Source organism: Paenibacillus sp. J22P90 (assembly GCF_059692195.1).
Window position 1 is genome coordinate 115344 of the sequence record NZ_JCAUAY010000012.1, and the last position, 57671, is coordinate 173014.

The following is a 57671-nucleotide window of genomic DNA, read 5'->3' on the forward strand; positions in this document are numbered from 1 at the left end:
CTGGGAACGAATGGCGACGAGCCTTTTGCCGTCTGGGTAAGTTTTCCGAGCCCGCATGATCCTTACGACCCGCCTGCAGAAATGAAGGATATGTATGAAGCATGCGAGATTCCTGAGCCGATTCAAGGTTCTGTAGAAGCGAACTATATGTTGGAAGAACAATTGGCGTTCTGCCGGGATACGGAGAATAATTCGGTTTTCAGAATTGATCCTACGAAGGCAACTCCCGAGCAAATCAGAAGATGGCGGAAGCATTACTATGCGACAATTTCTCTGATCGATGAAGGCATTGGCAAGATGATAGAGGTATTAAGGGAAAAAGGCGTGCTGGAAGATACGTATATCGTGTTTACAAGTGATCATGGCGATGCGCTGGGTGACCATGGTTTATCCTATAAATATTTCTTTTACGAATCGATGGTCAAAGTTCCACTTCTTGTGTATGGACCAGGTGTGGCGAAAGGCAGCACATGCGATTCCCTCGTTAGCACGGTTAATCTGATGCCGATGTTCTTAGATATTTGTGAGGCTCCTAAACCGAAAACGGTTCAAGGGAAAAGCTTAATGGCATTAATCGAGAACCCTGAGAAGCCCATTAATAAGTATGTTTTTAGTGAATTCCTGGGACGTTCCATGGTGTATGACGGTAGATATAAATATGTTCATTATATTTCTGGTGGCGAAGAACTGTTTGATGTACAGGAGGATCCACAAGAGATTACGAATAGATCGAAGGATGAGACGTTGTTTGGCATAAAGGGCGATCTGAAAAGCAAACTGATTGAGCATATGTTGGAATGCCAGAGCTTACTTAAACAACGAACGACAGTTGAAACCCATCCGGAACGGAAGCGAATTGATGACGAGTATAAGCAGATGAGGATGAGTATCCGAGCTTAGGGAGGAGAACATGATGAACATTTCCTTACATTTTGAAAAGTTGTCCAAGTTTCCGCGCCATGAAGAACCTAGCACGATTGCTGTTCCTTTTGCGGAAGGGATTGTGTCAGATAGCTCAAAAGTGTCTGTTCTAGATGGCAACGAGGTCGTACCGACGCAGTGCCGAGTAACGGCAACGTGGCCGGATGGCTCTGTGAAATGGCTGCTGCTGCACTTCCTTGCGGATCTTCCGGCCAATCTGGGCAAATCATTCGCCATCTCAACGGATTGTGAAACGGTTTCGCCATCTCAACCCGTCGGAATTCAGCAACACAATGGATCCGTTGTGATTACGACAGGTGCGCTTGAAGCCGAGTTGTCAGCTCCGGGTGAAACAGGCTTATTCAAGTCGTTGAAGCGCAAGGATGGCTTTCCGACGCATAGCGTAGTAGGTCCGTCGCTTCGAGATGCATCGAACCAGGAGTATGTATGCGAAATTTCCGCTGATGGCTGGCGCGTTCTCGAAGCGGGTCCTGTTCGGTGCTCGGTTGAAGCGAAAGGGAAGCATCTCAGTGCTGACGAGAATCGCTGGTTCGATTTCGTAGTTCGGGTCTATGCGTTTGCCGGAAAACCGTGGTTGATGGTCGATTATCAGATTATCAACAAGGAGTCGGACAAGGAGCAAGTGATTCATGCTGCTGAGCTGCGTATTCAATCTGCGCAGGATGTTCTGCAATCCGAGCAGCTTCGATTGGGAATTAGCCGCTTTGGGCCGGACAAGAGATTGTCAAAGAGCGGAGTGAAGGGCGATCGATTATCGTACGGCTTTACGGCCGAATCTCTGAAAAAAGAGTTTATCGAAGACATACCGGAAACATTTTGCGGTACATTCTGGGCAGATATGAACGAACCGAGCCACGGTGGCATTAGTGTGACGCTGTTCCAGGCCCAACAAAACTTACCTAAATCTCTGGATGTGACATCCGAAGAAATAAATGTGGGCATCATTCCTGCGGGACATCCTATTACCATGATGCAGGGGATGGCCAAAACCCATCGGTTTTTCCTGCATGTACATGGAGCGGAGGAAACGCTGGAGCAGGTTAACGTACGCAGTCTGCAGATGCAGATGCCGGATCATCCTGTGCTTGAGCGCGGAGCCTACGAGCGAGCGGGGATTATCGAGGCCATCCCAGGCGATCAATTCATCGACTGGGTTGAGCGTGGATTTTATCGCATGGCGGACGGCCGAGCGAAAACCTTTGGCATGCTGCATTGGGGCGATGCGCCAGACAAGAACTATACGTTCCAAGGCAGAGGCGGCGGCGATTGGGTTTGGGTGAACAACGAGTATGATCTTCCGCATGCCATGATGCATTTGTTCGCAAGAACCGGAAGACGAAGATTCTATGATTACATGCTGCGAGGCGCTGAACACTGGATGGATGTGGATATTTGCCATTATAGCGAGGATCCTTTACGTCAAAATGGGCAAATCATGCACTCCGCCAAGCATGTAACTGGCGTCGTTAAAATATGTCACGAGTGGGTCGAAGGCCTACTTGATTATTATCATATGACTGGCGAACAATCTGCGTTAGCGGCCGCTATTGGGATTGGTGACAACATAACAAGGATCTTAAATACGCCTCGTTACCAAGGAGAGGGTGGCATTGCCGCTAGAGAAAGTGGTTGGGCGCTTCGCAGTCTGACAGCCTTGTATAATGAAACTTATGAAGAGAAATGGCTGGAAGCTGCGGATCGCATTGTTGACCATTTTGAAACGTGGAAAAATAAATTCGGTACGTTCTTGTCCCCTGCTACGGATCACACAGTTTACCGGTCAGGCTTCATGATTTGCGTAGCTGTCAACAGCTTGATGCGCTACTATAAAGTTCGCCCACAGGAACGGATTAAGCAAATGATCGTGGACGTAATGGACGATTATCTGGAGCATTGTTATGTGAAAGAAACGGGCTTATTTTACTATAAAGAGTTACCTAGTACACAGAAACTGCACAGCAACCCGATCTGTCTAGAGGCGTTGTCTTATGCCTATGAATTTACCGGTGAAGTGAAGTTTCTGGAAGCAGGTCGAGCTACGTTCCGCGAAGGCATTGATATCCGTGGGGGCGAGGGAGAAGGTAGAGAAATCTCGGGTGATGCCCTTATTTTCTGGGGAGATAGTCCGAAGAAGTTTGCGCAATATTACTATCCGATCTTCTATTATTATCAAACAATTATAAAGGCTGACATGCATCGAGATATAAAATAAACAAATAGAGGAGACATATAGGATGAAATTACTACAATTTTACACAAAGCAGGACCCAGATAAGTTGCAAGTCGGAGTTATAAAAGGTGAGAACACTATTCAAGCATTGAATGCATTTGGCAGTTCACGTGATGTGATTCGTGGGCTTGCTGTATCTGGTAAGAGTGCCGAAGAATACCTTGCTGATCTCGCGGAAAACGGTGCTGTTCATGCTTTGGAGGATGTTAAACTAGCTTCACCTCTGACAGACCCAGAGAAAATTATTTGTATCGGACTCAACTATCATGACCATGTCATTGAATCCAATATGCAGGTACCGAAGGTTCCTGTGCTTTTTCCAAAGTACAACAACTGTCTGACCGGACACGAAGATTTCGTTACGATCCCGAGCGAAGTCTCTCAATGTGATTACGAGGTTGAACTTGCCGTCGTCATTGGTAAAACGGCAAAAAAGGTATCCAAAGAAGAAGCGATGGATTACGTTTTCGGTTATACGGTGTTGAATGATGTCAGTGCCCGCGATATTCAGCTGAACGAACCACAATGGACGCGTGGAAAAGCTATAGACGGGTTTGCCCCAACAGGTCCGTGGATTGTTACCGCAGATGAGATTGAAAACCCAGGAAAGCTGAACATCTCCCTGACGTTGAACGGACAAGTGATGCAAAATTCGAACACGAAGGAATTAATTTTTGATGTGCCACATTTGATTTCGTTCCTTTCGAAGACGATTACGCTTCAACCGGGTGATATTATCTCTACGGGAACACCTCCGGGAGTCGGAATGGGCAAGAAACCTCAAGTATGGTTGAAGCCTGGTGATGTTGTGGAAGCGACGGTTGAGGGAATTGGTACCCTGCGCAATACGTTTGCAGCAGATAACTAAAGGATAGGTGACGTGATATTGGCTAACTCTCTTCGAGTAGTTGCAGACGTTAAAGCTTTGTTAGGCGAGGGTCCTACGTGGGACGCACAATGTGGATTGCTATATTGGGTAGATATTCTAAGCAACAATCTTTTTGTCTTGGAACCAGTTTCCGGACTGCAGCATGTGTATCACTTCGAACAAGCTTTAAGTGCTGTAGTACCCGATAAGAGCGGCGGTCTTCTAGTCGTCACAAATAAGGGCTATCATTCACTTTCGTTAGAGGATGGTATCCTGACACCTATTCATGATCCCGAGGAGCATTTGTCTAATAGTCGTTTCAACGATGGCAAATGTGATCCGCAGGGGCGGTTTTGGGCAGGCACCAAAGACCTTGATGATGCTCCGGGAGCGGGAAGCTTATATTGTTTGGATATAAACTTGGAGTGCCACAAGAAGCTGGATAACGTCACGATTTCAAACGGGCTGGCTTGGAGTCCAGATCATAAGACCATGTACTTTATCGATAGCGCGTCAGAACAAGTGAAGGCTTTTGATTATGACAATTGGGCAGGGAATATCTCTAACCCTCGCTGTGCCATTGATTTTAAATCTGTTGAGGGATGGCCAGATGGCATGACCATAGACGCTGAAGGCATGTTATGGATTGCCCATTGGAATGGGTGGCAGGTGTCCAGATGGAACCCGAATACGGGGGAATGTCTTGAAAGCATTCCAGTTCCGACAGCACTCGTCACTTCATGCGTATTCGGGGGGCCAGAGCTACGTACACTGTACATTACAACGGCCTCTTGTGGTCTTACAACGGAAGAGCTGCTTAGCCAACCTCATGCGGGGGCGCTTTTTGCTGTGGAGACCGAAGTACGTGGAGCCCAGACTTACTACTTTGGGAAATAATCGGGAAATGCTTTCCGAGCGGGAGGCTAGTTTTATGAAAATCGTGATTGCACCAGATTCGTTTAAAGGCAGCCTTAGCTCGGAAGCGGCAGCCGTGGCGATTAGAGAAGGGATTCTGCGGGCGATGCCTGAGGCAGAAACCGTCCTTATTCCTATCGCAGATGGGGGAGAAGGGACGGTGGATAGCCTTGTGCAGGCTACACAGGGCGTGAAGATTTCCGTTCCTGTGCAAGGCCCGCTGCAAGATAAGGTGACCGCCACGTATGGCATCCTCGGAGATGGTGTCACGTGTGTGATAGAAATGGCGGCGGCATCTGGATTGATCCTTGTTCCAGTGGAACAACGAAATCCCATGGAGACGACAACGTACGGTACCGGTCAATTGATTCGACATGCGCTCGATCACGGATATCGTTCCTTCATCCTTGCGCTGGGCGGCAGCGCGACGAACGATGGTGGTTGCGGCATGCTGCAAGCGCTGGGCTTACAGCTTTTGGATGAAGAAGGGCATGAGATTGGGGTTGGCGGACAAGCCTTGCCTCACATTAGGCGCATCGATGCCTCCAAGTGGGATGAGCGTATCGGAGAATCGCAATTTAAAATTGCGTCTGATGTTACGAACCCGTTCATCGGCCCACAAGGAGCATCGCACGTCTTCGGACCGCAGAAAGGTGCGACGCCGGAGATGGTTGAAGCGCTGGATGGAGCGCTCGCCCATTGGGCCGACATCATAGAAACGCATACCGGCACAGCTGTCCATCATCTGCCGGGGGCAGGTGCAGCGGGTGGGCTTGGCGGTGCGTTTCAAGCGTTTTTTCCCTCGAGCACGAAACGCGGTATCGATGTGGTGATCGAGATGTCCAAGCTTGAAGAGCATCTGCAGGATGCGAATCTTGTATTTACCGGCGAAGGGCAGACGGATGCCCAGACCGCTTCCGGCAAAGCGCCGATGGGGATTGCCCAGGCTGCGGGGCAGCATGGCATTTCAGTCATCGTCCTATCAGGCGCAGTCGGACAAGGGATTGAGAAGCTATATGAATATGGCATGACGAGTATTCATAGTATCGCGGACGGACCGATATCGCTTCAGGAGGCGATGAGTCGAACTTCCGAGCTGTTAGCTCAGAAGGCAGAGCAAGTCATGCGTACTTTTATGGCTGGGAGAAGGAAAGCTTAATGTACTTAAAGATACCTAGCGTCTAGGCACTATTATTATGGTGCATGGATTAGGGGTATCTTTTTTATTGTATAAAAAGAATGAAAAAGGCTATTATTTGATGATATAAACTATTATAAGGCTCACATCGTCTAATGAATGTTAATAACTTCCAAGTGAACGGAGTGCTGCTAGTGTTGGGCAAAAAAGGTATGCTTACATGTTTATCCCTTGCATTTGTGCTTGTTGCCTGTCAAGGAAATGGACCGGAGGTCGGCGATTCTCCTGTGGCCGCAAAGCGGTTGAAAGCTGATTTGATTCAACCAAATGGGACAAATGTGGCAGAACGCATTGCTGTGCCTAAAGGTTTTGAACGGATACCTGTTGAGACCGGATCATATGAAGCCTATTTACGTCAGATTCCGCTTAAGCCTCATGGCTCGAAGGTTCATTTATTTAACGGTGAGTTAAAGGCGAAAGAGGTTTACGAAGCGGTATTGGATGTGGATGTTGGGGAGCGGGATCTCCAGCAATGTGCAGATTCGGTTATGAGACTGCGGGCGGAATATTTATACGGTAAGGGATGGTATGACAAGATACATTTCAACTTTACGAATGGCTTCAAAGCTGATTATGCTACGTGGACGAAAGGAAATCGGATTGAGGTTTCAGGGAATAAGGTTTCCTGGGTGAAACGCGGAGTCAGCTCCAATAGCTATGAGGGCTTTCGCAGCTATCTGAACATGGTGTTTGCGTATGCAGGCACGCTGTCCTTGGCCAAGGAGATGGAGCATGTATCTCTATCAGAGATGCGACCCGGAGATATTTTCCTCGAAGGCGGATCACCAGGACATGCGATTGTAATCCTGGATATGGCCCAAAATCCCAAAAACGGCGAGAAGTTGTTTCTCTTAGCTCAGGGATATACGCCTGCACAAGAGATGCACATTTTGCAGAACCCTGCTAATGGTAAGGGGAATCCCTGGTACAGTATCTCCTTCGGTGATACATTGCACACTCCGGAGTGGAAATTTACGAATGAGCAGCTGTACCGATTCGATAGTTGAGATCTAGTGAAAGCGAAGGGCCTTTAGGATAAACTCCTAAGGGCCTTTTTTGATATAAAAGTCAGAATTTATACCCTTATTTAATTGCGCCCAGCTTGGGTTAAGGCGTGAGGCGAGGCGCCGCTTCTGGCACAGGCATCAGCACTAGCCACTTCGTATCCTGGCCAAGAGAATAACTGGATTTTCTACAGGTAATTCTAGCGAAAACACGGTATTTCTCAAAATAAATGGATTTCCTCCCGTTATTTCAGGCTGATTTCGCTAAACGGATCATTTGTGAGCAAAATTAGATGTAGAAAATCCAGTTAAACTCCCCAAAAGCTAGTTTTCCACGAAAATAGATGTAGTAAATCCAGTTAATCCCCAAAAGCTACCTAGCCTGGGAACACAAAAGAGTTCCAACTTAGGTAGTGCTACTTTTCACATGACTTGATAAAGGCTCCCGCCAAAGAAGGAACGCGTAGCTGTTTATTTCGTATTGGGTACATTTTATCCAAGGGGAGACATGCGTACAAGCATATTAAGCTGATAATCATTTACTAGTAATAGAGTTGTTTGAAGCAAGGAAGGTTTGCCTTAGGGAGGGTATGATTCGTGAACTATTGTGGTCCTGGAGATGATGATGACTTTCGAGCAAGCTCACATAGACATTGTTCATGTTCAATGCCTTTAAGCTGCTGCGACACTTGCGTGTGTCCAACGGGTCCGACAGGGCCAACCGGGGCGACGGGAGCGACCGGCGAAACAGGAGCAACGGGAGCGACCGGCGAAACTGGAGCAACAGGAGCAACAGGAGCAACTGGAGCGACCGGCGAAACTGGAGCAATTGGAGCAACTGGAGCAACTGGGGCGACCGGCGAAACTGGAGCAATTGGAGCAACTGGAGCAACTGGGGCAACTGGAGTAACTGGGGCTACCGGAGCAACTGGGGCAACTGGAGTAACCGGAGTAACTGGAGCAACTGGAGCGACTGGGGCTACTGGAGCAACCGGCGAAACAGGAGCAACTGGAGCAACTGGAGCAACTGGAGCAACTGGGGCAACTGGGGCAACTGGGGCAACTGGAGTAACTGGAGTAACTGGAGTAACCGGAGTAACTGGAGCAACTGGGGTAACTGGGGCAACCGGAGTAACTGGAGCTACTGGAGTAACTGGAGCAACGGGAGCGACCGGAGCAACTGGGGCAACTGGAGTAACCGGAGTAACTGGAGCAACTGGAGCAACTGGAGCAACGGGTGTAACTGGAGCAACCGGAGTAACTGGAGCTACTGGAGTAACTGGAGCAACGGGAGCGACCGGAGCGACCGGTGTAATTGGTCCAACGGGTCCAACGGGTCCAACTGGTGCCACAGGTGCAACCGGTTCGACGGGGCCGAGTTTTGGGTCGACGGGATTTTCAGCATTCCTATCTACGCTATCCGTTGCAACAAGTACGCAGCTAACGAACTGGTCGACGGCTAGCCCCTATTATGGACATGTGAACTTTAATGCAGTTACCGGCAACTTCACAGTACCGACAACCGGAAGGTATACGATACTGGCGACGATTAACTACGCCACGACTGCAGCTGTCAGCGTGAGCCTGGGCGCTGGGGTCAATCCGTTTTTTGCCGTGCAGCGAACTTCTCCTTCTGCCGTTAACTTGGTGAGCGGTTATCTACCTATTTTAAACGTTAACGTAGTATTAGTTCTATCGTTGCGCGCAGTATTGGGAACCGGTGAAATTACATTGGCCGGGGACGTTTCGTTGACGGCTGGCGATGTTGTCGGCTTATTTTATAATGCAGCTGGATTAATCATTACGATCAATATAGGCAATAGCTCGACTGGAGTTGTGTGGTCGATGCATCAGATTGCATAGTCTATTATTGAAATAAATCAGAAACATGTATAACCATTGAAGGAGAACAAACATCTAATATAAGTATGTAGGGGAAATCGGCATATCGAAGGGAGGAGGAGGGGCGGTGATCAAGAAGAAAGGCAGCGCGAGGAAAAAGTTTGTAGAGCTGACCATCGTTCATAAGACATCGTCTTCCTTCCTATCCTTAAATAAAGGGAGTGTCAATCAGCCGAAGCAGAAAAAGCGGCGTTATCGCCGATTAATGATGAAGATCACCAATCTGGTTCCCGCTTATTCTCGCAGCCGATATCCAACCAAAAAATCCAAGCCTGAATGGAACCTAAATCCTAAACCGAATCTTAAGCTCAAGCTAATAGGTAAGCCGTCAGTGGTAAAGCCTTACCCACCAACTAAACCATACCCGCCGCCTAAGCCCCGTCCATCACCGAAGCACCACCATTGCCATCCTTTACCCCCGCCAGCTCCGCTGACAACGATCAATAAAGAATGCTGCGGCAATATCCTTCTTCAAGGCACTCAGCCTGGTTTTCGAATATGGGAGATGGATGTGGATTCGAAGATTGAAGTGGCTCAGATCAGTATATTTTCAAGCTCGAGCAGCACCGAGGCTATAGAGGTTGACATTGAGACTGATGACGCAGAGAACAAACGACTGAGCGTTCCTCCCGGCAGTACGATCAATTTTATAGGCCAAGGTGTAAAAGCAATTGACATCTCTTCCCTGCACGACGAGATGAGTTATGTAGAAGGCAAGTACGCCATCTCCACGACAATTCAACTCCAATCCGAGCATCCCTGCTGCGATCATGAATAAGGTGGTTTCTCACGGTTAAGTGAAAAACCACCTATATTGCAGCGTACATTTTACATGCTGTATCGCACAGTTATGCAAAATTCCCCGGTTGCCGCTGCAGTTGAGGTAATATTAATCGTATCAAACCGCCCGACAGTAAATGAGGAGCTGCCTCCTGGCGGCACCGAAATCGCGGTCATAACGGGAGTTGCCGAACGGAGAAAAGAAACCGTAATGGCAGCGGTCCCCGTTTCATTCTTAACGTATCCAGTGCCGCTAATCAGAGTTGCCATATTATCGGTGTAAACAGTGGTTGTACCTGCTGCAGGCAGCAGCCAGTTCGTACATACTTTATCCTGCACGTATGTTTTTTCTGAACAACAACTAAGAGATGATGTGTTACAAGAGCACATTATGAGTACCTCCTTTAGATATCAGATGGCATTACTGAATCGAATAACGGGTAGTGATACAGAATTCGCCCTGATATAAACCGGCGTCTGTTCCATCCAGTGTTAACTGGATTGTGGCGAAGCGTTGGTAAGTAAAAGCCAGACTTGTTCCAGGTTCAATGGAAATGGGCGCTGTTAAGATGGAAGCACCCGCGCTGTTCAATACATCCAATGTAATCGCAGCAGGTCCCACATCGAATTTCACATATCCTGTGCCTACAAGGTTTGGATTAATATTATTCGTATAAACGACAATGTCTACATCCGTGGCAACTACTGTGCCAGTCCATGGTGCACATACTTTATCCTGTACGAAATTTTTCTCTGAGCAGCAAGTTAAAGCAGCAGCCGAATTATCGCATGCCATAGGTAAGAAAACCTCCGTTTCTTAGTTTCTAAACTATTTAATGCAGGCAATTACCCGAACGCTTGGACATCTGCCTGAACGAGGAATATTTAATACACTATCTCCACCACTGTGGCTTATTTGACATCTATCTACCCTTGCCTTATTATTTAAACAAACGTTTAATTAAAATGATTGTTTAATGAACAGGAGTGGTCACATGAGAGAGGCAATAGCAACATTTTTAAAACCTGCGACAACAAAAGTAGGAATTATCACAGCGATTACGTTCCAGTTGCTGTTTAGTATCATATGGATGACAGGATATTCGGGAGTATCGGATAATACGAACCATTTGAAGATTGCGATCGTCAATGAAGATCAGGCTATGGGAGGCAAAATCGTTCAAAGCCTGCAAAGTAATCTGCCTTTTAAGACGGAAGTGATCGCTTCAAATGAGGAAGCTCAAAGCAAGCTAAATCTGCGCGAAGTGCAGTTGGTTATGCACATTTCGTCGGATTTTTCGAAAAAGCTGCAAACCCCAGGACAAACAGCACCGATCGCTTATACGATCAATGAGTCGAATCCGTCCATGACGAAGTCGATCATGCAGGCTGTGGCGGGGAACATTACCGCAACGGTGAACAAAGAGGCAGTGGCAGCAGGAGCATCGGCTGTACTGACGCAGATGAATCCACAGCTTCCGGCAGAGCAAGCGACTCAGATTGCACAAGGGCTGGCAAGCAAAGTGAGTTCAGACATTCAAAGCACGAATAAAGTCAAGGATATGCCGAATCAAATGCTGCCGATGATGCTTGTGCTTGCCTCCATTGTGGGCACAATGATTATGGGAATGAACTTCAGCGTTTCTACTAATCTAATAGGTACTTCTCTGTCTAAAATGCAAAAAATGGCCGCTCGTATCGGAATAACCGTGATTGCCGCGGTAGTCGTTGGACTCATTAGTGCTATTATGGTCGTTTCATTGGGGGGCCAAGTAGATAAAGGCTTCGTTGCGCTTTGGGGCTTCGAATCGTTGTTCTTATTAACGTTTGCTTTGGTTGCCCAAATGTTTTTGACATTGTTTGGGAACGCGGGTATGCTTTTTAACATCGCGATGTTATCGTTGCAATTGGTCTCTTCTGGTGCGATTGTACCAAGAGAGCTTCTGTCAAATTTCTATCATTCGATTAGTAACTTCTTCCCGGCGACTTATGCAGTAAATGGATTGATGAATATCTTGTTCGGTGGGCCTGGTGTAGGACAAGAAGTTGGCTTTTTGCTTTTGATTGCCGCGGTGGCGCTTGTCTTGGATATTGTAGTTGTGGTTGTCAAAAAGGCAAAAGCAGCACCGTCCGCAGGACGTGTTCAATCCAACGCTTAACTATGATTTAGGAGGGCGCTAGGCATGGTTCAACAAGAGTTAGATATGAAAATGAAAATTGTGCTGGCAGCGAAAAAGCTGTTCGCCAAACATGGATATGATGCAACTAGCGTTCGTCAAATATGTGAGGAGGCCGGGGCCAATGTGGCTCTGGTTTCCTATTATTTTGGTGGAAAAGAGAGCGTTTTCCATGAAATATTCAAACAGTTTTTCCCTTCAGAGAAATTAGCTGAATTTTTTAATGTTGAAGATCCGTATGCAGGTATCCAAATGGTCATTAGGGAAGTTGTAAAGATCCGAACGGCGGATCCGGAGATGATTAGCCTTATTCAAATGGAGATTATCGCGATCACTCCGCGTGTGGAAAAAATAAGGGAGCTTGTTTTTCCGCTATGGAAAAAAGTTCGTGAATTATTGGACAAGGGAAGTCAAGATGGCTTGTATGAGTTCGAATCGTTGGACAGCACGCTTATGTTTGTGTTAGGCGCGATGTTTTTCTATAAGCAGAGGGAGTTTTTCGAACCGTTGTTTACGGAAGAACGGCCAGATATGGACAAACTGATTGAGCAAACGACGGCTTTTATCATGCGCGCACTCGGATATAAACAATAGAGGGGATGTTGGGGATGGGCAAAATAACGGAAACAACGCAACCGACGAAGACCATGATCGTCTGCTTAGGTGAGCTGTTGATTGATTTTGTGCCGGAGGCGAATGGCCAAGATTTGGCCGACGTAGGGAAGTTTGGGCGGGCCGCAGGCGGAGCGCCGGCCAATGTAGCTGCGGCGGTCGCCAAACTAGGCGGCGACGCAAGGTTTATCGGCAAAATCGGCCGGGACCCCTTCGGCGATTACTTAGTTCGCACGCTGCAGGACGTTGGCGTGCAGACGGCGGTGCTCCAGACCGATGAGGCGAAGACCGGTCTGGCTTTTGTTTCGCTGCGCGCGGATGGTGAGCGCGATTTCTTGTTTTTCCGCGACCCGGCGGCGGACATGCTGCTGCGCGCTGACGAAGTCGAGCCGCAGTGGCTCGAAGACGCCGCGGTCTATCACTTCGGCTCGGTATCGCTGATCGCCGAGCCTTGCCGTTCCGCCACGCTCGACGCTGCGCGGCGAGCGAGAGCATACGGCGCATTGGTGTCGTACGACCCCAATGTGCGGCTAGCCCTGTGGCCGAGCGCGGATGCTGCTCGGACTGAGATCCTTGCGCAGCTAGGGCTTGCGGATGTGGTCAAGGTCAGCGAGGAGGAAATTGAATTCCTCCTCGGCGTGGACGCGACCACAGGTGCGCAGCAGCTGCTGCAGGCCGGTCCCAAGGTGATCATTATCACCTTGGGGGCGCAGGGCTGCCGCGTCGTGACCGCGCGGCAGGATGTCGTGATCCCCGGCGTGCCTGTGGCAGCCGTGGACACGACTGGCGCCGGCGACAGCTTCGTCGGCGGGATGCTCTTTCAATTGGCGTCGCTGGGCGTGACGCCAGCCAACATCGTAGCTGCGCTAGCGGAGCCTGGCGCAGCTGAGCGTGTGTTTGCCTTCGCTAATCGCGTCGGCGCGATTACAACGACGCGCAGGGGAGCGATACCTGCGCTGCCAACACTTGCAGAAGTTCAAGAGCGGACCTAGCATTTTTTTGTAAATACATGTTGAAAAATGGAAGTTAATGTGATAATTTAATTATATTGTTTCGAACTTATGAATATAGTTTGATTTGCGAAGAACGCAAATTTCGGAGAGTGATTTTCCGAGGTTTGCGTTTTTTTGTTGTTTCCACGGAGAGGAGGTGATCGATTGAATCGCAGGAGAAGCCTGCTGATTAGTGTGGTTGCTGCAGTGCTGGCGGGGTTGCTCGTGTACGGGGTGTATGTGCTGCAAGTGAATCAGGTGGAACTGCAGCAGACGGTTCAGGTTGTGGTTCCGAAGGATTTTATTCGCGCAGGTCAATTCATTCGTGAGGATATGGTCGAGTTCAGGGCGATCCAGAAAGGGAGTTATACCATAGGTATGTTGACTAAATTTGCTGATGTTGTTGGTCAGGAATCGATGATTCCGTTAGGTAGGCACGAGCCTATTCTGAAATGGAAAGTGAATCGATATCATCTCTTGCCGAATGAGCAGCAGGCGACTTTTCAAATTCCGAAAGAGTATTTGCTTACCGTTTCCAATGGGATCCGCGCCGGAGACCGAGTTCGCATGTATGTGTCTGGGATGGATGGCAGCTCGCGCAGGCTTTTTGATAACAAGGAAATTACGGTTGCATCTGTTAAATCCTCCGCTAATGTAGAGATTGATAATCCGAAGAATTCCAATCTGCTATCCAAAGTTGAGGGCGATGAACAGAAGATGTACACCTCAAGGCTGGAAGCCAATGGCTCCATTGATCAGATTAATTTGAATTTGACGGAGCAGGAATGGCTCCAGATCGATCAACTCTGCTCCTCGAAAAAAGCCAAGCTGGTGATAGCCTTTAGCTCGACGTCGATTCTTGCTGACGAGTAGAAGGGTAGTGAAATTTAGATTTGTTGAAAGAGAGGTGAACCTATTTGCAAATCGGTCTAGTGTCGAAGGATCAGCGTTTGATCGATGAGATTACGAATGTTGTGTATGCGAAACCGTTTGGGTGGCGAATATTTTCGGAGGTAAATGATTTACAGCCTAAATGTATGGATCCGTTATACTCACACTTGATTATTTCGGATCGGGATTTATCGTATGGGGAGCTGGAGGAGTTTCTCGAAACCATACAGGGGCATGATTCAGGGCTGAAAGTGATCGTGTTACTCTCGAATTATCATGATGTTTCGATCAATGAGAAGTATGTGAAAATGTGCAAAATGATGAAGCTGGACTACATCCTTCCGGGTCGCAGTACTGCTGTGATCGCGAACGAAATTCGCGCATGGGTTGATGGGGCGGGTGGTCGTCAATCGAATCAGGGACCTCCTGGGAAATTAATTACATTCGTTGGTTCTACACCGAATATCGGTACGACGCTAGCCTCTTTTGGCGTGGCTTGTATGTTAGCCATGGAGACTTCGAAGAAGGTAGGTTACCTGTGTTTGAACCTCAAAAGTTCCAAGCTTCATCGGTATTTGGGGCGTGAAGAGCACTTTTTTACGTTGGATGGATTGAGAGCGGAGCTTAAGGCACAAAGTCTGACACCTGAACGATTGCTTCATGTTTGTGATAAGCCGAAAGAGGTGCATGGCCTATATATTTTATATGGGAATATGCTTCGTGAGCAGGCAGAGTTTTTTACGCCATCGGAAATTATTCATTTATTGCGGGTGGCTCGTGGCGCTTTTGACATTTGTATCATAGAAGTGAGCGCATATTGGGATAATGCGGCTACGGTTAGTGGCCTGCTTGAAGCAGACAGTAAAATCGTTGTCACGACGGGAGATATTGCGCATTTTCAGGAGGATTTCTCGAAGTGGATTAGGCAGGTTGGGTCAGTATTTGGTTTACAGCCGCATGCGTTCGAGCTTATGGCGGTGCAAACGGATCGACACGCGAAGCAAAGTGAATTCACGATCAAGGATATTCGCAAAGAAACGCAGCTACATTTAATTGGACATGTCAGCAGACATGGGGATGCGCTTGCTCGCTGCAACCAAGGGAAGCTGATGGAGCTATTAAACGCATCGCATCCGATGCATCATGAGGTGAAGGCTGTGGCACGGAAATTTGCTGATTTTTATCATCTGCCTCAGAGGAAGAGTGTGCGACAGGAGACCTGGTTTCAAAAGCTTATCGCCGGCAAACGCGCGGTCAGTGAAATTCATATCAGGAGGTAAAAGGAGTGAGTGGGAAAAGATTTTCGATGATTACCTACATGCATGAACGTAGGACGGAGGAGGATTCACATACTGCAGAATTAAACGATTCCAAAGATGGGGCCAGCGAATCTGAGGTGCGTACAAGCGGTATGGGTCAGGATCACGCTAGAGAGAAAGCTATTTTTCAGCAATGGGTCCAGGAAATTCGCAGTGAGCTTGTTGCCTTGAAAGGCAGATCAGAGAGTGAAAAGCAGCTATATAACGAGACGCTGAATCGCGCGATTTTGGGCTATGAAGAGGATCGTGGGAAGCTGCTGGCGATTATTCATGATCTCGTGTCGAAAAGAAGACTTTCCGACATTCCACCTCGAGCTAGTGGGTATACGACATTGCCGGAAGCGATTTTTGCCGAAATCATCGGATTAAATGTATTAGAACTCGTCCTTAAACAGAAGGAAGGCTTAGAAGAGATTCAGGTTGTGGGAAAGAAGATTTTTGAGGTGCGAGGCGGTATAGCCACTCCTTCTCTTTACGAGCTTCCATCCATACGTGAATTAGAGCGAATTCAACAAAATTTGGTGTTATTCAACCATGATACCCTCAATCCGAGAAAGCGTTGGGCAGAGGTTGTTCTTCAGGATGGTTCACGTGTAACGATGACGGGCTTCGGATTTACAGCAGAGCCGACTTTAACGATACGATTTTACACGGTAAAAATATTTGATTTAGCCTCGCTTTCTTCACCTGATTTTGCCACGATGGATACCCGTATGGCGTTGTTACTGCGCTGTTTTATCCACACCTACTTCAATATGGTCGTCATTGGACCGACAAACTCCGGAAAGACCAACTTAATTAAAGCGATCATCGCGGAAATGAACGATAATGAGCGAATTATTACGATTGAATCACGGTTTGAATTGAATTTAAAACGGGATTTCCCACACAAAAATATCGTCGAATACGAAATAGACGAGGAGGACCCGAGACATTCGGGTTTGCAGGCTTTTAAACTGGCGTTAAGGCAGTCTCCGAAGCGCATATGTCACGCTGAAATACGGGATGAAGATGCTAATTTGTATGTTCGCGCCTGTACGCGTGGGCATGAGGGCAGTTTGACGACGGTTCATGTGAGTGAACTGGAGGATGTACCGGATGCGATTGCAGACATGTGCATGCTGGATGGCAGAGGGATGGATTCGAAGCGTTTGACGAAACGCATTACTGAATTTGTGACACATATCGGGATAGAAATGCAGGTTGTTCACGGTAAAAGAAAGATTGTACGAATCGTCGAATACCGCTATGAAAATGAATGCGTTTTCGTCACGAATCTAGCTCTTTATGACAACTCGACAGACAAATGGACATTTCCCGGGAAATTGTCGCTTCATGCATCGCAAAAAGTAAGAAAGGCCGACCAAGGGAGTTATGCGCTGTTGATCGAGCACGGATTTATCGAAAATAGAGGGAAGGAGGCGATGTAGAGGGGTGATTTTCGCCAAATATGTCTTTCTCTTGTTGCTGTTTTTGCTCGTGTATGTGGTATTTCAAATGCTTTTAGAGCTGACTATCCGACAACGCAAGGCCCGGTTCAGATTGCACTATGTAAAAAATGCTACGGTTAGCGCGAGATTAAGTGCTTATTTGGAGACATTGGGTTGGATATATAAGCATATGAAAGAGTTGCTGGAATCCGTCGAATCGAAATTTACCTTACGAGCGATGCTGACGATTAGTCTTTTTGGGTTGTTAACCGGTTTGTTAGCAGGGGTTTTATTTTTTCAATCGTTAAAAGGAGCCCTCATCATTACATTGATCGGTGCTTCGCTGCCCTATTTGCTGCTGCGTGTGAATCTGGTAAGCGTCAGGTTGCGAACGAGACTGGAGTTTCTTCCGGCTGTCGAAGTCTTTTACCAATATTACATGATGGATCCTAATCAAAATATGAAGATCGCGCTGAAGTATTGCCTTGAAGAAAATCGAATTCTGTATCCGATTAAGCCTGTTTTCGAGCAGTTGTATCGTCATTTAATGACGCAAAGGGATACAGAAGAGAGCTTGCGAATTTTCTCCCTGGCACTTGGTCATATGTGGGCGGACTATTTTACAGGGATTATACGAGTTGCCTTGAAAGAAGGTAGCTTCGTCGGAGACAGCTTGAAGGAACTCATTACGGATATGCGGAAAGCGCAGCGTTTTGACCAGATGGAAAGAAATCGATTGCTGGAAATTCGGATTGCCAATTTTACGCCAATTGGATTCATGGCTTTATTCATGTGGATTAACTTTAAAGTGAATGCAGACAATGCTTATTTGTATTATGTGATCGACCCTGCAGGTCGGGATATGATTTTGGATGCACTTCTCTTGATATTTGTATCGTTTTTGATGGGGATCTACTTATCCATGCGAAGAATGTGAGGAGGTGATTGCGCTTGGTTATTGTTAATACCCAGCTGCTTATGCTGCAGTACGTGACGCGTTTGGTCTTATTTATTCTTTGTATGTTGATGATCTATCACGGTCTTAGGCTCATACCTGGGCGTAAGAGAAGATGGCGATCACTTCATGTGAAAAGCACGTTAAAAGAGGCAGAAATCCCCTCATGGCTATATAAAATGCTGGGCATGAGCACGAAAACAGTAGAGGCGAAGCGCCAATTGTTGTTGGGGTGTGGCATATGGATGAATGCAAATCTGTATGAGGGGGTGAGAAGGCTGCTTTTAGGTTTTGCGCTTGCCATTGGGGGTCTAGCGTATGCGGCTTTCCAGCGTCCGTGGCTTGTCTTGCATATGCAACCTGTGTATGTTCTCGTTGGTGCTGTTGTGGCGTCGATTTTTTTGATGTGGGATGGCAAGGTGCTTGCTCAGCTGAAAGAAAAGCGAACACAGCGCATCGTGCGTGATATTTATGCGATTAGTCGACAGTTGTTGTACTACAATGAGTCGAAATTGAATCTGCATGATAAATTATCTCTATGTGTTGGTCAGACGACATCAATTCGTCCGCATGTTCAGCTACTGCTGAATGAATGGTATCAGGGAGCGGAAGAGGCGATTGCTTATTTTAAAAGGAGACTTGGAACTGAGGAAGCCCACAGCTTTGGCGAGACGCTGAATGCGCTCAGGTTGAACGAGCATGGAGGCTATTATGAGCTGCTGAAGCAGCGCATTCAGGATTATAAAGAGAAAATGGAATTGATTCGCGACAGCAAGAAGGAAACGGTATCTTATGTGCTTTTTGTGCTGGCGGGATTGCCAATTTTGAATACATTTCGGGTGTTTATGTACCCTTGGATTGCTGAAGGGCAGCGATTATTTGATGCTATTAATTAATACGCGATAGGAGAGCGGGATTATGAGAAATATTTTAGTAACGGTGATGATGCTGATTGTGGTTGCGTTGTTATTTACTTCGATTATTAATGATGGATCAACGGGGATGCGACGGAATATTGGCACGCATGGCACGACGGCCAATACGAATATTACAGCACTTCAACCATAGATATGGCAGGTAAAGCATGAAGTCTATTCTAATAACGGTGCTGCTGCTGATTGTTGTTATTGGCATTTATTCCGAAGTTGTAGGGGGAAGCACCGGGACTCGCAGGCAGGTTAGTGATAGCGGGGCTAGAATTAACGGGTCGATCGAGCGAATTAATCCATGAAGCAGATTTTGGTGTTTATTCTTTTTGCTACTTTACTCTGTTGGTTCATGTTCGCACCGGTGTATAAGCATATTATCATTGTTAGGCAGGCTGTGCTGCAAAAGGAAGTCGATTATTTACTCGAGGTCGGTGCCAATGGAAGCCATGGATATATTAATGAAGCGATGATTCAGGAGTCCAGAAATCGCTTGGGAGAAAGAGGCTTCGAAGCTGGCGAGCTTGAGTACGTAGTAGATACCACCACTGGTGTTGGCGGCATGGATGCGAACGCACCTGTATGGCGAGGAACGGGCTTGCGGTTAACGATGACGTATCCGTATCAGCGGCTTTTTGTGATTGATCAGCTTGTCGGGATCACGGTTCCTACTGAATCAGATCGCATGGGCGCAACAGGTATGAAAATGAGTGAATATGTGCCATGAGAGTTGAGGGATTGGCGTGTATAAACTGCTTTTAATGATGTTAATGAGCGTGTTGTTTATGTCGCTATATGCGCTTCAAACCGACGAGGAGTTGGCGATGCATACGGTGTTTCAAGGAAAGCATGCACTGAACAATGCCGTACATGCGGCTGCTCAGCAAAGTGATGGGGCGAAACTCGCACAAGGAATTTACTCGATTGATGAGGCAAAAGCAAGAGAAGCTGCAATGGCCTATTTGCAGGCAAATTTACGATTAGATGCAGATAATAAGCCGCTGCCGGATACTTTTTTGCAGAGTATGGTGGTTGTTGAATTGTTTAAGGTTGTGAATGAAGAGGAATTATTTCCCTATACGTATAGGGATGATGCGCATGATTACACAGTCACGCTTGAACGACCTGGGGTAATTATGTTTATTCGGTTAGCGTTCCCGCGAACGTATACGGTTTTGCAGCCGATTACGTGGACGATCAAGTCATCTGCGGAAATGGTGTTTTGAAGATTGGGTGATGGGCTATGGTTTAGTACTGAAGAGCACAAAAGAGTGTGAAAGAGTACGGAAAGAACATGAAATAGTACTGATTGAGCGATGAAGGTTATTTCAATGTATAATGAGGGTGAGGTGTTAATCTACGGCGTATAGGAGTCGATTTATATGACGATTTTTCAGCAAAGGCAGCAGTGGCTGCAAGATGAGATGCGTAAGCGAGGGTGGTCAGGCTTCCTGGTCACACACCATGTCGATATATATTATTACTGCGGCTCGATGCAGACCGGGTATTTGTTCATTCCGACGGAGGGCGAAGCAATCTATCTCGTTCGTCGCAGTTTGGTACGCGCGGAGGAGGAAGCGGCAGCGGCCGTCGAAGCGCTCGGCTCTTGGAAGACGCTCGGCGAGCGGCTTCGCGCTCGCTGTGCGGTTGATGCAGCGGCGGGTGAGACGCTGCGTGTGGCGACGGAGCTGGACATGTTACCCGTCCAGCTTTACTTGCGCTTGCAGACCGCGCTGCCCGGCGCGGTCTGGGAAGATGGCTCGCTGCTCGTGCGAGAGCAGCGCATGATCAAATCGCCGGACGAAGTCACGGCGATTCGGGCGGCCGCGCGCGTCGTGGACGACGCGCTGGAGGCGGTCATCCCCCACATTCGTGAGGGGATGGCGGAGTTTGAGCTGATGGCGCTCATTGAGCATCAGCTCAGGCTGCGCGGGCACCAAGGGCTGATGCGCATGCGCGCGTACAATTCCGAGTTAATCACCGGAATGGTCGCGTCAGGCGCTTCGGCAGCGGTGCCGACGTATTTTGACGGGCCGGCCGGGGGCACGGGGCTTCACCCGTCCAGCCCGCAAAGCTCAGGCCGCGCGCTGATTCGGCGCGGCGATCCGATCCTCGTCGATATCGGCTGCACCATCGACGGATACTTAATCGATCAGACGCGTACGCTCGTGATCGGGGATCTAGACCCTGAGCTGCAGCGAGCCTATGACGTGGCGGAGGCGGTCCTCCGCGCCACGGAAGCCAGGCTGCAGCCTGGCATGATTGCCGAGCATCTGTATCTGCTCGCGCTGGATCAAGTGCAGGAAGCGGGGCTGAGCGCCCACTTCATGGGGTACGGCGCTGACCAAGTGAAATTCCTTGGTCACGGCATCGGGCTCGAAATCGACGAACTGCCCGTTCTCGCCAAGGGCTTCAAATACCCGCTGGCACCCGGCATGGTCATCGCGATCGAGCCCAAGTTCACCTTCCCGGGACGAGGTGTCGTCGGTATAGAAGATACGTATCTGATCACCGATGATGGATACGAGAAATTAACGCTATCCCGTGATGGGATACGGCGATTATAGGAAGAGCCCCGCGGCGGATGCTGCGGGGCTTTTACGCGTTTGACGCTGATTTAGAAGCTTAGTTGTGGAACGTCATTCCCCTATTTGACGGGAAAAAGCGTTTTTGATATCGTTGCGGAACCTCATTCCGTTATTTGCTGCTTTTTAGCGCGAAATCGCGGGAATAGCGGACGCTCGTTCCGCAACTCGTAGAATATGTCCTGTTTTCCGAGATATAGTGGAACCACGTTCCGTATCTTAGTCGGCTCAGTCATATAGCTTAGTTTGCACCGCTTTGCCGATTCGCTGTCGTTATCCCTTAGAATCCTACTCATTCGTAAGCTTCAAAACCTCCAGCAGCTTAAAAAACAAACTAAGCACAATCGTAGCGACCGTTGCTAGGGCCATACCTTTCATTTCAAAATGCCCCCACTTCAATGTCGCTCCGCTGAGGCCGATGACAAGTACAACGGTCGTTAGAATTAAGTTGATCGGTTTGGCATAGTCGACTTTGGTTTCCACGAGCATTCGGATTCCGGATGAGGCGATAACTCCGAAAAGCAGCAAAGATACCCCGCCCATGACAGGCGTTGGAATGGTTTGAATCAGAATGGCTATTTTCCCAACGAAGGAAAGGATAATTGCTAGGATAGCGGCGCCCCCGATGACCCATACCGAATAAATGCGGCTGATGGCCATGACGCCAATGTTTTCGCCGTACGTGGTGTTGGGCGTTGAGCCGACGAAAGACGATAGCATGGTGGAGACACCATTTCCAAGCAATGATCTGCTCAGACCTGGATCTTTGGATAGGTCCTTACCGACCATATTTCCGGTGACGATTAAATGTCCGATATGCTCCGCAATAACGACTAGCGCGGCTGGTGCGATAATAATAATACTCGGCCAGTCGAACGAGATGGTGTAAAAGGTGGGGATTTTAAACCAATCTGCGGAACGCAAGGTGTCTCCAATTTGTATCAATCCCAATACAGCCGCAAGCACGTATCCAGCGATGATGGCTATCAGAATCGGAATGACCTTCAAAATCCCTCGAAAAACAACGGACCCGATGACACCGACCAGTAACGTAAAAATGGATACGGTTACTACGGTTGGATCCGGCGACCAGCCCGCTGGTGTACCACTTGGAGCAATAAGACCCGCCATACCAGCTGCTGTCGGCACAAGCTCTAGTCCGATAACGGCAACGATAGCGCCCATGGCTGCATGTGGAAAGACAACATCAATCCATCCCGTTCCAATGACCCGAATCAATAAAGCAACAATGGTGAAAATCAATCCAACCACTAGAAATCCACCCAATGCGGCACTGTAACCTTTGGATGCCAGCACGATGAAAACAGGTGAAAGGAACGCGAAGCTTGAACCTAAGAAAGCTGGTATTTTCCCTTTTGTAATAAAAATATAAATCAACGTACCGATCCCATTCATCAGCAGGATAGTGGCAGGATCGACCTTAAATAAAATGGGTACCAGCACGGTGGAGCCAAACATCGCAAATAAATGCTGCAGACTAAGTACAATACTTTCTCCGATAGGCGGACGTTCATCAACTTGAACGATGCGAGACACACTGTAACCTCCTTGTTGTTAACTGCTTAAAGGATATATTACCCAAATTTTCGTTATTAAAAAAAGGACAGCCCAAAAGTCAGATAAATGACCTTAGGTGCTGCCCTTTTTAATAAGTTAGAAGCTATTAAATCCGTTCAATAACTTTATCAATCAACCCATACACGCGTGCATCCTCAGCGTCCAAGAAGTAATCGCGATCTGTATCCAGCTCGATTTTCTCAATTGGTTGTTTGGTGGTTTGGGAAAGGATACCGTTGAGAACTCTGCGCGTTTTGAGAATATGCTGAGCACGAATGTGAATATCACTCGCTTGCCCTTGCGCTCCTCCCCAAGGCTGATGAATCATGACTTCGGCATTCGGGAGAGCGAAACGCTTCCCAGGTGCACCTGCGGTTAGAAGAACAGCGCCCATGGAGGCTGCCATACCTACACAGATCGTGGATACATCAGGTTTAATGAAGTTCATTGTGTCATAAATCGCGAGTCCAGCTGACGTAGATCCGCCCGGCGAGTTGATGTAAAGGGAAATATCTTTCTCCGGGTCCTCCGCGGAAAGGAACAATAATTGAGCAATAATCGCGTTCGCGACTTGATCATTTACCTCTGTACCCAGGAATACGATGCGATCTTTCAGCAAACGGGAATATATATCGTACGAGCGCTCTCCGCGCGCGGTTTGTTCGACAACCATAGGAATAAAGCTCATTGAAATCATCCTCTCTATGATGAAAATAGTATTGTTTAAGCTGGTAAATGGTTTAGCCCATTAAGCGGCTTTGCATTGGATTGAATTTGTATGCACGACTTGTTTCTGACCAAAACCAGAGGAAATCACAATGAGACGAATAGGCTCTTCATTATAATTCGTAGGGAATTCTCGAACGGTAACCGTTGCTTCGGTATCTATAGTGGCGGCATCTTGTCGGCGATAGGTATCGAAGTCAATAACATTGCTGTTGGAAGAGTTTTTTGAACTGCGTTCTCTCGGCTGTTCCCAAGCAATGACAGGTGAAACTGATGACGAAGTTGTCTCCTGCGGCTCTTGCTTTTGCTCATGACTCATAGTAAATACCTCTTATTCCTTCGGTTTGGGGTAAATAGCTAGTAAAACATGGTATGCATCTTCAGCCTTATCCTGAACCCCGGAGTATCTTTCTACTAACTGCTGGACCATCGCCGCATACTCCTCAATGAACGCTTGTCGCTGCTGCTCCGTACATAGCTGAACTTGAAGCTGCAGTGTCGCGCTTGGAATCTCTTCGCCGACGTCAGATTGCTCCATGAGCAGCATGGCATCTCGGCGGATTCGCTCGGACGTCGTCACGAGATGAGCGAGGGAGCTCTGATCTTTTAGCTTTTGCAAGGTTTCCGGCTTCATGCTCAGTGATTCGGCGAGCACAAAGGTTTTGGCAATCGATCGGTAGAGCACCTCGACCAGATTGCGCACTTGGCGTGTGCCTACGCGCTGCACTAAGCCGGCTTTCTCCAACGCTTTCAGGTGATAGTTGATGCGCTGAGCGGTTTCACCTAAGGTTCGCGCCACTTCTGCGGCGGATCCCGGCTCTAAGAGCTGAGCGATGATTTCACTGCGAAGCGGATTGAGCAGCACCGTTGCCTGCTCGGGGGACTCGATGTAGTAGCTGTCTTGAATTTCATTTTCTTGTGGCATGGAGTGGATGGCCTCCGTGTACAAAGTATATGTTACGTAAAAATATTTTATTACGTGGAAAAGGGAAAGTCAATGGGCTTTGGCTGATGAGGGAGGAGGAATCGTTTTGGGTGACAAATAAGTTTTGAAGTAGACAATAAAGTTTTGAAGTAGTAACAAATAAAGTTCTGATTTCGGCTAGATTGTATAGTACCGAGATTAAGGACCTTGGTCCTTTGTCAGCAACTGCGTTCACTCCATTGGGTGAACGCATCTTTATTTTAGGGGGAAAGCAGGATGAATAGAGGTAGTGCTATACTCAAAACGCAGATGAATTTCTGATGCAGTAACAAGTTATAAGATTTTTAAGCGTTGGGTAGCAGCGACTGATTTCGGAAATGCTGCGGAGATATCCCCTCCAACCTTTTAAATATCCTACTGAAATAAAAACTGTCTTGAATCCCCACTTCTTCCCCAATTTCTCCGATAGTCTTGTCAGAGCTTAGTAGCAAATGCTTGGCTCTTTGCACCTGTAACTGATGTACATACTGGACAATTGTGGTTCCGGAATACTTCTTGAATACTTGGCATAAATACTCATATTTTCGGTCCAAGCTCATTTCTAAACTTCCTCTATTAATATCTTTATCAAAATAATTATTCAATTGGTTAACTAGTTTTCGATAAGTAATATAGGACACTGGAAAGTTGGTGTCATGGTGACTTTGCTCTAGGAAGTCATTCGCGATCGAACGTAGGATTTCTCCAAGCAATAGAGTTTGGTGAAAACGGAAGTATCCTTTTGGCGTATTCGATTCGCTAACAAGTTTTTCAAATAGCTCAAGCAATTGAAACCTGCGCCTGGATAAATGGACCTTAGGAATAACAAGAAGATCTTCATGACTATTAGCAGTTGTACGCAACTCCGTTTTCTCCATATGGACAATATTAAGGTCGGGTACTCTAGTATGAATAAATGGGCTGAGCTCAGGATTAGATGAGAATTGAGTCCAAAAAAACAAACCCTGTCGCTCTCCGCGGTCCCATCCTGTATGTTTTTCCCAAGGCAGTAGAAGAAGCGATTCTCCTGTTTGCAATGTGTACCGTTGATTATTTGCCTCAATCCTAATGGGTCCTTCAACAGCAACAATGAGCTGATAAAATGGATTTTCATGCGTTCTTTGGAAGGATGCTGAATTTGCATCGAATAAATCAGCCCATTTCACATCAAGTGCTGAGAGCCTAGATAACGAATAATACATGTCAACCGCCTCTTTTTTTCTCTGCGACATATCAATATCCTCCATGGTATCGGCTTGCACACGATATTATAATTACGTTGAATTCCTATTGAGCAGTTTACCGTCATTATAGCAAATTGGAGGAGACAAACCTATGAGCATCAGTATCTTAAACGAAAATGATTATTATAGAACTGTTTATGGAGGTTGGCTGGGTAAAAATATTGGAGGTACATTAGGAGCTCCAGTAGAAGGAAAGAAAGAGCTATTACATCTAGATTTCTATCCTGTGCTTCCAGATGGTCCACTGGAGAACGATGATTTGGATTTACAATTAGTATGGCTACATGCACTCGAGCAATACGGACCGAAGCTCACCTGCAAAGAATTAGGTCAAGAATGGGTAGAACACATTTTCTTTCCCTTCGACGAATATGGGTATGCACTAACAAATTTGAGAAGAGGTCTCGTGCCACCTGTTGCCGGAGCGTTCAACAATCCATTTATCGATTGCATGGGGTCTCCTATTCGTTCTGAAATCTGGGCGATGGTCTCGCCAGGTGCTCCTCACGTTGCTGCGCATTTCGCCTACCAGGATGCTGTTGTGGATCATGCGGGGGGAGAAGGGGTCTACGGTGAAATGTTTTTCGCTGCGATTGAAAGCGCAATCTTCATGGAGAAAGACAGAGACAAGCTGATTGCCATCGGTATGTCCTATATTCCTCCGTCTTGCCGAACTGCGAAAGCATTGGTTGATCTTCTAAGATGGCATCGTGAAGGAAAAAACTGGTTGGAAGCACGCGAACTGATCTTAGAACATCATGGTCACGATAACTTCACCGATGCACCTCAGAACATCGCATTTACGATCTTGGGTTGGTTATATGGCAACAGCTTCGAAGATGCAATCTTAAAAGCAGTTAATTGTGGATACGATACGGATTGTACGGCGGCTACCCTTGGTGCAATACTCGGTATGATCGTCGGACCGGAAGGATTACCTGAGAAATGGGTGAAGCCTGTAGGTGATCGTGTCGTTGTTAGCCCACCTATCAAAGGATTTTCGGCTCCAAGTAATCTGGACGAGCTGACGAACCGAACCATTCGTATAGGGAAGCAGGTTCTTGCCGTCTGGGATACGAATATCGTTGTACTTCCGGGGGATCCTACCGATTTCGGAGTTAAGGCATTAGAATTGAAAGCGCCCCTTAACGAATTAGTGAACAGTAATGTGTTGATAGATCGCAGGTTGCTGCCGAACAATTCAATTGAAGCACTAAGTCTTGTCCTAGAAGTAGATTATGGCGAAAACGGACCTTCCATAGGTCGTAATCAGCGTAAGCAACTAATACTAACGATCACCAACCGTTCGACTGAAGCGTGGCAAGGAAACTTGTCCCTAGAACTACCTAACGGCTGGGAGGGTACGGAAGAACAATCGTTTAGAATCAAAGCAGGTAATGCCTCTAGTTTTACCTTTGACGTATGTTCCACTAGCAGTGCCACTTCTACATACGAACTTGCAGCAGTCGTCACAAGAATACATGACAATTCTATTTGGTCGCAGTGGAAGGAACCGATACACCTCGTTTCTGCTGCGGAATGGACAATATGGGGCCCTAATGACGAAAAAGGCGTCCATGCGATATTTCAAGGAAATCGTATCGAATGGGAAACCACATTGAATAAGGAGCTTAACGGCGTATATCGTGCTCGAACATTGCTATGTAATCCATCAGAGCGTAAGGTCAAGCTCATCGTGGCCTCCAATGGGCTCGTTTCTGCAAAGCTTAACGGTAACACCGTCATTCATTGTAGCAAGATAGAAGAATTTATGCCGGCATATCACAGAGCGCCAGAGAGCCAGCGGGTAGAAATAACTTTACCTGCCGGAAGCCATGAGCTTGAAATTGTTGCACATAGAGAGAACGCACCTCTATTGGTATACGTACTGCCAGTTGCACTACATAAAACAGAGCAGTCAGGACCGTGCTACTATCATACGGATATATTGCTATGCAACTAAAACATAGTTAACTTAATGGGTCTGCCCCGTATGTCTGATAAAGACATGCTGGGCAGGCTATTTGTATTTACGGAAAGTTTGATATAAATAATTTCTATACATTTGAGCTAGGAATCAGAAGGCTATGGCTATCGGAACAAGACTGAGGTCAGTATAATTTAAAAAAAGACACATTAGTTCATCATTTATCAGTAACTACAGGAGGTTTTTATGAACAAGCTAGCCCAACCCAAGAAGCTAGGAGCAATCAGCGTCAGAACTCGGCAGAGCAATGAGCTGCTATCGTATTTAAAGAGCAACTACGATATGTACCTGCTGCTTATTCCCGGATTGTTGTTTATTCTCGTGTTCAATTATTTGCCTATGTATGGAATTGTATTGGCGTTTAAAGACTTTGACATGTTTGCTGGCAGTAACCCGTTTACTTCTCTGCTCAAGAGCGAATGGGTAGGGTTCGAGCATTTTGATAATCTATTTGGGCGAGCTGACTTCAGACATGTGTTGGGAAATACACTCATTATTAGTTTCTACAAGTTGATTTTTTTGTTTCCCCTTCCGATTATTCTCGCTGTTATGTTGAACGAGCTTCGCATTGCGGTTTACAAAAAAGTATTGCAGACCGTTATCTATTTGCCACATTTTCTTTCATGGGCGGTTGTAAGCGGTATCTTCGTCACATTGCTCGGCACCAATGGCATCGTCAACCAGTTTCTTGATCTTCTCACTGGCCATACAATCAGCTTTCTGATGGATACGTCCGTGTTCCGCTCAGTACTGGTAGTAACAGACGGTTGGAAGGACATCGGTTGGAGCTCGATTGTATATTTGGCAGCAATAACGGCTATTGATCAGGAACAATACGAAGCAGCTACTGTCGATGGAGCTAGTAAATTCCAGAAAATCTATTATGTTACTCTACCAGGCATTGCGCCAACGATTCTGCTTCTGCTCATCTTGAAGGTTGGACATATTTTGGAAGCAGGATTTGAGCAAATTTTTATTATGTATAATCCAACGGTGTATGATGTTGCAGATATTATTGGCACATATGTCTACCGCATGGGATTAGGGCGAATGGACTTCAGCCTCGGGACGGCAGTGGGCTTATTCAATTCCGTTGTCGCTTTTATATTAATTGTATCGGCTAACGGGCTGGCAAGAAAATGGTTGAAAAAAAGTATTTGGTAAAGGGGGTGTCTGCCAATGATTAAAACGAGTATAGGTGAAAAAATATTTAATGGTATAAATATAATAGTCTTATTTCTATTAGGGCTCTTAACATTGCTTCCATTCCTTCATGTGGTGGCGAAATCGATGAGCAGTCAAGTCGCAATTAATTTGGGTAAAGTTTTTTTTTGGCCGGTCAATTTGCAGTTTAAGACGTATGTATACGTAATGAGCGATCCTCAGTTTTTGAATTCGTTTCGAAACTCTCTTGTCATCACAGTGGTGGGAACGGTGTTGGCACTTACTCTGACAGTCATGATTGCGTACCCTCTGTCGAAGCCAAAGCTGAAAGGTAGAAAGTTTTTTCTGCTCTGTTTTGTATTCATCATGTTGTTCAGTGGCGGCATGGTTCCCAATTATTTGTTGTACAAAACGTTAGGGATGATCAACACATTGTGGGCGCTTATTGTACCTGGTCTTATGTCCGTATTTAATATTTTGTTGGTCAAAACCTTCTTCGAGGGGTTACCGGAAAGTGTGGAGGAATCTGCGCGAATAGACGGAGCCAGCAACTTTACGGTGTTGTTCCGTATTGTGCTGCCAATGGCGATGCCCGTGTTGGCTGCGGTTGGATTGTTTTTTGCAGTTAGCTATTGGAACAGTTACTTCTCAGGTGTGCTGTATATTACCAAGCCGCATCTGAAGCCGTTGCAGCTTTATCTGTACGAGCTGATCAGCCAATCGACGCCGGATTCGGGGGGAGAAATCGATGTTGAACGCATGATGAATATCGATCCAGAGTCTATTCGCGCAACTACGATTATTTTGTCAACACTGCCTATATTATGCCTCTATCCTTTTCTGCAAAAATATTTTGTGAAAGGAATTACGATTGGTTCAGTCAAAGGATAAAGATAAAAGGATATAAATTTGAACTAGAAACCATAAGTTCGTCATCTTCCCAAATGAAACAAGGTTCACGATAATGTAGATATGATCAGAAGAAAATAAAAAAGAAGAGGTGTCTACTTTGCACAAAGAAAAGTATGGGGTCGTTCTATTGACAGTAGCAGCATTGACGGGGTCATTATTGGCGGGATGCAGTTCGAACGGAACAAATGCACCGGCAGCAAGCTCAACCGTTGCCCCGAAGGCGGAAGAGAAAAAACCAGTGTTGAAAGTTCTAATTCCCTTCCAGTCGTTTGATCCAAACACGGACCCTGCGGCATTACGCATGGAGAAGGAAACGGGCTACAAGGTAGAATACTTTACGTTACCGAAAGATAATGCGAATCAGAAGTTGATGTTGGAGCTTGCTTCAGGAGAAGAGTACGATATTATTAAAGTAAGCAATCAGCAGTTCACCGAGCTTCTCGGCAATGGCTCATTGCGAGAGCTGGATAGTCTGTTAGCTGCAGATGGCAAGCATATTATGAATGCGGTTTCACAGCAAGGATGGAGTTCAGCTACATCGAATGGCAAGAAATACGGCGTGCCGCTTGAAGGCGGCGGCGACGTTAACGATCCCTATGGCCTGATTCAAGGTGGAATGGGCATAAGGACGGACATCCGTGACGAATTGAAACTGCAGACGCCAAAAACGGTCGATGAGTTCTACAATACTCTGAAGGCCGTTAAGGAGTCCAAGGGAATCATTCCACTAACTGCGAGCGGATCGGACGGGTTTAATGCAACCATTGGAAGCGCGTTTGGACTCGGGGCAACTCCTTGGTACGAGATTGGCGGCAAGCTAACTGCGCGTGTAAAGACACCGCAATATTTTGAGTACGTCACATTTATGAATAAATTGTATCAGGAAGGTTTACTCGATAAAGACTTCCCAATCAACAAAGCTGCCACAACGTTGCAGAAATTTAATTCAGGTCAGGCTGCGATGTTTTCACCGACTTACTTCTGGGACATTCCGACGATATTACCAGCATTAAAGGAGAACAACGCAAAGGCAAACTTGGATATTATTACACCATTGGTTGGTAAGAACGGTAAGCCGTTTGTGTCTCAAAGAATGCAGGCGTCGGTTTACGAAGTTATTCCGAAGACAGCGAAAAACCCGGAACATGCCATGAAATATATGAATCTTCGCGCTGAACCGGGAATCTTCCTGTCGACCTACCTGGGAGAGAAAGGAAAGCATTTTGAGATTAAGGACGGTAAATACTTCCCGATTCTTCCAGCATTCGATGAATTGAAAAACTCGAAACAATTCACTGGAGCACCGAAGGCTGGCGAGGAATATAAACTGTGGATGGCACGGGCTAGAAAAACACCGGAGATGGCGGTTGCATTTGAGAAGATGAATGCGGATTTGAAAAAGGACTGGTTTCATATCGACTATACGGGTTACGCTACAAGTTTGAAAGAATCGCAGCAATATCAAGTGTCTTTGAGCAACATGGAGAAGGATTTTCTGATTAAAGCCGTTGTAGAAAAAGGCGATTTGAAAAAGCTGTATGAGACGTTTCTAGCTGAGTATGACAAGCAAGGCGGCGTAGTGCTGGCGGACGCGATGAATGCGTGGTACGCAAAGAATAAGTAAAACGGCAAGGAAATCAATACCAAGCATGCCTGGCTATTTGTTGGGCTTGCTTGGTATATTCCATAATTACGGGGAGTGAAATTGACATGCAGCGAATGATTATCGTGGATGATGAGATGTCGACCCGGACGGGCTTGCGTGATTATATGGATTGGTTTAGCTACGGTATCGAGGTTGTTGGGGAAGCTGCGGACGGTGAGAGCGGTTATGAACTCTACGAGAAACTTCGTCCCGATATTGTTATTACGGATATTAAAATGCCCAAATTGGATGGAATAGGGTTGGCGAAACGGCTGCGACAGGCCAATGCAAACGTCAAGATTGTGTTCATTAGCGGGTACGACGATGTGGATTATTTGAAGTCGGCGATGAAGATGGATGCAATTGATTATATTCTAAAACCAATCGACCGCAAGGAGCTTGGCGCCGTATTCAGTAAAATTGCCAAACTTGCCGACTCGGAAAGGCAGCAGCGCGAGTTGATGAATGAAATGACGGCGAAGCTCCAGCAAAGCGTGCCGTTGCTTAAGGAAAAGTTTCTGCTGCGTTTAATTACGGAGCGGGATCATAATGCCATTGAGCTGCAAAGACAAATCGACTTTCTGGAGTTGAATTTGCCGCTCGAAGCGGAGTATGTCGTTTGTGTTATCGCGATCGATGACCGGCAGTTGCTAGTTGAGCATATGGTCCAGAAGGACATCGAGTTGATCTCGTTCTCCATCCAAAATATTTGTCAGGAAACAATCGATCGGGTAATCAATGGTTATGTGTTCGAGTGCCGGAAAGGTATATTTGCCGCCATTCTTAGATTTCGGACAGAATCAGAAGTAGAACAGCTCTATGAAACGTTGGTTGACTTGAAGGAGAAGCTGGACGATTTCCTGATAAGGATGATGAATATCAGCGTATCGATCGGCGTAGGCAATCCAGTTCGGCAGCTTAGGCTGCTGCACCAGTCGTTCGGTCAGGCGGAGGATGCGCTGCTGCAGAAGCTGTTTCTAGGCAAAAATAAGCTTATCATGATCGATCAATTGGATTCGGAGGACTCCTTCGACTACATGGCAATTCGGGAAGAGTTGTATAAGTTCGACGCGATGTTAAAGTCGGCTGAAATTACTAGAATTAATCAGTTTCTGGAGGAACTGGCGAATCGGATGTCTCGGACGCGTCATGTCTCTGTCAAATATTGCCGTATGATCTTTCATGACATCGTCTCCGGATCATCCCGTTTTCTCGCGGGCATTCATGCTTGGACGGATCAGCAAGAGGGACAGGAGGCAGTCGTCAGGAAAAGCATCTCCAATTTGGAGACGATCAGCGAAATGAAATCCGCCGTGCAGCAGTATATGGCTGGCGTAGCTCAAAATATTTTTGATAAAAAATATAAAAAATCCCGAAATGTGATCGAAAAAATCAAAGCGTTGATTGAAGCTCGCTACAATGAAAATTTGACGATTGCCCATATCGCAGATGAAATTCATTTGACAACGACGTATGTATGTCTGATTTTTAAGCAAGAGACGGGTTACACGTTGAACGAATATGTCACGAAGGTAAGAATGGAGATGGCAATGGAGCTGCTGAAGGATTCTGGTAATCGTCTATACGACATTTGCCACGCTATTGGTTATTCGGAGCCTGGGTATTTCAGCAAAATGTTCAAGCGACATACGGGCTTAAGTCCCAGTGAATTCCGCAATCTACAAGTAGCGTTTGAACCGGAGGGAAATTAAGTGTGGAAACGAATGAGAGCGGTGCTTCAGTGGTACAAACATTCTTTGATGTCCCTGCTGGTTGGTATGAAACAGAAAAAAATATGGGGAGTGTATCTGCTTATTATCATTGTGCCGACACTCCTGTTTGTTCGACATTACTTTGAGAAAACGTCTGCCATTATGCAGGACGAAGTGGCTGATTCGATGTTGCAGGCCGTGCGACAAGTGGAATCGAATATCGCCTACCGGTTGTCCAAAGTAAAGGAGACTTCAGATAGTCTGGTGAAAAATATCGAGCTTTACAAACGCTTGGGCAGACCGCCGGAGGAGGACACGTTTCAGGCGCAGATTGAGGATATGACGCAGTTGAACAATATGATTCAATCGCTGGAGAGACGTAACGAGGTGTTAAAAATAAGGTTGTATGTCGAGGATCGCAAACTGTATGCATCTGAGAATCTGACCTACTATAGTTTGCAAGCTATGAAGAATGAAGATTGGTTCGGGCAGGTGGAACAAAAGCAGGGAGCAGCGGTCTGGCTCCGGACGCAGCAGCTTTATTATCTTAACGCGGTCGGGAGTGCGCAAGTTATTCCACTTGTTCGAACGATCAAACATCCGGATGATTTCTCCTATATTATTGGGGGGCTTGCAGTCGATATGCCGGAAAAGCTTATTTCTTCCGTGTTGGACAGCGTAAGTTTCGAAGGAGACGATATTGCGGTATATGACAAAGTAGGAAATATTGTGTCGCATGCCAACAGCGCGAAAATTGGGCAGTCCATGGACGATGAGAGCTGGAAACTGATAAGCGGAATCGAGGAAGGAATTGTAAGCGCTACCAGAGGGGAGTATCTGATTTTTAAAGCAGTAAGAGGAACGGATTGGAAGGTAGCCGTACGAATTCCGTTGGCGAACATCTCAGCAGGCAACGAGAAGTACGCCACGATCTCTACGCTTGTTATCGTGATTAGTTGTTTAATTATCTTTATTGTTTTAGTCATTTTTATTTTTGCCGTCATTACGGAAGCTATGGTGCGTAAAATACGCAACATGATAGTGATGATCAAGAAAGAAGGGGTCGATGCGGACATCGGGCAGATTGCCAGCCACACCGGTTCGATAAATAGCCTGGAAAGCAACGTCAGTCTACTGATCGGAGCCATCAAAAATCTGTCGATGGAAGCCTACAGCGCCAATGCGAAAGAGCGGGAAGCTCAGCTGAGGGCACTGCAGGCGCAAGTGAATCCTCATTTTCTGTACAATACGCTGGATACAATTAACTGGATGGCCATTCGCAAGGGTTCGGATGAGATTAGCACCATTGTGAATTCGCTTGCGCAATATTTCAGATTGTCCCTTAGTAAAGGAAAAGACATCGTGACGGTAGCGGATGAAATCAACCTGGCGAAATCCTATTTGGAGATCCAGAAGCACCGCTTCCATGAGATGTTTGAATATGAAATTACGGTTCAAACCGATCTGCTGGCTAAAAAGATCCCGAAGCTAAGTCTTCAACCGATTATTGAAAATGCGCTGCTCCACGGCATTCAACAATTGGAAGGCAGGAGTGGACATCTTAAGATTGAAGGCTGCCTGATCGAGAATGGTTATTGGCTGGCGGTCACCGACAATGGCGTCGGGATGGACGAGACGACACTGGCGATGCTGTCAAGAAATGATGTACAGGAGGAGCGGCTTAGCTACGGGTTGTTTAATGTCAAGGAGAGAATTGAGCTGTATTTCGGTCCGAGATCTGGCGTACACATCGAGTCGAAACTGCATGAAGGAACCAAGGTAGTAATTAGGGTAGCGGAGGACTAGTCATATTTATTCCTATCTAAAAAAACCATACGATAACATCAGAAAAAGAAAGAATGAGCATTCGAATTGGTTCGACTATGGTCTACAATAAATAGCTGTTAGGTCCTCAAAACAGACTGGAGGTAGTTGAACAAATGGATGAGATGACGATGTACGATGTTGTTGTATATGGGGGCAATGCAGGCGGAATCGCAGCAGCGGTACAAGTAGCCAGAATGGGTTTAAAGCCCATTGTACTTGAACCGGGTATCCGGATCGGTGGACTTACGACAGGAGGGTTGGGCGCAACAGACGCTGGGGATCCCGCTGGTGTTGGCGGCTTTGCCAAGGAATTTTACGAGCGTTTAGCCAAAAATAGCGGATTGGAAGGCTTGATGTGGCGCTTCGAGCCCAAGGCCGCTCTTCGGGTATTCGAGGAGTGTTTGGAGGAGTGCGGTGTAAGCGTCAGAGTCAACGCCAGGTTGGACGAGCAATACGGTGTTCAAATGGAAGGCAAGAAGATTGTATCGTTGAGGCTTGAATCGGGTGAAAGGATCAGTGGTCGCGTTTTTATCGACGCCAGTTATGAAGGTGACCTGATGGACGAAGCTGGTGTTTCGTATACGGTGGGCAGGGAAGGAAACAACCAATACGGTGAGTTGAATAACGGCATACGTCAACCGAAGCGCATCACTCCCGTCATTGATCCCTATCGCGTGCCAGGAGACCGCGCAAGTGGACTATTGCCCCGTGTGAATGAGAATCCGGGTGGGGGCATCGGTGAAGGAGATCGGAAGGTGCAGGCCTACAATTACCGCATGTGTCTGACCAATGATTCGGATAACTTAGTTCCAGTTGAAAAGCCGGAGCTTTACCAAGAGGAAGATTACGAGATTTTATTCCGGCTGCTTGAGGCCGGTTACCGAGAGCCGCTATTCAAGCTGACGATGATGCCTGGCCGGAAGACAGATTCCAATAATAATGGCGCATTCTCCACGGACTACATCGGCATGAACTATCATTACTCCGAGACGGATTACGCTACCCGTCAAACAATCGAGAAAGCGCACGAGACTTACCAGAAAGGTCTGATCTGGACCTTGCAGAATCATCCGCGCGTGCCTGCGGAAATTCGGGAGTTTTACCGGCCATGGGGGCTTCCGAAGGACGAGTTCATGGACAACGGACATTGGCCATCGCAGCTATACGTAAGGGAAGCAAGGCGCATGCTTGGAGAACGCGTCGTGACGGAGCGAACGGTAGAACGGGAAGTGCTGGACGATGATCCAATTGGGCTTGGGTCGTATTCGATGGATTCCCATTACACGCAATATTGCTTGGATGAAGAAGGGTTTTTCTGTGTGGAAGGCGGATTTATGGCTGCGGTAAAAGCGCCGTTTGCGATCAGCTATCGGGCGATAGTACCACGCAGCGACGAATGCGAAAACTTACTAGTGCCCGTATGTCTGTCGGCTAGTCATGCGGCCTATGGCTCGATCCGGATGGAGCCGGCATTTATGGTACTCGGACAATCGGCGGGAGCGGCGGCTGTACTGACTGTGCTCAGGGGAGGGACCGTGCAGGAACTACCGTACCCGGAGCTGCGTGAAGTTTTGGATCGAAGCGGTCAAATATTGGACCTTGGCGTCGACTATGTCACACCTCCCGAGACTTCCGGGAATCCGCTTTAAGCCAAGCAATGAAGGAGGAGTAGGGGAATGGAAAGCAGCTTTGATGTGATTGTTGTTGGTGGCGGAATCGCTGGTGCGATGGCCGCGATTGGTGCTGCGCGCTGCGGTGCGAAGACGGTATTGATTGAGCAATACGGATTCATGGGTGGCATGCTGACCGCCGCAGGGGTAGGACCGATGATGACCTTTCATTCGGGGGCCACGCAAGTTGTGCAAGGACTTACCGGTGAACTGATCGACAGACTGAAGGCAAAAGGCAAATCGCCCGGTCATGTCGAGGACACGACGGGTTATACGTATACCGTCACGCCATTTGATGCCGAAGGTATGAAATACGAACTGGACCTGATGTTTACGGAAGCCGGCGGGCAATTGTTGTATCATACGATGCTTGCGGAGGCGAACGTCGAAGGTGGAACAATTCGTTCAATTAAAGTGGTCAACAAAGCGGGACTGAGCGAGATTACCGGCCGCGTGTTTGTCGACGCCTCAGGCGACGCCGACCTGTCCGCATGGGCAGGCGTGGAGTTCAATAAAGGTAGGGAGCAGGACGGCGCAACACAGCCGATGACGATGAATATGAAGGTGCGCAATGTCGATATCGCCCGTGTGAAGGAATATATCCGATCTCATCCGGAGGAGTTTCCAAGGCTTGCAACCGTAGAGGATAGGGAGCGGGTGTTGCGGGCGGAGCGGTTGTCCATTGGTGGATTCGTAAGCGCGATGAGGGAAGCGATGGATAACGGCGAGCTGTCGGGCGTTCGCGATGATTTGTTATTCTTCGAGACGAACAACCCAGGCGAGGTCATCGTCAACACCTCGCGGATTCTCGGCTATGACAGCACCAACCCCTGGAGCTTGAGCGAAGCCGAGGTCGTAGGCAGAAGACATGTGAAGGAGCTGGAGTCGTTCCTGAAGCGGAAAATTGTCGGCTTTGAAGACGCCATCGTCATGTCGTCCGGTCCATCGGTCGGCATTCGGAGTTCAAGACAGATCAAAGGCTTATATACACTAACACTTGACGACCTGCTGCAATGCCGCACTTTCGACGATGTGATCGCCCACGGCGGCTATCCGATCGACATTCATCCACCGAAGGGCGAGCAGGAGGAGCATTTCAAGAAAAGGAATCGGGAGATTACACATCTGAAGTCGGGAGAAACATACAGCATCCCCTATCGTTCTCTGATCAACGATAAAATCAGCAATCTACTTACAGTAGGCCGGTGTATCTCGACCACGTTTGAGGCACAAGGGGGTATTCGTGTGACGCCAATTGCCGGTGCAATCGGACATGGCGGCGGCGTCGCTGCCGCACTAGCGGCGCTGGGTAACAAGCCGACAGGCGAAATTTCCATTTCCGAGCTGCAAGATGAGCTGAAGAAGCAAGGCGCCTACCTGGAAATATAAGATATTAAACAACAAAGGACGGTACTAGCATGAAACATAGCAAGCATGACGTGCTTATATGTGGTGCCACGTTAGCCGGGATCGGTGCAGCGATTGCTGCACGCGAAGCAAACCGGGATGTCATCCTGGTTGAGCGAACGGGGGGAGTTGGCGGAGAATGGATTGAGGCGATTCACCCAGGAAGTATGGGGGAGGAATTACTGACAGATGTCGGTAATGCGCTTCGTGAAGAGCTGCAGGAGCGAAATCTACTGGCGAATGATGGACCCATTCATTTGCCAGGGCTGCATCCAGTCCTCTGCTCGTGGATTCAGCGGTTGGGAATCCAGGTCGCCTTCTTAACGGAGGTAATTGAGATCACCAATCCGAATGAAGGCGGAGGATACGAAGTAATGTTGTATGATGCCGCTGGCTATCGGAATATATCGGTCGGGCAAGTGCTGGATACATCTTCGGAGCGGCTGACGACGCCAACACAACTGGCTATACCCAAGCGCAAGTGGCTGAACGCTTATCTGCATCATCCGGATAACGGACGTACGTCATGCCCAGCACCGCTGGATGCATCGATGTCTATTCGCCAAGGCCGGTTTCTTGCGGAAATCATTATGCAGCGGGAGTTTGATTCGGCGACTAGCTGGCAACAAGCGAGACAGGAGCTGCATCGTTACTGGCAGGCGCGCGGGGAGCAATGGTCTGCGTGGACGATTGCAGCGATAGGGAGTACGTATGCGTGCGAAGTACCGCAAGGGCCGCATCAGATTACAGCACAGTGGCAATGGTTACCGTCCGCATCTTATGCGAACCCGTTGGCGGCATTTGAACAAGGTTATGCGTATGCGCGAAAGGCGGTGGAGAGTCGACATGCAGCACACGGATGAGATATACGACGTAATCGTAGTGGGGCTCGGCACGGCGGGCGCGATTGCTGCGATTGCCGCTGCGCGCAAAGGGCTGCGAGTCCTTGGCATTGATCGTCATACGAGTATGGGCGGAGTAGGCACGGCCGGTGGCGTGCTCGGCTATTATTATGGGATGCGCGGGGGCTTGTTCGAAGAGTTCGACACCCAGGTGTTAGCGACGGAGAAGGACGTCTATACGCCAGCGTTTGGCGTTAACCCGGAAGGAAAGCAGTTCGTGCTGGAACAGGAAGCAGAACGGGCGGGCGCTGTTATTCGTTACAGTACAACGGTCGTACGCGTATGGACGACAGACAAAACGGTGCGAGGTGTTGAATGCTTCTCTCCAGAACGCGGCCGCTATATGGTCGAGAGCAGGATCGTGATCGACAGCACAGGCAATGCTGATATATGCCGTCTGGCTGGATGCGAATTGCAAGGAGGCCGTTCATTTGACGGTCAGGCTCAACCGTTTTCGAACGCGCTGTTCAAGATCGACAAAGGTCGTATCCGCGGCTACTATACAGATTCCGGATACGTATGTCCGGAGGAGCCGGAAAGCATGTCGCGCGCAATCGTGCAGTCGGCGCTGTTGTCTACGCATTTGTTGCCACGATATACCGAAGAGGAGCGTTATATGCGGATTGCGCCGCAGCTTGGCGTACGTGAAGGAAAATGTATTGTCGGGGAAGAGACTGTTACGCTGGAGAGCTTCTTAAAGGAACAATATTCGCGTGAGCCGCTGTTTATGGCTTACTCCAATCTGGATAACCATAGTAAAGATGTCGCTTTCGAAAGCGAGCTGCAACGGGATTGGACAGTGGCTGCAAGTCTGTGGGGATTGAAGTTTACCGTGCCGATTCCACTTGGCGCACTTATTCCGAAAGGTTATGATGGATTGCTAGTTGCAGGCCGCTGTCTGGCAGTGGATCACGATATGGCCGCCTGTGTCCGCATGAAACGGGATATGCAGAGAAGCGGCGAGGCCGCTGCCTATGCCGCCTACATGGCGATCGCCAAGCAAGTACCGCTGCGAGAGGTGCCCTATATAGAGCTTGCCAAGCTGCTGCGAGCAACGGGCGTCCTGACTGAACGCGATACCGTGTACTTCGAACATCGTGCTGCGTCAGCGGCGGAGCAGGAGCCGCCTATTCGCTGGATGAACGATGCAGAGGACATCCGCGCAGGTCTATCGGGAGTGAAGCCCGGCATTGCTATTTGGTCTGCTTGGCGCCTTGGAGATGCGCTGCGACCGCAGCTGTGGCAATGGATCGGGTTGCGTGACAACGTGCATTTGTATCGCAACAGCGCGATGGCGCTTGCGCTGCTAGGCGATGTATCGGCGGCGTCGGTGCTGCGCGAGATGGCGGAGGAGCGGGATTCGTTTATGCCTAAGACGAGTCTGAAATACAATCAGGTACGCGGATACGCAGCCGTCTATTTGCTTGGCAAGCTGGCAGATGAACCGAGCGTCCCGCTACTGATCCAACTGCTGGAGTCGCGGGAAGGGTTTACGTTTGAGGACGCCAACAAGGAGTTTTTGTCAGGCGATGAAGATTTGCGGTTTCAGTATGTCTCTTATACATTGATGGCGCTCGCTTCAATCGGCGATGTGCATGTGGAGACACGCCATGCCATTCGCGAGGCATTTGATCGATATGAGAAGCAACTCGACGGATCGCTTGTCATTTCATTCAAGGGAAGCTCTGTAATTCGCAATGTAATGGATGATAAAATTCGTTTGCATATCGAGCGTGTGCTGCGGCGGTGGCAGTAGCCTGAGGCGACCGCCACTCCAATCTAGCAGGACATAGTCATAATGAGCGGAATAGAAGTGCAGCAGATGGCAAGGCTCGGCTTCGAGCATCAAGCATTCGCGGGAAGATTTTTGTAATTTCAAGCAGCTATTCAAGAATAGCGCCTCGCCTGAAAACCAATACAAAAGGGCAAATGAGAGAAGGAGCTAAGTGACTTGCAAAGTGTTTAGCTCCTTTGCTTTGATGTTCCCAGGCTTCTTTCTTCAGGATGTTGTTTTTATTTTCACTTGGAGGTGGTTATTATGAAAAAGGTTTTATTATTGGGTGATTCTATCCGCATGGGATATGACGAGTATGTGAAGGATATTTTGAGAGGTAAATGCGAGGTTTATTATGATGATGCAGACAATGGTCGCTTTACATCCTATACGCTTTGGCAAGCAAACCAATTATTCAGAAAGCATGGCAAATTTGATGTGGTTCACTGGAATAACGGATACTGGGATATGAATATAGAAGCACCTATGCTAGAAGCAGTACACCCAGTAGATGAATATATTCATTTTCTAAAGAGAATTATTGTAGAGATTCGACGGAATGGCGCAGAGATAATTTTTGCTACTACCACTCCAGTTCTAAACAGAGGCTCTTCTTTGGATAACACTGGATTAGGGGTGAAAATCAAATATAACAATGATTGGGTTATTAAGTATAACGATGCGGCAAAAAGATTAGCGGCTGAAGGAAATATAACGGTAAATGATTTATACACACTTATGCTTCAGGATAAGAACTACTATAAATGTGAAGACATGCTCCACCTCACTGAAGAAGGCTATAAGTTGTGTGCTGAACAAGCAGCAAGACTAATTATGGAAAAACTATGATGAGGGTGTATTTACATGCTCTGCCCTACAAATTAGTAAATTAGTATACAAATGAACTAAAAACCATAAGCCTACCATCTATCGGAAAAAGTCAACTTGTCGGTATTATGAAGTTGTTTCAAAGTTACACGGATGAAAACGGGAGAAAGTATTATTTATGGAGGTTTTTTCAGAAGTGAAAATGTAAACGCTTCAAACTATCAATAACGAAAGGAGGAGTGATAAATGTCAAAAAAAGTGAAGCGGCTAGTGAGCAACTGAGCTTACTGATGCAAGGGCCTCTAACGGAGCAGAAAACAAGTTAAAGAACGATTGCAATTTGTAAGGAGCACTTCCTTAAGCTATTTATTGTTCATGAAAACCAATACAGGATGGAAGGATGTTGATGTAATGAATGTCTATCGACGCCTCAAAAAAAAGTATTTCTTAGTCGTTGTTTTAGCTCTGGCATTAGGTGGCATCTTCGGCGGTTCTGCTCTTGCATATGCGGACGACTTTGACCATCTGAGGACGAGAATGCAAGATCTCATCCTTGGAGGCAATTATGATCCGAACGACCCTGATATTATCACGCAAATCAATAATGTTACGTCAACTGCAAACGGGTACTGGAGTTCGATGGACAAGTCTACAGGGCGCACTTATATTTGGAGTGACGCGACGTTTCCTCCTTCGAACAACAGTATTTTAACGACCTATCAAAGATTGAGGACGATGGCAGTCGTTTATCATACGGTGGGTTCATCCCTCTACCATGATGCCGGTCTTCTAACGGATATTATCACTGCATTGGATTGGGTTAATACGAACTGGTACGATTCAAGCATACCCATGCCTTCAGGACCCAAGACCGACGATAACAGTTGGTTTGCATGGGAGATCGGCATTCCTCTGAATGTAAATGATATAACTATTTTATTGTACGACGAACTCACATCCACGCAAGTTTCCAACTATATGGCTGCGGTGATTAATTCCACGGGGCCAGACTGTACCCAAAGGGAAGGATCGGTAGGAAGCGGAATAACCAAAACCGCTACTGGTGCTAATCTGGTTTGGAAGTGCAATGTCCAGATTGGCTATCATACGTTGGTCAAAACGGGGACGGGGCTTGCCAATGCGGTTAATGCGCTTGAACCAGTGTTGAACTACGTCACAACCGGGGACGGATTTTATGAAGATGGATCGTTCATCCAGCACAAGTATTTAGCTTATACAGGTGGCTATGGTCTCAACATGCTGACCGATATAGTCGACTTGATCTATTTGGTAGGGGATTCACCATGGGAATATACCAAACCGAACATAGCCAATCTATATCAATGGATTTATAAAGGTTATCAGCCATTGGTGTATCGCGGCTCGTTGATGGATATGGTGGCCGGTAGAGAAATCAGCCGTAAACCCCTTGCGAACCCTATAACAGGCATTTTTGATCAGGAGCATCAGAAGGGTCAAACGTATATCGGCAATCTGATCTTGCTTTCTATGGTAGCTCCACCGCAGGATGCTGCCAACTTCAGAAGAATGGCCAAAGGGGTGGTGCTCGCTGATACGTATTCCCCTTTTCCTGGGAAAATCAGACGATTCGCCATTGCTCCGATCAAAGATATTTTGAATGATCCGAGTGTAACGCCAATCAGCGATCTGAACTTACACCAGACCTTTCGTACAATGGATCGAGTTGTCCATCAGCGCCCCGGATTTGCCGTAGGGTTAAGCATGTTTTCAACACGAACTCAAAATTACGAAGCGCTTGGCAAAGAGAACATAAAAGGCTGGTATACCGCCTATGGGATGCTGAACTTGTACACGGCTGTGGATTTTAGTCAACATAGCGATTATTTCTGGCCGACGGTCGACCCCTATCGACTTCCTGGCACGACTGTCGATAAAGGGACGAGAGCAAATGCTTCCAATGATGAGACACTCTTGGGACAAAAAACTGGGTTGGAGGCGTATCGCTTAATAATCTATATGGGGCTGCGGGAATGGATCTTAAGGATATGGCTAGCCCGCTAGCGGCGAAAAAATCCTGGTTTATGTTCGATGATGAAATAATAGCTCTTGGGGCAGGCATTACGGACTCCCGTCCAGATCATGTAGAAACCATTGTGGAAAACAGGAGAATAAACGGCAACGAGTCGTTAACGGTCAACGGTGCGGCCAAATCAACGACATTAGGCTGGTCTGAGACGATGACAGGCACTAATTCGATTCACCTTGGAACTCAAAATCTGGGGTATTACTTCCCGAATGGAGCCACCGTGCAAGGTTTAAGAGAAACGAGAACAGGGGCCTACAGTGATATTGCGACCTGGAATAATCCAGATCCAACACCAGTCTCCAGAAACTATATGACCTTGTGGCTCGACCATGGCGCTACGCCGTCTAACGCCATGTACGCATACACGATTTTACCGAACAGAACCAGTACCCAAGTAAGCAATTATGCGGCCAACCCGAATACCGTTACTTTGAGGAATGATACTACAGTGCAGGGAGTATATAATTCGTCATTAAAAATAATAGGAGCCAATTTCTGGACCGATACTTCAGCTTCCGTCAATGCGAATGGAATCACTGACTTTCTGAATAGTGATAAGAAAGCTTCGGTTATGACAAAGGAGACGGCTACCAACCTAGAGGCGGCAGTGTCGGACCCAACACAAGCGAATACTGGTACGATTAATATTGAAATCAAAAGAAGCGCGACTGGGATCATATCTAAGGATCCGGCCATTACTGTGACGCAATTAAGCCCAACCATTAAATTCAGCGTGAATGTGAATGGAGCCCTAGGTAAATCGTTTCAAGTGAAATTCAGCTATGTATATGAGGCGGAAGACCTTACAACAACAGCATCGGGAGCAGTAGAGGCTGATTTTACTGATGCAGGTACCTCTAACGGGGCAGGCAACAAGTTAGATGCCGATGGGATCAACGACTATGTGGAGTATAGTATTACTATCCCGTCAAACGGAACGTATAACATCAAGGTGGGAATAAAAAAAGGAAATTCAAGAGGGAAATTCAAGATATATCTGCCACAAGGCAATGCATATGTAGGTACGGAGCAAGACCAGTATGCTTCAGTCATTGATCATGTGGAATTGGATTTTGGAAACTATACCTTTAACTCTAGCGGAACGAAGATCATCAGGTTTATTGTTACAGGTAAAAATGCAAGCAGTTCCGGATACACTTTGGCGAACGACTATATTAAGCTAACACCGCAGTAATGTAAACTGTGGCGCACCAATAAGGCCGGGAAGCTCCCCGGCCTTATTGGTGCGCTTGCGCTGGGAAAATTGTAATGAATTTATTGAAGTTTATAAAATGATAGATCCGTCACTGTAGGCAATGATTTGTTATAAGTACTTCAAAACTTATTTGTAATTCAGGTTTTTTGCCCGAAAACACCACTTCAAAACTTAATTTGTAAATAGATTTTATAAGAAAAGCACTTCAAAACTTATATGTCACCCGACATCCCGGTGAGATTTATTGTGCGGATGGGAATGTTCTCCCATAAGTGAACGAAGAAGAGACGGATGAACGTTCATCCGTCTCTTTCTGATTCATTTCCAAGTAGGCTGAAGTTGTATAGCTGGATCAGGGCGATGCACGCCTTGTGGTTTGTAGCCGAGCAGCGAGCTGTAGCCGCATAGATCGGCCAGCAGCCAAATAATGCTCAGCCACATTTCCGTACCTTGGAGGCCTGGTGGGAACGAGCGCTCCAGCTCGAAGCTGAATCCTTTTCCATCCACCCATTGACCAAGTGCCCGATTAAGCTGCTCTTTCGCCCATTGCACGGCTTCGCTTCGGCGGTAGTCGGTTTGCTTCGCGCATAGCCACAGCGGATGAATCACATCGAGGACATTGCATGCATTGCCCGCGTCTTGTCGGAAGTATTTGCGATTACGGCTGTGTGCCAAAATTGTGTCGATCGCCGCTTCAGGGTAAGGAAGAGGTAGTCCGAACTGGGCGAACGTTCCACGGGTCAGCCGGTAGAAGCCGTTCACTGGTTGAAGCCATTGCTCTTCAGCCGTCGGCAGTCCCCACATACCCGTGTATGGATCTGCTTGAGCGTACAACCAGCCAAAAACATCATGAGGCCGCTCGCCGTCAAAATGCTTCTGATTTAAGTAAAGGCCAGTCCCGAAGCAGTCAATCCAATCGCCGGCTGACCAAGCATTCCTCTTCCAAGGCAGCGACGCCAGCTTGTTATAAAGCCGCTCTCCTTTCAGCTCCTCCACGGCACGAACGGGATAGGATAAAGTTGAATCCAGCAGCTCCAAGGCGTAGCCGACGGCCAACAGGTGATAACGGGACAAATGATCCGTCAACAGAGTAGGATCATTGTCAGCCGCAGGCGGGTTCCACGGATCAGGAAGGAGACCGCTGACAGGATCTTGAAAGCCGCGCAGCTTAGCGATGAGCTCTTCCTTGCTCAAACCAGGTGGCAGCGTGCCGAACAAGGCAGCGATTTCTATCGCGTCGCACCATGCGCGGATTGTTTTTTTGGCACCAGGTATAGACTTATCCAAATAGATGTGTCCATCTTCGGTTTGTACATAATAGGACGCGAGCAGCTCCTGATGCTGATCTTTTACTTTTGTCCCGAAATCGGATAAAGCCTTCTCCAGATCGGAGGAGAGCGCAGCAGAAGCGTACGCTCCTTCTAACCGGTTGCGCAGAACCTTGGCAGGATTGCCTCCCGCGATACTGTATGCGGGGACGTCCTTAGTGACGATCGCCCCAGCCGCAATAATGCTATGAGCGCCGATCGTGACGCCGTCCAAAACCACGGCATTGGCGCCAATCCACACATCATCCTCAATGATGATGCCCTTCGTAGTACAAGGCTGCTGGTAGATAGGTCGCGTCGTATCTTCATACCCATGATTGAAGCCAAAAATGGAAACGTGGGACGCGATGCGGACACCATCTCCAATCTCTACACGGCCAGCCACAATGGCATATGAATTAACAGTGCTGTTGCTGCCAATTTGAATATGTTCACCTCGAACCGTTGCGCCTCCTGCAATGAAACTTTTCTCGCCAATAGCAAAACGCTCTGGAAAGAAATGAGCTTTCCGAGATACATAGCTGTTCAGTCCGAACTCCGCATGGTACCTGTTGATCAGAAATTGCTGCCATTCTTTTTGCTGCTCAAGCTGCTCTTCCGTAGGCGAGATCCACGGCATATAATCAAGCTCCTCATCTTGCCAAAGCTCTGTACTTTCTAGTGTTTTATCCATAAAGTCTCCTCCTCAGGATGTTTTTTTCTAAATGTAGCAGCAATTGTAAGGCCAATGGAATAGCCAAATCAGTCATTATCATTTGTAAAAAACGCTCCTAATTATGCTACAATTGAAGAAACTGAATAGGGAGGTGCGAGGGATGGAATTAATGGAAGGCTCAACAATAAACAACCTTGCACTGCGCGTGTTATGGGTGTATGACAAACGTACAACTCCAGGTTGGACAGATATTCGGCAAACGACAGATGTGCATACGTTTTACTGGATTGCAGGTGGAGAGGGGATTTTTACAGATGAAGAAGAGGAGTCCTTTCGGGTTCGCAAAGGGTATCTGGCTTACCTGAAACCAGGCTTTCGCCTCCATATGAAGACGGACGAAGAATATCCTTTGAGAATGATCATGGTACTGACGGATATTGGCTACCTCTCATACAAACGGAGAGAGTGGGGGAGAGTTGAGCCGCTTGCCTCGCTGCCTTTTCCTTTCCTGAGAACGTTCACGAGCGAGCAGGCGAAGTATATTGATAAAATGTTTCATAGTCTGATCGAAGGCCAGATTCCTGGCGATCAAGGCGGTACGCTGGCGGATCAGCTGAAGCTGCTTCAGCTCATTCAGTATCTTCAAGAAACGAAGGGAGAGGAGCATGAAGATCGCCCTGCCCAAGAAGCTTTTGTACAGATGAAAAATTATCTGGAAACCCATTATTCAGCTAATATCAAGCTCAGTGAGCTTGCTGATCGATTCGGCATCTCTGAATCCTACTCGCGTAAGATGTTCCTGAAACAGCTTCAGCAAACACCGAAGCAGTATTTGCAGTCAATTCGGGTCGGACATGCCAAACAACTGCTGGAATTTACGGACATGTCGATGAGGGACATTGCGTTGGCTTGCGGCTACGGAGATGAGTTTCATTTTAGTAAAATGTTTAAGTTGATGGCGGGCGATGCCCCGTCGGTGTATCGGACGAAATCCATTTCAAAACTTTAATTGTCATTATAATTATCACAAAAAAGCCAGCAAACCCTTGAACTGCACCCCATTTGTTAGACACAACTAACAATGGAGGTGTAGTTTTTTTGTCTAAATTCAGTTTAGATGAGAAGTTAAAGGCCATTCATAGGTATCAGGATGGTACTGAAGGAGTTAAAAACATCGCAAAATCACTAGGGATAAATTACGAAGTTGTACGTATGTGGATTAAGCAATACGAATATCACGGGTTAACAGCTTTTGGAAAGAGCTATACAGCTTACACCATGTCATTTAAACTAGACGTACTCAACTATATGAACGAGAATGGGACGTCTCCGAATGAGGCTGCTGTCATCTTCAATATTTCCTCTCCTAGGATCATTAGAAAATGGCGTAGTCAGTTTAATGAAAATGGAATGGACGCCCTGAAATCGAAGAAAAAGGGGCGTTCACTTATGTCAGATAAGAAAGAAAACAATACGAAGAAACAAGAACCTACGGAGGGTTCAATAGAAGCTCTAAAAGCAGAATTAGAACGTTTACGGATGGAAAACGCCTATCTAAAAAAGTTGAATGCCTTAGTTCAAAACAAGGAAAAATCACCAAACAAGACAAAGCACAAGTAGTCTATGAATTAAGGCATGAATTCCCGGTGATTGCATTGCTAGCGATCGCTAGCGTCCCGCGTAGTACCTTTTATTACTATGTAAAGCAGTTTGACAAGCCCGATCTAAACGTAGACCTAAAACGCCTTATCCAATCCATTTACGAGGAACATCAGGGACGCTACGGCTATCGTCGTATTCGTGATGAACTATTTAATCGGGGACACCGAGTTAATCATAAAAAAGTACAGCGTATCATGAAAGAATTAGGCTTGAAATCAGTGGTGCGTATGAAGAAATATCGTTCATATAAAGGAACAGTTGGTAAAATTGCACCTAACGTTCTCGATCGTAATTTTAATGTGGAAAAACCAAATCAGAAATGGGTTACTGACATTACGGAATTTAAATTATTTGGAGAAAAGCTGTATGTATCACCTATTTTGGACTTGTTTAACGGGGAAATTATCACTTACACAATAGGGTCCCGCCCTACCTATTCCTTAGTCTCAGAGATGCTAACCAAGGCCTTTAAATGCTTATCCAAGGAGGATGAACTGCTCCTACATTCGGATCAAGGCTGGCACTACCAGATGAAACCCTATCAACATGCATTGAAGAAACAAGGAATTACCCAGAGCATGTCACGTAAAGGAAATTGTTACGATAACGCGGTAATGGAGAACTTCTTTGGCATTATGAAGTCGGAGTTTCTTTATCTAAATGAGTTTGAAAGTGTAGATCACTTCAAGCAAGAATTAGCACGATACATGGATTACTACAACCACAAACGTATCAAGTCAAAATTAAAAGGCATGAGCCCGGTACAGTACCGAGTTCATGCCCAAAAGGTTGCTTAAAATATTTGTCTAACTTTAAGGGGTCACTTCACCTTGTGTTTGCTGGCTTTCTTCATTTCAAAACCAATTTGTCACCCAACAAGTAAAAGTGAAGAAGAGAAGGAAGGATGCCTGTTAGGAGACATTAAAATTTTGAACAGCTTTTATTATTGTTTAAGAAAGATGCTTTCGGAAATCACGTGGTGTTACACCCGTATGCTTTTTGAACATCCGGTTGAAATGGCTGATATGGTTGTAGCCCACGCGTGAAGCAATCTCGGTTACATTCAGATCAGAGTCTCTTAAGAGTTCCATAGCCACTTGCATACGGATAGCAGATAAGAGCTCAATATAGGACTTCCCTTTTACAAGTCGCAGCATACTGCTGAAATAAGAGGGAGACATATAGGCGATATGAGCAACATCTTCAAGATGAAGGTCCTCATGATAGTGCGATTCCATATAGGCAATCGCTTTATGAAAAGCCTCACGATGAAACAACACCTCTCGCTGTTCTTGTTGCCCCGTAGTTTCTGAATAACGGGCATATTGTCGACCAGTAATCACAAGTAGCTTTAAAAGCTCAGCTTTGATTGCCAGTTGGTAGCCGTCTTCCATTTCATCCCATTCGGTTCTCATCACCTGTAGGACATTCTCAACCGATGATTGAATGCTCGGGGGAAGAGCCATTTTAGGAATAAGATCTTCTTGTGAGATCAGCGGTCTAATATAAGCAAAATCTACGAAGGTTTGCATACGGGTGAGGTCTCGGAGACTTTCATTAATAGCATGGGGCATAAAGTCAATCTGAATTAAGACAAAATCCATCGACTCGCGCAATTCCAGACGGTGCTCCTGATAAGGAGGGATGGAAAATAAGTCGCCTTTGGTCAAGACATAGGACCGACCATTCGTGACATGTAAACAGCTGCCCGACATCATATAGCAAAGCTGCAAATGTTCATGAGCATGCTTAGTTTTATTCATATAAGCAGGTGTTCGTACTTCAACTTTGAATGGAAACTCTTCATCCAGCATTTCTTTGTACGCATAGACGGGGAAGTCTGACATCGTATACACCACACATTCCTATTTCATCCTACTTGTCATGTTACATGGGGTCGTGGAAATGTGCAATAAATCCGTGGAAAAGGGAAAGTTTCTTCGCTCACGTGGGGCTACAATGGAAGTAATCAAAGTTGAAGATCACGTACAGGAGGAATGAAGCTTGAGAAACCTAGCCTATAGTACTCTGCCTTGTGAAGGCTGGAGCTTGGCAAAGATGATTACGTTTGCAAAGGAATGTGGATTTTCAGCGATGGAATTACGGGAGGGTAAAGCGTGGATGGTATCCACCGAGATGACTTCAGATGAGCGTTTAGAGGCACTTCATTTATTTGAAGAAGCTGACATAAGGGTCACGGATATTGGTTCGAATGTTTGCTTCAATGGATCAGATCGTGATCAGGCGATGTCGGAACATTTCGAGAAGGTTGCAAACCTGGCACATGACTTGAAAGCACAAGGTATTCGAGTTTTCTTAGGATACTTCAACGGTCGCAGAGACAAGGAAGTACCTGCTATCCCATATGGAAATATTGTCGCTCGCGTGAGGCAAGCCTGTGATTATGCCGCATCCTTGCAAGTGCAGGTTTGGCTAGAAACGCATAATGAATTTGCGACGGGGAGAGTGCTTCGTAAGCTGCTGGATGATGTCGATCGGACGAATTGTGCAGTAATCTATGATATTATTCATCCGCTTGAAGAAGGTGAATCTCCAGCTGATACGATTTCACTTTTGGGAGCACAATGCGCTCATGTTCATATGAAAGACGGTGTGCCCTTTGAAGACAAAATGGAAATAAATTGGAAGTATACGAAAGTTGGAGAAGGTATCATTCCTATCACCGAGATTGTCAGCTTACTGGATCAAGCAGGTTACCAGGGGTACTATTCCTTAGAATGGGAAACGAAATGGCGCAAGGAGCTTCAGGTACCTGGTATGGAACCGGAACTGATTTTTCCCGCTTATGTAAGCTATATGAATCATTTAACTCAAACCATTAACGAAATGAGGACAATCTAGTGAAAACATTAGTTACGATGAAGAATCCTGAACTTAGAGAGTTACTTTGGCAGGAAGCGACAATTCAAAAGCTAAAGAGCTTAAGCGATGTTGATTTTATTGCGTTAAATGAGAAATTCACAAGTGAGGATTTGGCTGAAAGAATCGGCGAGTATGATGCATGTATCACATCATGGGGATCGCCAGTGTTTACCCCAGAGGTGCTGGCTAGAGCGACTAAATTGAAGTTTATCGGCCATGGTGCCGGAAGTGTTGCAGCTATTGTGAATGAAGATGTGTTTGAAACGAATATTACCATTGTTACCGCAAATAAAGTGCTGGCGCACTCGACTGCCGAATGTGCATTCTCCATGATTTGTGCTGGAGCCTGGAATTTCTCCACACTTAGTGCCAGCCTAAAACAAGGTAAATGGAGCAACAACAACGGCGATACAGTTCTCGGTGTAAGCAGGAGAGTCATTGGTTTGGTGGGATATGGAGAAATATCCAAGCAAGTGATACGGATGTTGAAACCATTTCATGTAAAAATCTTATTGTGTTCCAGTTATTGCTCGCAAGACGAAGCGAACGCTCAAGGCGTCCAGCTTTGTGAATTGAACGACCTTTTTGAACAGAGCGATATTGTATCGGTTCACAATACACTGACGGACCAGACGCGTGGAATGATTGGCAGCGAACAGCTGAAGCGATTGCGCGATGGAGCATTATTCGTGAATACGGCACGAGGACCTATCGTACAGGAGCATGCGCTGCTTGAAGAGTTACGTACCAACCGTATAAAAGCCATGCTGGATGTATACGATCGTGAGCCGCTTCCCATTGACCATGAACTCCTGAAGCTGCCAAACGTCGTCTGTTTGCCGCATATTGGCGGGTTCCACGGAATTCTTAAGCGAGAGCTTTGCGATTTTATTGTCGATGAATTAAAGCGCTTTTCTGAAGGAGAAGCTCTGCAAGGAAAAGTAACGATTGATCAATACCGCAGATTAACGCGTAAATAAACATGATTAAAGGGAGTACACCATGAACAATTTATCAACTATCGTTACATTTATTACTGACAAAACGCAACGCAACGCTGCGAAATACGGAGATCGTCTACCTGCGCATACGAAAGATGGAGTTTATGAGTTTTCTGAAAATGGGTTTTGGACAGGTGGCTTTTGGACAGGTTTGAATTGGTTGTGTTATGAATTGACTGGGGATGAAAATTTTATTCGCACTGCTCGCGACTCGTATCCGCGTCTCTTGAAACGCTTATATGACACACCGGAAACACTGGATCACGATATTGGTTTTCTTTATTCGCTGTCTTTCGTGGCAGATTACAAAATTACAGGAAATCCTGAAGCGCTCAAGGTGGCTTTGGATGCAGCCGATCGTTTGGCCGAACGATTTAACGAAAAAGGTCAATTCATTCAAGCGTGGAATGTGTGGAAACAAGGAGATCCCTTTAGTGAAGAAAACAGAGGCCGTATTATTATTGACTGCATGTATAATTTACCGCTCCTATTCTGGGCTTCGGAGATAACAGGTAACCAAACATACCGCCAAATTGCAGAGGCGCATGCGAATACGTGCATGAGTACGATAATTAGATCAGATTACACGGCTTACCATACATTTGTATTTAACCCTGTTACAGGTGAGCCGAAGTTCGGTCAAACCCACCAGGGATATGCGGATGAATCCGTCTGGTCTCGTGGACAAACATGGGCAATCGGTGGCTATACGCACGCTTATCGCTACACAGGCGACGATGTGTATCTGAATGTGGCTCGTAATTGCGCGAAAGTATTTCTCGATGCTGTTGAACCCGATCTGATTCCTATATGGGATTTCTCTGTTCCTGATCCAAAGACAGCTAAACGTGATAGTTCTGCAGCTGCCATTGCTGCCGCAAGCTTATTGGAACTTGCTAAGTTTGTGGAGGGCTCGGAACGAGCAGCCTACGAAACGTATGCCAATCAGGTTGTCCAGAATCTCTTTGAGATGTATTCGACAAATCAGGATGAAACACATGAGGGCTTGCTTATTCACGGCTGTGGGCATCATCCCGCAGGCAAAAACATAGATTGCTCACTCATATATGGTGATTATTATTTTGTGGAAGCTGTAGCACGGTTACTCGGTCAGACCAAAGTATACTGGTAAGCATGTATGTGCAACAAATAGAACCTAGCCGTCGGCTGGGTTCTATTTGTTTGGCCTTCCGGCGACTCGCATTTAAAAGTAAAGAATTTTACACAATTTTGAAGATTATCGAGCTAGCTTCATCTATCCTTGTCAACTACAATTCAAGTAAATAGGAAAAAGGAGGATAGTGATGATCCATACTTTCATTATTGAAAGCGCTTCAATACTTATTTGATCCTTAGTGCAATCCATGTATGCTTGTTAGAAAAAGCTCCACCCATCTAAGGAGGATTGATTATTTTGAGGAAAGTTTGGTTTTTAGGTTTATTATTTCTATTTATTGCTTGTTTGGCCGGACAGGGGAAAGCTGAAGCTGCCGTAACCAATGTTTCGTCAATTAGCGATTTACAGACGGCGGTGACGAATGCCACGGCTGGCGCAGAGATCGTTCTGGCTAACGGAATCTATGATAATGATGGAAGCAACTCCATGATCATACTAAGCAATAACCAAGGGACTTCCACCCAACCTATCATTATTCGGGCTGCGACGCCGGGACAAAGTGTATTTACCGGCACTGTTGCCATTAGATTGTCGGGTGCCTGGATGGAATTTAGAGATTTTAAATTTGAGGTACAGTATGTGGCCGGCAATAACAATCGGAATGTTATTTCGCTGATTGGAGCGAAAAATATGAAGGTGAGTAACAATTATTTTCTTAACAGCGGTGATACAACCAATCCAACCTCCCATATTATTAAAATGTTAAATAGCTCCCACGACAATGTGATTGAGTCCAACACATTTGATGGCAACCGCTCAAGTGGTGTCGGTGTCCAAATTGGAACATCCACACAAACCAATCACGATAATACAATTAGCACGAATTACTTCAGGAATATTCGTTATGTAGGGGATTTGTTCCCCGGCCAAACCAATGGTATGGAGCCTATCCAAATCGGGCAAGCCACCAATAATGATATAACTGGAACGATTGTTGAGCATAACCTGATGGAAAACGTAACTGCCGATGGAGGCGAGATCATCAGTGTCAAATCGAGCGGGAATACCGTCCGCTACAACACTTTTCGCGATTCGCCATCTGGGGTTACCCTTCGGTTTGGCAACAATAATACAGTGAATGGCAACTTTTTTATCCGCACCAAAGAGGGCATACGTGTGTATGGAAGCTCCCATTCCATATTCAATAATTATTTTAAAGATATTACGAATAACGCAATCAATTTGGATGGCGGCGATAATGTAGCGAATGGGCATTACGCAGCCGACCAGGTGACGGTGAGTAACAATACGATCGTTAATGCAGGCATTGGCATCAATATTAACAATAGCATGTATCCAATTACGCCAACGGGGATTACCATCCAGAACAATCTGATTCAAACAGATAGAGGCAAAGCTTTTAATGAAAATGGTTCTAAGGTAAACAATCTTACTATTCCGACGTATGCGAAAAATCTATTTTTCTTAAGCGGGAGTGCACTCCAAGGTGTTGGAAGAACCGGCATTAACTCTGCTAATCCGAGCCTTACTGGCACGGGAGATGTGCGTCGGCCGCAATCCTATAGTGTTATAAGCAACTATGGGAATACAGTTACCGGACTGAGCACGGACATGGATGGGCAAACACGCAGTGGTAACCCGGATGCAGGAGCAGATGAAATTTCGGGAAGCTCGGTTATATACGCGCCAAGAACTGCAGCAAATACGGGGGCATTATGGGCTAACGGGACGGATCTTCAGGCACCTACGGCTCCGGTAAATGTTACAGCGTCCAATGTGACTGACACCAGTGCAGTCTTATCCTGGACAGCTTCAACAGATAATACGAGTGTAACGGGCTATGATATCTACGTGAGCTCTGTACTCAAGGCAACATCAACAAGCCCCACTTACACGATGACAGGCCTTGTTGCCAACAAAACCTACCAAATTACGGTGAAAGCTAAGGATGCTGCGGGCAACCGTTCCCCTGCGTCCAATGTTGCTACGGTTGTCACTGCCGCATCCTCCATTGTGGATACGACTGCACCAAGTGCGCCAACCAATTTTAAAGCGTTTATGAGAGAGCCTGCCTATCTCAGCTTTACTTGGTCATCTTCGACTGACAATGTCGGGGTGAGCAGCTATGAAATGTATGATAATGGGGTGTTCGTCACTTCAAGTGGCTCCTCCGCTAGTTCTATGCAATTAAGAAATGTGGACCCTGATACACACTACTATTCGATCAAAGCTAAGGACGCGGCAGGCAATTTGTCTGCAGCAAGCGACGAAGTATGGGTAACCTCATCCGGGCGTACCATCGCTTTCAATGGAAGCGCCGATCGCTATTTGGAGTCGGAATGGAACAGCTTTAAGACAGGTAACATTTCTTTAGTTAGCGATTCCGCTGCTTCCAGCGGGAGCTATATGAAGATCAATAACGGAAACGGGGATGAGAATACAAACGTTCGGATGGAATATAGCCTCAATGTCAGCAATGGGGGCACTTTCTATTTATGGCTGTTGGGTAAAGGTGTCGACGCTAGCAGCAATAAGGTGTATGTCCAGGTTGATGGAGATACAAAGATTGAAAATACACTAACGACGGCAGCATGGGGCTGGACAAAGTCAGCCTCACCGATTACCTTACCGGATGGTTGGCACACAGTGAAAATTATTAATAAATTAGACGGCACCCAGATCGATAAGCTGATGCTGACCAAAAGCAGTGCGACCGTACCTAGTGGAATAGCCGATACACCACTGGCTGTCGTTAACGATGGCGTCGCACCAACGGCACCTGCCAGCCTGGCTGCCACCTCGATTACAAGCAACTCGGCCCAGCTGAATTGGACCAGTTCTACAGACAATGTAGCTGTAAAACGTTATCTGATCTCTAACAATGGAACAGAACTCATAGCCTCTACATCAGTAAATTCTTTGGCTCTGACCGGGCTGACTGCCAATACCACCTACAGTCTGACTGTATTGGCGAATGATGCCGCAGGCTTCATCTCATCCAATAGCAATACCTTGACGTTTAGTACGGCTGCAGATACAACGGTACCAACCGTTCCAACTAATTTGGCGTCGGATTCCCAAACTTCTACGAGCGTACACATTCATTGGACGTCATCCATCGATGATACGGGAGTCAAAGAATACGACATCTACCGTAACGGAGTCAAGGTGAGCACGACTTCCACACCATTGGTTTACAGCTCTACGTTCTCTGGACTGACACCGAACACCAGCTACACCTTCAAGGTAGTCGCCAGAGATTTTGCCGGGAACGTGTCTGCTGCTAGCACGACAATGACCGTTTCAACGTTGCCTTGATCTAAGATTATTACACATTTTTGAAGAATGCATGGCTAGTTCCTCCTGTAGTGCCATCTTATAATTGAGATAGAAGATGACAAACAGGAGGGACGAAATGCTTAGTGAACGCACAAGTACGATGAAAATATCGAGTGCCACCAAAATAAAAAGAACCTACTTTCGAAGCTTTATACAGAATAAATGGCTATATCTGATGATGGTTCCTGGCGTTGCGTTTTACATTATCTACAAGTACATCCCGATGATGGGATTATTGATTGCCTTCCAAGATTACAACATTATGAAGGGCATTATGGGTAGTCCTTGGGTAGGCTTTAAGCATTTTGAAACGAT

The 57671-nt window shown here is 46.8% G+C and carries 51 protein-coding genes (2 of these 51 cut by a window edge); 41 read left to right on the top strand and 10 right to left on the bottom strand.

Annotated features, from left to right (window positions below):
- The 8 genes from AC58UX_RS28750 to AC58UX_RS28785 form a co-directional block, all read left to right on the top strand.
- Nucleotides 1–900 carry the 3' portion of a sulfatase family protein gene (locus AC58UX_RS28750; RefSeq protein WP_497259180.1) on the top strand. It extends 534 nt beyond the left edge of the window, so the window shows 900 of its 1434 coding nt (coding positions 535–1434); the start codon falls outside the window, past its left edge; its stop codon occupies nt 898–900.
- A 13-nt stretch (nt 901–913) separates the two neighbouring features.
- Nucleotides 914–3154, top strand: a complete 2241-nt coding sequence (locus AC58UX_RS28755; protein ID WP_497259182.1) for an RIFT barrel domain-containing protein — start codon at nt 914–916, stop codon at nt 3152–3154.
- Between the two features lie 22 nt (nt 3155–3176).
- Complete coding sequence (locus AC58UX_RS28760; RefSeq protein ID WP_497259184.1) at nt 3177–4040, top strand: fumarylacetoacetate hydrolase family protein; 864 nt, start codon at nt 3177–3179, stop codon at nt 4038–4040.
- A gap of 12 nt (nt 4041–4052) precedes the next feature.
- Nucleotides 4053–4937 (top strand): SMP-30/gluconolactonase/LRE family protein, encoded by an 885-nt coding sequence (locus tag AC58UX_RS28765; RefSeq protein ID WP_497259186.1) that lies wholly within the window; start codon nt 4053–4055, stop codon nt 4935–4937.
- Nucleotides 4938–4971: 34 nt separating this feature from the next.
- Nucleotides 4972–6114, top strand: coding sequence for a glycerate kinase (locus tag AC58UX_RS28770; RefSeq protein WP_497259188.1), 1143 nt, complete (start codon nt 4972–4974; stop codon nt 6112–6114).
- A 191-nt stretch (nt 6115–6305) separates the two neighbouring features.
- The gene (locus AC58UX_RS28775) at nt 6306–7160 is read left to right on the top strand and encodes a DUF4846 domain-containing protein (RefSeq protein WP_497259190.1); all 855 of its coding nucleotides are present in this window, start codon (nt 6306–6308) and stop codon (nt 7158–7160) included.
- Between the two features lie 594 nt (nt 7161–7754).
- Nucleotides 7755–9020 carry a BclA C-terminal domain-containing protein gene (locus tag AC58UX_RS28780; protein ID WP_497259192.1) on the top strand — a complete coding sequence of 422 codons (1266 nt, stop codon included), beginning with the start codon at nt 7755–7757 and terminating at the stop codon, nt 9018–9020.
- 106 nt (nt 9021–9126) lie between these two features.
- A complete protein-coding gene (locus AC58UX_RS28785) occupies nt 9127–9837 on the top strand; it encodes an S-Ena type endospore appendage (protein ID WP_497259194.1) in 711 nt (236 codons plus the stop codon).
- Between the two features lie 50 nt (nt 9838–9887).
- On the opposite strand, the gene AC58UX_RS28790 is transcribed toward AC58UX_RS28785, so the two are convergent.
- Together AC58UX_RS28790 and AC58UX_RS28795 are read right to left on the bottom strand one after the other, a co-directional pair.
- Nucleotides 9888–10229, bottom strand: coding sequence for a DUF3992 domain-containing protein (locus AC58UX_RS28790; protein ID WP_497259196.1), 342 nt, complete (start codon nt 10227–10229; stop codon nt 9888–9890).
- Between the two features lie 31 nt (nt 10230–10260).
- Nucleotides 10261–10635 carry a DUF3992 domain-containing protein gene (locus AC58UX_RS28795; RefSeq protein ID WP_497259198.1) on the bottom strand — a complete coding sequence of 125 codons (375 nt, stop codon included), beginning with the start codon at nt 10633–10635 and terminating at the stop codon, nt 10261–10263.
- A gap of 199 nt (nt 10636–10834) precedes the next feature.
- Between AC58UX_RS28795 and AC58UX_RS28800 the strand changes: the two genes are divergently transcribed.
- From AC58UX_RS28800 to AC58UX_RS28860, 13 genes are all read left to right on the top strand, one after another.
- The gene (locus tag AC58UX_RS28800) at nt 10835–11998 is read left to right on the top strand and encodes a YhgE/Pip domain-containing protein (protein WP_497259200.1); all 1164 of its coding nucleotides are present in this window, start codon (nt 10835–10837) and stop codon (nt 11996–11998) included.
- A gap of 24 nt (nt 11999–12022) precedes the next feature.
- Entirely contained in the window at nt 12023–12610 is a 588-nt protein-coding gene (locus AC58UX_RS28805) for a TetR/AcrR family transcriptional regulator (protein WP_497259202.1), read from the top strand.
- Between the two features lie 14 nt (nt 12611–12624).
- Nucleotides 12625–13620: a PfkB family carbohydrate kinase gene (locus tag AC58UX_RS28810; protein ID WP_497259204.1), complete on the top strand. Its 996-nt coding sequence runs from the start codon at nt 12625–12627 to the stop codon at nt 13618–13620.
- Between the two features lie 165 nt (nt 13621–13785).
- Nucleotides 13786–14493, top strand: coding sequence for a CpaB family protein (locus AC58UX_RS28815; protein ID WP_497259206.1), 708 nt, complete (start codon nt 13786–13788; stop codon nt 14491–14493).
- Between the two features lie 44 nt (nt 14494–14537).
- Nucleotides 14538–15791, top strand: coding sequence for a CpaE/TadZ family protein (locus AC58UX_RS28820; RefSeq protein WP_497259208.1), 1254 nt, complete (start codon nt 14538–14540; stop codon nt 15789–15791).
- Nucleotides 15792–15796: 5 nt separating this feature from the next.
- Nucleotides 15797–17260: an ATPase, T2SS/T4P/T4SS family gene (locus tag AC58UX_RS28825; RefSeq protein WP_497259210.1), complete on the top strand. Its 1464-nt coding sequence runs from the start codon at nt 15797–15799 to the stop codon at nt 17258–17260.
- A gap of 4 nt (nt 17261–17264) precedes the next feature.
- A complete protein-coding gene (locus AC58UX_RS28830; RefSeq protein WP_497259212.1) occupies nt 17265–18197 on the top strand; it encodes a hypothetical protein in 933 nt (310 codons plus the stop codon).
- A 14-nt stretch (nt 18198–18211) separates the two neighbouring features.
- Nucleotides 18212–19111 (top strand): hypothetical protein, encoded by a 900-nt coding sequence (locus tag AC58UX_RS28835; RefSeq protein WP_497259214.1) that lies wholly within the window; start codon nt 18212–18214, stop codon nt 19109–19111.
- Between the two features lie 22 nt (nt 19112–19133).
- Entirely contained in the window at nt 19134–19283 is a 150-nt protein-coding gene (locus tag AC58UX_RS28840; protein ID WP_497259216.1) for a hypothetical protein, read from the top strand.
- 16 nt (nt 19284–19299) lie between these two features.
- Nucleotides 19300–19446, top strand: a complete 147-nt coding sequence (locus tag AC58UX_RS28845) for a hypothetical protein (RefSeq protein ID WP_497259218.1) — start codon at nt 19300–19302, stop codon at nt 19444–19446.
- Nucleotides 19443–19868 (top strand): hypothetical protein, encoded by a 426-nt coding sequence (locus tag AC58UX_RS28850; protein WP_497259220.1) that lies wholly within the window; start codon nt 19443–19445, stop codon nt 19866–19868. The genes AC58UX_RS28845 and AC58UX_RS28850 overlap by 4 nt, the downstream gene beginning before the upstream one ends.
- Before the next feature lie 16 nt (nt 19869–19884).
- Complete coding sequence (locus AC58UX_RS28855; protein WP_497259222.1) at nt 19885–20367, top strand: hypothetical protein; 483 nt, start codon at nt 19885–19887, stop codon at nt 20365–20367.
- Between the two features lie 156 nt (nt 20368–20523).
- Nucleotides 20524–21708, top strand: a complete 1185-nt coding sequence (locus AC58UX_RS28860; RefSeq protein WP_497259224.1) for a M24 family metallopeptidase — start codon at nt 20524–20526, stop codon at nt 21706–21708.
- A gap of 306 nt (nt 21709–22014) precedes the next feature.
- Here AC58UX_RS28860 and uraA read toward each other — a convergent pair whose 3' ends face one another.
- From uraA to AC58UX_RS28885, 5 genes are all read right to left on the bottom strand, one after another.
- Nucleotides 22015–23283, bottom strand: coding sequence for a uracil permease (gene uraA, locus AC58UX_RS28865; protein WP_497259226.1), 1269 nt, complete (start codon nt 23281–23283; stop codon nt 22015–22017).
- Nucleotides 23284–23410: 127 nt separating this feature from the next.
- A complete protein-coding gene (clpP, locus tag AC58UX_RS28870; RefSeq protein WP_497259228.1) occupies nt 23411–23992 on the bottom strand; it encodes an ATP-dependent Clp endopeptidase proteolytic subunit ClpP in 582 nt (193 codons plus the stop codon).
- A gap of 60 nt (nt 23993–24052) precedes the next feature.
- Nucleotides 24053–24349: a hypothetical protein gene (locus AC58UX_RS28875; RefSeq protein WP_497259230.1), complete on the bottom strand. Its 297-nt coding sequence runs from the start codon at nt 24347–24349 to the stop codon at nt 24053–24055.
- A gap of 12 nt (nt 24350–24361) precedes the next feature.
- The gene (locus AC58UX_RS28880; protein WP_497259232.1) at nt 24362–24955 is read right to left on the bottom strand and encodes an ArsR/SmtB family transcription factor; all 594 of its coding nucleotides are present in this window, start codon (nt 24953–24955) and stop codon (nt 24362–24364) included.
- A 344-nt stretch (nt 24956–25299) separates the two neighbouring features.
- A complete protein-coding gene (locus AC58UX_RS28885; RefSeq protein ID WP_497259234.1) occupies nt 25300–26241 on the bottom strand; it encodes a helix-turn-helix domain-containing protein in 942 nt (313 codons plus the stop codon).
- 88 nt (nt 26242–26329) lie between these two features.
- Between AC58UX_RS28885 and AC58UX_RS28890 the strand changes: the two genes are divergently transcribed.
- The 7 genes from AC58UX_RS28890 (at nt 26330) to AC58UX_RS28920 (ending at nt 37134) form a co-directional block, all read left to right on the top strand.
- Nucleotides 26330–28201, top strand: a complete 1872-nt coding sequence (locus AC58UX_RS28890; RefSeq protein WP_497259236.1) for an ADP-ribosylglycohydrolase family protein — start codon at nt 26330–26332, stop codon at nt 28199–28201.
- Between the two features lie 210 nt (nt 28202–28411).
- A complete protein-coding gene (locus AC58UX_RS28895) occupies nt 28412–29389 on the top strand; it encodes an ABC transporter permease (RefSeq protein WP_497259238.1) in 978 nt (325 codons plus the stop codon).
- Nucleotides 29390–29515: 126 nt separating this feature from the next.
- The gene (locus AC58UX_RS28900) at nt 29516–30280 is read left to right on the top strand and encodes a carbohydrate ABC transporter permease (protein WP_497259240.1); all 765 of its coding nucleotides are present in this window, start codon (nt 29516–29518) and stop codon (nt 30278–30280) included.
- A 118-nt stretch (nt 30281–30398) separates the two neighbouring features.
- Nucleotides 30399–31925 (top strand): extracellular solute-binding protein, encoded by a 1527-nt coding sequence (locus AC58UX_RS28905; RefSeq protein WP_497259243.1) that lies wholly within the window; start codon nt 30399–30401, stop codon nt 31923–31925.
- Between the two features lie 86 nt (nt 31926–32011).
- On the top strand, nt 32012–33658 hold the full coding sequence (locus AC58UX_RS28910; RefSeq protein ID WP_497259245.1) for a response regulator transcription factor: 1647 nt from the start codon (nt 32012–32014) through the stop codon (nt 33656–33658).
- Nucleotides 33659–35464, top strand: coding sequence for a sensor histidine kinase (locus tag AC58UX_RS28915; RefSeq protein ID WP_497259247.1), 1806 nt, complete (start codon nt 33659–33661; stop codon nt 35462–35464).
- A gap of 134 nt (nt 35465–35598) precedes the next feature.
- On the top strand, nt 35599–37134 hold the full coding sequence (locus AC58UX_RS28920) for an FAD-dependent oxidoreductase (protein WP_497259249.1): 1536 nt from the start codon (nt 35599–35601) through the stop codon (nt 37132–37134).
- Here AC58UX_RS28920 and AC58UX_RS28925 read toward each other — a convergent pair.
- Complete coding sequence (locus tag AC58UX_RS28925; RefSeq protein ID WP_497259301.1) at nt 37131–37286, bottom strand: hypothetical protein; 156 nt, start codon at nt 37284–37286, stop codon at nt 37131–37133. The genes AC58UX_RS28920 and AC58UX_RS28925 overlap by 4 nt on opposite strands.
- On the opposite strand from AC58UX_RS28925, the gene AC58UX_RS28930 reads away from it, so the two are divergent.
- From AC58UX_RS28930 to AC58UX_RS28955, 6 genes are all read left to right on the top strand, one after another.
- Nucleotides 37213–38544 (top strand): FAD-dependent oxidoreductase, encoded by a 1332-nt coding sequence (locus tag AC58UX_RS28930; RefSeq protein ID WP_497259299.1) that lies wholly within the window; start codon nt 37213–37215, stop codon nt 38542–38544. The genes AC58UX_RS28925 and AC58UX_RS28930 overlap by 74 nt on opposite strands.
- Nucleotides 38545–38573: 29 nt before the next feature.
- Nucleotides 38574–39425 (top strand): FAD-dependent oxidoreductase, encoded by an 852-nt coding sequence (locus AC58UX_RS28935; RefSeq protein WP_497259251.1) that lies wholly within the window; start codon nt 38574–38576, stop codon nt 39423–39425.
- Complete coding sequence (locus AC58UX_RS28940; RefSeq protein WP_497259253.1) at nt 39409–41220, top strand: FAD-dependent oxidoreductase; 1812 nt, start codon at nt 39409–39411, stop codon at nt 41218–41220. The genes AC58UX_RS28935 and AC58UX_RS28940 overlap by 17 nt, the downstream gene beginning before the upstream one ends.
- A 282-nt stretch (nt 41221–41502) precedes the next feature.
- Nucleotides 41503–42087 carry an SGNH/GDSL hydrolase family protein gene (locus AC58UX_RS28945; protein ID WP_497259255.1) on the top strand — a complete coding sequence of 195 codons (585 nt, stop codon included), beginning with the start codon at nt 41503–41505 and terminating at the stop codon, nt 42085–42087.
- A gap of 390 nt (nt 42088–42477) precedes the next feature.
- Nucleotides 42478–44109: a polysaccharide lyase family 8 super-sandwich domain-containing protein gene (locus AC58UX_RS28950; RefSeq protein WP_497259257.1), complete on the top strand. Its 1632-nt coding sequence runs from the start codon at nt 42478–42480 to the stop codon at nt 44107–44109.
- Nucleotides 44079–45329 (top strand): polysaccharide lyase family 8 super-sandwich domain-containing protein, encoded by a 1251-nt coding sequence (locus AC58UX_RS28955; protein ID WP_497259259.1) that lies wholly within the window; start codon nt 44079–44081, stop codon nt 45327–45329. The genes AC58UX_RS28950 and AC58UX_RS28955 overlap by 31 nt, the downstream gene beginning before the upstream one ends.
- 339 nt (nt 45330–45668) lie before the next feature.
- Here AC58UX_RS28955 and AC58UX_RS28960 read toward each other — a convergent pair whose 3' ends face one another.
- Nucleotides 45669–47351 (bottom strand): acyltransferase, encoded by a 1683-nt coding sequence (locus tag AC58UX_RS28960; RefSeq protein WP_497259261.1) that lies wholly within the window; start codon nt 47349–47351, stop codon nt 45669–45671.
- A gap of 142 nt (nt 47352–47493) precedes the next feature.
- Here AC58UX_RS28960 and AC58UX_RS28965 point away from each other — a divergent pair, with 142 nt between their 5' ends.
- Entirely contained in the window at nt 47494–48342 is an 849-nt protein-coding gene (locus AC58UX_RS28965) for an AraC family transcriptional regulator (protein ID WP_497259263.1), read from the top strand.
- A gap of 89 nt (nt 48343–48431) precedes the next feature.
- A protein-coding gene (locus AC58UX_RS28970) for an IS3 family transposase (RefSeq protein ID WP_497259265.1) occupies nt 48432–49792 on the top strand; the annotation gives its coding sequence in 2 pieces (ribosomal slippage) (nt 48432–48888 and nt 48888–49792; 1362 coding nt in all).
- A gap of 153 nt (nt 49793–49945) precedes the next feature.
- Here AC58UX_RS28970 and AC58UX_RS28975 read toward each other — a convergent pair.
- Nucleotides 49946–50842: an AraC family transcriptional regulator gene (locus AC58UX_RS28975; protein WP_497259267.1), complete on the bottom strand. Its 897-nt coding sequence runs from the start codon at nt 50840–50842 to the stop codon at nt 49946–49948.
- A gap of 157 nt (nt 50843–50999) precedes the next feature.
- Between AC58UX_RS28975 and AC58UX_RS28980 the strand changes: the two genes are divergently transcribed.
- From AC58UX_RS28980 to AC58UX_RS29000, 5 genes are all read left to right on the top strand, one after another.
- Nucleotides 51000–51857, top strand: a complete 858-nt coding sequence (locus AC58UX_RS28980; RefSeq protein WP_497259269.1) for a sugar phosphate isomerase/epimerase family protein — start codon at nt 51000–51002, stop codon at nt 51855–51857.
- Nucleotides 51857–52858 carry a hydroxyacid dehydrogenase gene (locus tag AC58UX_RS28985; RefSeq protein WP_497259271.1) on the top strand — a complete coding sequence of 334 codons (1002 nt, stop codon included), beginning with the start codon at nt 51857–51859 and terminating at the stop codon, nt 52856–52858. Before AC58UX_RS28980 ends, AC58UX_RS28985 begins: the two co-directional genes overlap by 1 nt.
- Before the next feature lie 22 nt (nt 52859–52880).
- The gene (locus AC58UX_RS28990; RefSeq protein WP_497259273.1) at nt 52881–54011 is read left to right on the top strand and encodes a glycoside hydrolase family 88 protein; all 1131 of its coding nucleotides are present in this window, start codon (nt 52881–52883) and stop codon (nt 54009–54011) included.
- Between the two features lie 282 nt (nt 54012–54293).
- A complete protein-coding gene (locus tag AC58UX_RS28995; protein ID WP_497259275.1) occupies nt 54294–57335 on the top strand; it encodes a fibronectin type III domain-containing protein in 3042 nt (1013 codons plus the stop codon).
- 97 nt (nt 57336–57432) lie between these two features.
- On the top strand, nt 57433–57671 hold the 5' end (the start) of the coding sequence (locus AC58UX_RS29000; protein ID WP_497259277.1) for an ABC transporter permease. The gene runs 718 nt beyond the window's last position; only the first 239 of its 957 coding nucleotides appear in the window; it begins with the start codon at nt 57433–57435; its stop codon lies beyond the right edge, outside the window.

Bases quoted from the DNA above. Each gene is read 5' to 3' on its own strand.
- AC58UX_RS28935 (WP_497259251.1), top strand. From the start codon at position 38,574: ATGAAACATAGCAAGCATGACGTGCTTATATGTGGTGCCACGTTAGCC.
- AC58UX_RS28850 (WP_497259220.1), top strand. From the start codon at position 19,443: ATGAAGCAGATTTTGGTGTTTATTCTTTTTGCTACTTTACTCTGTTGG.
- AC58UX_RS28960 (WP_497259261.1), bottom strand. From the start codon at position 47,351: ATGGATAAAACACTAGAAAGTACAGAGCTTTGGCAAGATGAGGAGCTT.
- clpP (WP_497259228.1), bottom strand. From the start codon at position 23,992: ATGAGCTTTATTCCTATGGTTGTCGAACAAACCGCGCGCGGAGAGCGC.
- AC58UX_RS28775 (WP_497259190.1), top strand. From the start codon at position 6,306: ATGCTTACATGTTTATCCCTTGCATTTGTGCTTGTTGCCTGTCAAGGA.
- AC58UX_RS28885 (WP_497259234.1), bottom strand. From the start codon at position 26,241: ATGGAGGATATTGATATGTCGCAGAGAAAAAAAGAGGCGGTTGACATG.
- AC58UX_RS28875 (WP_497259230.1), bottom strand. From the start codon at position 24,349: ATGAGTCATGAGCAAAAGCAAGAGCCGCAGGAGACAACTTCGTCATCA.
- AC58UX_RS28790 (WP_497259196.1), bottom strand. From the start codon at position 10,229: ATGTGCTCTTGTAACACATCATCTCTTAGTTGTTGTTCAGAAAAAACA.
- AC58UX_RS28940 (WP_497259253.1), top strand. From the start codon at position 39,409: ATGCAGCACACGGATGAGATATACGACGTAATCGTAGTGGGGCTCGGC.
- AC58UX_RS28800 (WP_497259200.1), top strand. From the start codon at position 10,835: ATGAGAGAGGCAATAGCAACATTTTTAAAACCTGCGACAACAAAAGTA.
- AC58UX_RS28760 (WP_497259184.1), top strand. From the start codon at position 3,177: ATGAAATTACTACAATTTTACACAAAGCAGGACCCAGATAAGTTGCAA.
- AC58UX_RS28890 (WP_497259236.1), top strand. From the start codon at position 26,330: ATGAGCATCAGTATCTTAAACGAAAATGATTATTATAGAACTGTTTAT.
- AC58UX_RS28975 (WP_497259267.1), bottom strand. From the start codon at position 50,842: ATGTCAGACTTCCCCGTCTATGCGTACAAAGAAATGCTGGATGAAGAG.
- AC58UX_RS28755 (WP_497259182.1), top strand. From the start codon at position 914: ATGAACATTTCCTTACATTTTGAAAAGTTGTCCAAGTTTCCGCGCCAT.
- AC58UX_RS28880 (WP_497259232.1), bottom strand. From the start codon at position 24,955: ATGCCACAAGAAAATGAAATTCAAGACAGCTACTACATCGAGTCCCCC.
- AC58UX_RS28770 (WP_497259188.1), top strand. From the start codon at position 4,972: ATGAAAATCGTGATTGCACCAGATTCGTTTAAAGGCAGCCTTAGCTCG.
- AC58UX_RS28845 (WP_497259218.1), top strand. From the start codon at position 19,300: ATGAAGTCTATTCTAATAACGGTGCTGCTGCTGATTGTTGTTATTGGC.
- AC58UX_RS28930 (WP_497259299.1), top strand. From the start codon at position 37,213: ATGGCCGCGATTGGTGCTGCGCGCTGCGGTGCGAAGACGGTATTGATT.
- AC58UX_RS28955 (WP_497259259.1), top strand. From the start codon at position 44,079: ATGGATCTTAAGGATATGGCTAGCCCGCTAGCGGCGAAAAAATCCTGG.
- AC58UX_RS28950 (WP_497259257.1), top strand. From the start codon at position 42,478: ATGAATGTCTATCGACGCCTCAAAAAAAAGTATTTCTTAGTCGTTGTT.
- AC58UX_RS28925 (WP_497259301.1), bottom strand. From the start codon at position 37,286: ATGCCACCCATGAATCCGTATTGCTCAATCAATACCGTCTTCGCACCG.
- AC58UX_RS28910 (WP_497259245.1), top strand. From the start codon at position 32,012: ATGCAGCGAATGATTATCGTGGATGATGAGATGTCGACCCGGACGGGC.
- AC58UX_RS28860 (WP_497259224.1), top strand. From the start codon at position 20,524: ATGACGATTTTTCAGCAAAGGCAGCAGTGGCTGCAAGATGAGATGCGT.
- AC58UX_RS28810 (WP_497259204.1), top strand. From the start codon at position 12,625: ATGGGCAAAATAACGGAAACAACGCAACCGACGAAGACCATGATCGTC.
- AC58UX_RS28895 (WP_497259238.1), top strand. From the start codon at position 28,412: ATGAACAAGCTAGCCCAACCCAAGAAGCTAGGAGCAATCAGCGTCAGA.
- AC58UX_RS28805 (WP_497259202.1), top strand. From the start codon at position 12,023: ATGGTTCAACAAGAGTTAGATATGAAAATGAAAATTGTGCTGGCAGCG.
- AC58UX_RS28840 (WP_497259216.1), top strand. From the start codon at position 19,134: ATGAGAAATATTTTAGTAACGGTGATGATGCTGATTGTGGTTGCGTTG.
- AC58UX_RS28920 (WP_497259249.1), top strand. From the start codon at position 35,599: ATGGATGAGATGACGATGTACGATGTTGTTGTATATGGGGGCAATGCA.
- AC58UX_RS28795 (WP_497259198.1), bottom strand. From the start codon at position 10,635: ATGGCATGCGATAATTCGGCTGCTGCTTTAACTTGCTGCTCAGAGAAA.
- AC58UX_RS28990 (WP_497259273.1), top strand. From the start codon at position 52,881: ATGAACAATTTATCAACTATCGTTACATTTATTACTGACAAAACGCAA.
- AC58UX_RS28945 (WP_497259255.1), top strand. From the start codon at position 41,503: ATGAAAAAGGTTTTATTATTGGGTGATTCTATCCGCATGGGATATGAC.
- AC58UX_RS28965 (WP_497259263.1), top strand. From the start codon at position 47,494: ATGGAATTAATGGAAGGCTCAACAATAAACAACCTTGCACTGCGCGTG.
- AC58UX_RS28900 (WP_497259240.1), top strand. From the start codon at position 29,516: ATGAGCAGTCAAGTCGCAATTAATTTGGGTAAAGTTTTTTTTTGGCCG.